The sequence below is a fragment of the Limnoraphis robusta CS-951 genome (assembly GCF_000972705.2).
This window is the reverse complement of the sequence record NZ_LATL02000128.1, coordinates 1-40,385: the sequence shown is the minus strand read 5'-3', so window position 1 is coordinate 40,385 and position 40,385 is coordinate 1. Positions and strand designations below refer to the sequence as shown.

The following is a 40,385-nucleotide window of genomic DNA, read 5'->3' as shown; positions in this document are numbered from 1 at the left end:
GGTTCACAGAGGTTGACTGACACCCAAAAACAACATTGATCAACCCGCCCCGACACTGGTGAGATGTGAGGGGGTTGGGCGGGTTTATATAGGTTATTGATTGGAGACATAGATTTGTGTGGAACCCGCCCCTACAAAACTATTTCCTGTAACCTGTAACCTTTTCCCTGTAAGCTTTTTAGCCTCGTTGTTGGGAGTCTCGGCGTCCGAGTTCATAGACACCGCCACTAATACAAGCAATCATTCCCATTGCGATCGCCCAACTGCTATCTAATCCGGCTTCTACAGCCCAATTACATAGGCTACCGACGATTAAAAACGGCACAATGCTAAACAAGGAAGCATAAAAAGCGTTTTGAGATTCTCGGGCAGCGCGAGTCCGTTCAAACTCTTTTTTTGAAGTGTAGAGTCCTTGTTCAGCAAAGTTAAACCAACGGTTAAGTTGTTCGATCACCCATTCACTGAGGGGAGAAAATCCCCAGTAGAGAGCGAGTGACCACAAAGCTGCTGCTGCAATTGTTGTTGCATCAAGGTTAAACCGAAAAGGGAAGATATCAAATAGCATGGGTGATTTTATGGTGAATTTCTAAATGAGGAATTTGTGATTAATCCTTGACTTATACAGGGTAACGGCGCAAATTAGACTTGATCATAGACAAAACGTTACAGAAATTCAACCGAGCTATTCTCTATGGAGCCAACATAGAGTAGAATACTGGCTCATGTGTCTGCTGCAATTCAATCCGGTTGGTTGCTGATTGTCATCGAATTAAAACTGGGGTGGCAAGCAGGCATCTCACCAGTGAACAGTGAGCAGTTTTTTCAGTGATCAGTTATCGGTTATCAGTTATCAATATTCTCTATTCACTGTCTACAGTGATTACTGTTCACTGGTGACTGATAACTGATCACTGTAAAGAGGAGTCAAACAGATCAATGGGACAGTCAACACCAAAGCCTAGCCAAAAATGGATTCGTCCAAAACGGATGTTGCTATTAGCCGGGTTAATCAGCTTAAGTCTGGCGCCGTTTGGATGGCAAAAGCTGGTTAGTGCGAGAGAATATGGCACAAATCAAGTGGCGACTGGACTGGATTGGTCAGGGGCCTCTTTCCCAGTCGAAAATTTTCAGGAGTATACATCCGGTTTTGGGTATCGTTCAAGTGGGTTTCACTACGGTTTAGATTTAGCAGCCCCGATGGGAAGTTATATTCGCAATTGGTGGACAGGAACCGTTGTGGAAGTCTGGGAAGATGGCCGTTGTGGCACTGGGATTGCAATTGATTCGGGACAGTGGACGCACATCTATTGTCATGTTCAAGGACGGGTGGAGAAAAACGCTCAAGGTCGCTACTTTATTGATAATGACGGTGGTATTCAACTCTGGGAAGGTCAAGTTGTCCCTGCGGGGACAAGAATTGCCCGAGTGGGTATGACTGGACGCACGACAGGCCCCCATTTACACTGGGGGTTAAAATATGGCGGTCGTTGGGTTGACCCGGGTCAGGTTCTATTAGCGATGTACAACCAACAATCACAGCGCGTTTCGAGTCAACCCCGTTGGTAATCCATAAAAACCCGGTTTCTCAAAGAAACCGGGTTTTTGGGGGTAAATCCAGTTGCCAAAAATATCACTAATTCTGCTCAATCTTAGTCATTTTGATAGCTAAATGCCAATCATGATCAGTTTGGGCGAGGGAGTTTTTCGTGAGCGCCCTGTTGACAGTATAATCCCAACATGAAGCTAGTTGAACGTCATTTCATCGCCAAAAACCATCCTCTCTGGTCAGAAATTGACCAGAAGGCTTTTTTGTCGAAAAATTTGTTTAATCTAGCTAATTATCATTATCGTCAACACTTCTTTCAACACCACCAAAAATTAAACTTTAATCAACTTTACCACCGGCTCTCACAAACCCCGGACTACAAAGCCTTACCCACAAAAGTGAGTAAGCAAATCATCCGCCGATTAGATTCAGCCTGGACCAGTTATTTTCAAGCTGTAAAAGTCCGGCAGAAACATCCCGAAAACTTCTTAGGTCAACCCAAAATTCCGGGGTATAAACATAAAACCAAGGGGCGCAATATTCTCCCTTATCCTCACTCAGCCATCTCGAAAAAAGCGTTAAAAACAGGAATTTGTCACCTCTCGATGAGTGAAATAAAAATTCCGACATCACAAAAGGAAATAATCGAGGCGAGGATTGTGCCGAAAAGCAGTTGTTATGTCATCGAAATCGTTTATGAAAAAGCAGAGGAAACAACCCATCATCAAGAAATAGCAGGTATAGACTTAGGCGTTAATAACTTAATGGCTGTAACTACCAATCAAACAGGTGTCCGACCTCTTTTGATTAAAGGCAGACCCTTAAAAGCGATTAACACCTTTTACAATAAACAACGTTCCTGTTTACAATCCCAGCTAAAAATCAAAGAGAATCAAAACCAATCTCAAAGATTAAAAAAGCTCACTCATAAACGCAACTGTAGAGTAGAAAATTATCTGCATACAGCCAGCAGAAGAGTCATAGATTGGTGTCAACAGTATCAAATTGGAATTTTAGTCATTGGGCATAATGCAGCCTGGAAACAATCAATTAACTTAGGGAAAAGGAATAATCAACAATTTCTGAATATTCCCCATTATCGGTTAATCGAAATGTTGACGTATAAAGCCCAATTAAAAGGAATAAAAGTAGTGATAACAGAAGAATCTTATACATCTCAATCTAGTGCGTTAGATGGCGATTCTCTGCCTGCTTATGGAGATAAAAAAACCATGTTTCAGGGCCATAGAATAGCGAGAGGATTGTATAAAACAGCTCAGGGTAGGTTATTAAATGCCGATGTGAATGGGTCATTTAATATCATGAGAAAAGTAATTCCTGATGTCTTAGACCAAGGAATAAAGGGTTTGCCGTTTAACCCTGTAGTGCTTGAACCACTACGAATGACTGGACTTTCAGCCTTTGAGTAGGTTTGAGTAAGTTTCGTTGAGCGGTGAGGTCCATATATTAAAATTTAGATTGCTGACAACGTTGTAAATATAATAATGCGGCTTTGTCTTCTGGGTTAATTATTATAACTTGTTGTAAAATCGCTTCAGCTTGCTCAAATTCTTGGCGATGATACAAGAAGACCCCTTCTTCAAAATCTGACTTGGTTTGGGTTTTTAAGCGTGGCAGAGAGTCCAAATCACCATCATAAATTTCAAACACACCTGCGGCGATATTCTTCCCTTTGACTTTAACCCGATCTAAAAACCGATAACCATAATTTTGAAAATCACTCAAACGAGATAACGTTTTTTCACTAATAATAATTCCTGCACCATAGAGTTTGGTTAATCCTTCCAAACGAGAGGCTAAATTCACGGCATCTGCTATCACGGTACTTTCCATCCGTTCCCGTTCCCCAATGGTTCCCAGCATCAAGGTTCCGGTATGTAAACCAATGCCAATATTAATCGGAACTTTTCCCTGTTGTCGCAGTTCTTGATTGTACAAACTGACTTTTTTTTGCATGGCTACTGCACATTTTACCGCATCTTCAGCCGACTGGGGAAATAATGCCATAATTCCATCCCCAATATATTTATCAATAAAACCATTATGTTTACGAATTATCGGACTAACTTGGTTAAGATAACGATTGATAAAATCAAAAGTTTCTTGGGGTGACATTTCCTCTGAAAGCGTGGTAAACGAACGAATATCAGAAAACATCACCGTCATTTCTTTTTGAACATGGTCTCCTAATTTAACATCAATTATACTTTCATGTCCTAAAAAACGCAAGAAATCATGGGGAACAAAACGACCATAAGCATTATTAATTTTGAGTAAATGAAGATGGGTTTTAATGCGTGCTAATAACTCTTGTTTTGAAAAAGGTTTACTTAAAAAATCATTCGCTCCGGAATCTAAACCATCGACTAAATCTGTCACTTGATTTTTAGCCGTTAACATTAAAATAGGCAGTTCACTATGGAGGTATTTTTCTCGGAGTTTATGACAAACTTCATAACCTGTCATTCTCGGCATCATTACATCCAGTAAAACAAGATCAGGTTTAAATCCTTGCTCGATTAATCTTAGCGCTTCTAAACCATTTGTGGCTTGAGTAATGGCATAGTTTTGTAGAGAGAGATTATTGGCAATGACTTGAATATTAACAGGTTCATCATCAACGACTAAAATTTTGAATTCACTCTTATATTCTATTAATACTTCGGCTACATTTTCAGGTTCGGTTGAAGGTTCTACTAGAGAAGCCGTTGTAGAAACTTTTGAAGGTTGAACATTTTTATTTTCAGTGGGCTTAACAGGTGATTTCGCTTTCGGTAAAGTAAAGGTAAATTGAGAACCTTCTCCGACTTTTGAACTCACTTGAATGATACCGCCGTGTAATTCGACAAGCTGTTTTGTCACGGCTAAACCTAAACCCGTTCCGCCATATTGACGCGCGGTTGAACCGTCTGCTTGTTCAAAAGATTCAAATATTTGTTCTAATTTATCTTCAGAAATTCCAATTCCAGTATCGGAAACAGTGACAGCGATATAATGATTAGATTCATCTATGATTTTCTCACAAGCTGTTATTTCTACGGTTCCAGATTCAGTAAATTTAACGGCATTTCCAATTAAGTTGTATAAAATTTGTTGTAAACGGTTTTCATCGGCTTCAACCCCGGGTAAGTCATTGGGAATTGAATTAATCAGCTTGATGTTTTTTTCTCCAATCAGAGATTGAGAGAGAACCAAAACCATATCAACAACTTCCCATAATCCCACAGATTTTAGCTGTAGTTCAATTTTATTATGTTTCAGTTTAGAAAAGTCTAAAACATCATTGACTAGCGTTAAGAGTCGGCGTCCGGAATTAGAAATCATGGTTAAATTTTTTGTAGTTTTGGGAGGTAATTTTCCGGTTGCGCCATCAATTAAAGAGTCAGATAATCCAATAATACCATGTAAAGGGGTTCGCAGTTCATGGGAAGTATTGGCGAGAAATTCGTCTTTGAGTTGGTTGAGTCGTTTGAGTTCAATATTTTGAGTTTCAAGTGTCGCAAAAGACGCTTGTAATTGTTGCGCCATGTAGTTAAATGTTTGGGCTAAAACTCCCAATTCATCGGAACGATTGATATCAACAGTTTGATCAAATTTTCCTTCAGAAAAAGCCAGGGCTGAATTTTTGAGTTTTAAAATCGGTTGAATAATCCAACGAGCCGTTAAAAAGGCTAAGATTGTGGCTATTATTAATGTGATTAAACACAGGATAATAGTCGTGCGAGTATTGGCGTTAATTTGTTCCATAAAATCAGATTCAGGAATCGAAACGACGACTAACCAATCTAATCCTGCTTGAGTTTTCCAGGGGGTAATCTGAATAAATTCTCGATCATAATCTAAATTCAAGTAAAATTGTTGAGGCGTTTGGATTTGATTAAAGTTTTCAAAATTTTGCAGTAATTTTTGAGTGATTTGACTAATTTTTTGATTCTGACTGTCTACGGCTAAAATCCGTTTAACTTTTTGCTGGTTTTGAATAAAGGGTTGAGTTTCACCGGAATTCGCCACTAACATTCCATCTCGTTCTATAATAAAAATAGTCGTAGCATCACTCAGATTAATTTGATTCAAATATTGACCAATGGCTGAGAGATTCAAATCAACTCCAATTGCTCCAATTAATTGATTGTTGGGATTATAGATAGGATAACTGGAAGAAATTGATAAGATAGGTTCATCTTCCCACTGATAAATTTGACTCCAAACAGGCTTACCTGCGGCGACAGCATTAGTATACCAGGCTTCATTTCTGTGGTCTAAATTTTCTCTAAAAGTTCTAATATTTTGTCGATTTCCTTGTTCGTCTCGGGTGTAAGAATTCCAGTATAAATCTCCGTTGGAACTTCGACGCGCAAACACTTTAATCAGAGGCGAATTATTATCTTGATTTTTAACACCTACAAATTGATTTATTTCCCGTCCACCAAAGTTAATATAACTGACATCAAACACTTCAACTTGTTTGGCAAAATATAAACCCAGTGTTGATAAATCCTCTAAGTTTACTAATTTCAACAGAATCGCATCTTGATTAATTTGATTAATTTGTTGGGGAATCGTCAAATAATGATTGAGGAATTGTTGTAAACGAGAATTAGCCTGTTCTTGTAACTCAATGGCTAATTTATTAACAGCTTCTTGACCATTTTTAAAAGACAACCATCCGACTAATCCCACAGCGCCCACAATTTGCAAAACAAAAGGGACAACTAACAGCGTTTTTAAGGGGATTTTAGCGGAGAATTGAGAAAGGGATTGATTGAGAGATTTAATCAACATTCACAACACCCTGACAATGTAGATGCAGGGGGATTGGGGGTAGATGACCCCGGTTATTTTCCCCTTGTGGTCTATTATGCCTTATTTATTAATTATAGAGACTCCCAAAAACCCGGTTTCTTTGAGAAACCCGGTTTTTAATCCGCACTGTGGAGACAGAAAAACCTGGTAACTTTTACGCGCACCGGGTTTTTAGGTTAAAAAGTGGCTTCATGTAAATCTTCTGGGGTGAGATGAGAATGAATCACTTCACCATCGCGAAACCAAACAATACGACGAGTTTGACGGGCGACTTCCGGTTCATGCGTCACCATCATCACCGTCATTCCACTGGCGTTTAATTCAGTAAAAATATCCATCACTTCTTGAGTGGTTTTTGAGTCTAACGCCCCCGTTGGTTCATCAGCTAATAATAACACAGGACGATTAACAATTGAACGCGCAATTGCGACTCGTTGCTGTTGTCCTCCAGAGAGTTGATTGGGTTTATTTTGAATACGATTTTCTAAGCCAACTCTAACTAACGCTTCTCTCGCCCGTTCCCGACGTTCACCTGCGGGAACTCCTGCATAAAGCATCGGTAACATAACATTATCAAGAGCGGTTAATTGGGCTAAAAGATGAAATTGTTGGAAAACAAATCCTATTTTCAAATTACGAATTTTGGCTAATTGTTGCTCAGACATTTGAGCAACATCCACTCCATCTAAATAATAAGCACCTGTACTCGGACGGTCTAAACAACCGACAATATTCATTACCGTTGATTTACCCGAACCAGACGCCCCCATAATTGAACAATATTCACCCTGTTCAACCGTTAGGTTAACCCCTTTTAAGGCTTGAACTTCTATCTCGCCCATTCCATAAACTTTCTTGATATTGTCAAGTTTAACAATGATTCGATCTGAGGGCGGTTGTTGTTGATTTTGTAAGGGAGAAAAAGAAGTTTTCATGGTGTTAATTATAGGTTTACTTATGCACTTCTTAAGGCAACAATCGGATCAAGTTTAGCCGCACGTCTTGCAGGAATTACCCCAAAAAATAAGCCAATTCCACCGGAAACACTCACCGCAATTGTAATTGCCACCGGAGAAACTCCCGCAGATAACGGGGTAACAGCAGCGACTAAAAACACCCCACCGACACCAATTGCAGTTCCCAGTAATCCTCCTGCGGCCGATAAAATAACTGCTTCTATGATAAACTGAGTTAGGATATCTTGCTGAGAAGCACCAATCGCTTTTCGCAGGCCAATTTCTTGAGTTCGTTCGGTGACAGAAACCAGCATAATATTCATAATACCAATTCCGCCGACAAAAAGCGAAATTGCCGCAGTTGCTGCTAACACTAACGTTAACGCTCCGGTAATTTGTCCGAGTGTATTCATCAGGTCTTTTTGGTTGCGAACCGTAAAATCATCTTCATCTGTAATTTTGTGTCGCAGTCGCAGCAAATTTTCGATCTGAAATTGAGCCGCTTTCATGCTATCTTGATCTTTAACAGACACAGAAATAAACGTCACTTGGGTGCCATAGGGTGAAGTTTGTCCGACGATACGATTTGCCATTGTCGTAATGGGAACAAAGGCGTTCATATCCTCATTACTCCCAAATGTTGAACCCTTGGGTTGCATAATTCCAACGACTTGTAAACTGGTATCTTTGAGGCGAACTTGTTTTCCTAATGGGTCTTCATTGCCAAATAATTGTTCAGCAATTTCTGAACCTAATGCTACAATTTGTTCATTTCGTTTCAAGTCTAAATCACTAATAAATCGACCTCTTGCTACATCAAAACTTCGCACCGAAAGATATTCAGGAGTCGCCCCAATTAACGACGCCGACGCATTTTTTCCGCGATATGTAATCAGTTCACTTCCGTTGAGAGAAGGTGCCACTTCTTCTACTGAAGGAACTTGTTCAGCGATAGCTTCTGCATCGGCTAAAACGAGAGTTTGAGGCGGATAAACGGGGCGACTTTGGGCTTCTGGACTCCCTGGAATAATAAATAAAACATTAGGCCCTAAAGAGTTAACTTGATCATTGACAAAGCTTTGGGCGCCTTCTCCAATGCCAATCATTCCAATAACAGAAGCATTTCCAATAATAATCCCTAACATCGTTAAACTACTTCGCATTTTATTAGCGAGTAGTGTTGTGGTTGCCATTTTAATATGTTCGAGGAAGTTCATAGGTAACGGATATGGTAACGGATATGGTAACGGATGGGTTTGTTGTAACGGATGGGTTTGTTGTAACGGATGGGTTTGTTGTAACGGATGGGTTTGTTGTAACGGATGGGTTTAGGGTGAGTTTTTCAGGTTATTCTATTATAAACGGATGGGTTTAGGGTGAGTTTTTGAGGTTGATGTTTTTGTAACGGATGAGTTGATTTTTAGTTTTAAAGTAGATGCTGTTGTAACAGATAAGTTTTTTGAAAAGTCTAACCCAAGAGAGTCCGATTAATTTACTTGATGATGTCTTCGAGTTTTTGGCCTTCGGGTAATTCCAGAAAGACGCGATCGCCTGCTTCAATTCCCTCTAGAATTTGGATTTGATTACCAATTGTTGAACCAACCGTGACGGGATGAAACTTAGGTTGATTTTGTTCATCGGGAAGCAATACTCCCGTTTCTCCTTTATTGGTAATAATTGCCACCGTCGGCACGACTAACGCATTATTGAGTTTATCCCCAATAAACTTTAAATCAACATTCATCCCAGACTGAAGTAAATCTTTTCCTGTAATGATTTCAACTCGGGCTTGAAACAGCGTAACATCCCGTTCTTTTACCGCTTCTGGGGCGATGAGTTGTACCCGTCCTTCAAACAGTTTATCTGGGTAAGCATCCGCAATAATTTCAACCGTTTGGTTGGGTTTAATTCGCCCAATATCCGCTTCAGGAATTTTCGCTAACACTTCTAAATCTTTCGCCAAAGCAACAATAGAAGTCGAAGTCGCAGAAGTCGCATCAGAAGCCGAAGTTGCAGGCGTGACAAACGAACCTTCTACTGCATAACGTTGAGCAATAACCCCCGAAAAAGGAGCGCGAACATTGCTATCTTCTAACTGAGTTTCATAGTAGCGAACTTGCGCTTGAGCTTCCCGAACTTCCGCTTCTGCTGCGGCAATTTCTTCCGGGCGAGTTCCATTAATTAACTCATTCAAATTACTCTGAACTTCCGCAACTTCCGCTTCAGCCCCCGCAATTTCTTCCGGGCGAGCGCCATTTTGCAATTGTCGCAACGCTTGACGTTCCATATCAACTGTCGCCTCAAGTCGATCCACTTGACTGAGCTGACTTTGTTCAAGCTGTTCAATGCGTCTTTGGGCTTCCTCAACTAACGCACTCAGACGGCGTTCATTTTGCAAATATTCCTCTAAACTATCTTCAGAAACCGCCCCTTGATTTCTCAAAGTTTCATAACGCCGCACCCGTTCACTCGCCAGTTCAAGTTCAGCCTTGTTCGCCGTGAGTCGAGACTCCGCTTGAGCAATTTCATCATCCAAACTACCCGAACGGGCATCAGCTAATCGGGCTTCAGCCTCATTTAATTTAGCTTGAGCGACCGCAATTTCTTCTGAACGAGTCCCGGCTAGCAACTCATCTAAAGTGGCTTGAGCGCGATTTAAACGGGCTTGGGCGGCTGCTATTTCTTCGGGACGACTTCCAGTTTGTAGCTTACTGAGGTTCGCTCTCACCCGCGCTAACCCCGCTTCTGCTTGTAAAAGTTGCGCTTCAATTTCTCGACTTTCCATGCGAGCGATAATATCCCCCGCCTCAACGCGATCGCCTTGCTCAACAAACAACTGAGACAGACGCCCTTGAGTTTTCGGACTGAGGTTAACCCGTCGCACAGGTTGAACCACGCCACTGGCGGTTATCCGCACCGTCAAGTCCTGAGTTTCCACAGGAACAGTGAGACTTTCAATCAGTTCAGGTTTAAGCTGAGACTGTTTTTGAGTCAAATAAAAACTTAGGGGAACCGTGAGTAAACCTGTAGCCAATAGCCCCAGCAACCAGCCTTTAAAGCGGTGTTTTTTGGGTTTTTTGGGGATTTGTTGCTCTACAACAGTAGGCTCTATCGCGCCTTTACCATTGCGTTCGTAGGTGTCTTTTTTCGGACTGGATAACATATATTAACTTCACCCTCCAACAATTATCACATGAGGAGTAGAGGGTATTTTTTCAGAATCCTCTCTCTAAATTGATCTTAACCATTTTAGGACAATCCGTTGGTTGAACTATCCACATCCTCAACTGTCAAGATCGTCACTTCGGGTCTAGACGTCCAACCCAAGCCACTATCAGGGAGAGATGTGTATTTCAAGGTTGATCTGCTCAAAGAAGCATCCACTTTTTCAACTGTCACAGCCGACAAGATTGACAACAAGATTAAACCACCAAGACCCAAAGACACAAAGATTTATAGAGCAATCCGTTTAATACCATCTTTAATCAAAGGAACATTAAAATTAATCAGAAATCCCAGTCGGTGTTGAGAAAGTTTAAGATAAGTGATCACCTGTGCCGTGTGAACAGGTAAAAGATCAGGCACAGCTTTCAGTTCAACAATAACACATTGATCAACCAGTAAATCAAGCCGAAACCCAGCATCTAACTGAATATCGTCGTAAATTACAGGCAGAGAAACCTGACGAGCAACCCTTAAACCTCTTTTCGTTAATTCATAATCCAAACAAACCTCATAAACACTTTCTAATAAACCAGCACCTAAAGTAGAATGAACCGTAAAAGCAGCATCAACAATTTGCTTTGCGACTTGGTTAACCTCCTCAGAAATCGGATCTCTGTACATCTTCATTACTTCGTGCCTCCGTGTCGAGCGTATTTTAATCATAGAACCCCAAAAGCCCAAAGTAAATCTTCTTAGTGTCTTGGTGTCTTGGTGTTTTGATCATAGAACCACAAAGGCACAAAGGCACAAAGTAATTCTTCTTAGTGTCTTGGTGTCTTGGTGTTTTGATCATAGAACCACAAAGGCACAAAGGCACAAAGTAATTCTTCTTGGTGTCTTGGTGGTTTGATCATAGAACCACAAAGGCACAAAGGCACAAAGTAATTCTTCTTGGTGTCTTGGTGGTTTAATCATAGAACCCCAAAGGCACAAAGTAATTCTTCTTAGTGTCTTGGTGTCTTGGTGGTTTAATCATAGAACCCCAAAGGCACAAAGTAATTCTTCTTAGTGTCTTGGTGTCTTGGTGGTTTAATCATAGAACCCCAAAGGCACAAAGTAATTCTTCTTAGTGTCTTGGTGTCTTGGTGGTTTAATCATAGAACCCCAAAGGCACAAAGTAATTCTTCTTAGTGTCTTGGTGTCTTGGTGGTTTAATCATAGAACCCCAAAGGCACAAAGTAATTCTTCTTAGTGTCTTGGTGTCTTGGTGGTTTAATCATAGAACCCCAAAGGCACAAAGTAATTCTTCTTAGTGTCTTGGTGTCTTGGTGGTTTAATCATAGAAACGAAAGGGCTCAGGAAACCCTTTGAGAGAAGTGACTCACCACAAGGTAGGATGGAACGATGAACACTGTGCGATGATCGATCGTTTATGACCCATGACCAATCTGCCGAACAGCTTCTGGAGTTGGCTTCATTAGCCGGAGCCGAAGCTGCTGAGGTCTTTCAGTCCCAATCTCAATCACAACCGATTTTTTTTGAAGCCAACCGACTCAAACAACTCGAAAGTATTCAAACTGGGGGAACAGCCTTACGACTTTGGCGAGATGGGCGTCCGGGTTTGGCTGTGGCTCATGGCCCGGTAGAACCGGAGAAGTTGGTTGAACGAGCGATCGCCCTCAGTTGTCTCAATGAACCGGAAACCATTGAACTGACGGCTACTTCCATTAACAAAAATTATCCCAATTTAGGCGAGACGGTTGGGGTTGAACAACTGATCGAATGGGGGCGAGAGGCGATCGCTTTAGTTCGACAGGACTATCCCGAAATTCTCTGTAGCGCGGAGTGGGACTGTGAAATTGAATCGACTCGTTTGATGAATTCTCGCGGTTTGGACTCTGGGTATACGGATACGACGCTGAGTGGTTATCTGGAAACTGAATGGGTACGCGGTGATGATTTCTTGAGTATATCAGACGGTCAAACTCAGCGAGATGTCCTTGATCCAGCTTTGATCGCTGAACGGATTTTAAAGCGCTTGAATTGGGCGAAAGAAAATGTCGCGCCGCCTGTGGGTCGGGTGCCGATTTTGTTCACGGCGAAAGCGGCGGATATGCTTTGGGGAACGGTGGCTGCGGCGTTGAATGGGAAACAAGTTTTAGAAGGGGCTTCGCCTTGGAGCGATCGCTTGAGAACCCCTGTCATGTCATCGCTGTTGACGATTTATCAAGCTCCCGATGAAGGGCCATTTAGTTGTCCGTTTGATGATGAAGGAATACAAACTCGCCCGATTGTGTTTATTGAAGATGGCGTTTTGCAACTTTTTTATACCGATTTAACGACTGGTCGGGTTTTAGGAAGTGGTACAACGGGGAATGGGTTTAAAGCGGGTTTAAATAGTTATCCGACTCCTGGTTTATTTAATTTGTTAGTTAAACCGGGAAAGGGAACGTTGCAAGATTTAATTCAAAATATTGACCAGGGATTAATTATTGATCAAATGTTGGGCGGAGGTGCAGGAATTAGTGGGGAATTTTCAATTAATGTCGATTTAGGTTATCGGGTTGAACGAGGTGAAATTGTCGGCCGAGTGAAGAATACAATGGTTGCAGGAAATGTTTATACGGCTCTTAAACGGGTGATTGAAGTGGCAGAAGATGCTGACTGGAATGGTTCTTGTTGTACACCGTCTCTCACAGTTGAAGGCTTATCTGTCACCGGAAGAAGTGTATTCTAATTCTAAGTCTGAGGGTTGCTAATTGGTTTTGTAGGTGATTCTTGAATTTATTAAAATTGAGGGCATCAAAGATGTTAAATTTTAAGCAATTTGAGGCTTTGAGTTTTGACTGTTATGGAACTTTAATGGATTGGGAAGCGGGAATTACTCCTGTTTTAAAACAGTTGGTTTCGGCTCATCAAATTGATTGCAATGAACGACAACTGTTAGAATGGTTTGCGGAATTTGAGTCTGTTGCTGAAGCGGGTGAATACCAAAGCTATAAAGATGTTTTGCGGGAAGTTGTCCAAAAAATTGGGGAACGGTTAGAGTTTGAACCCACAACGACTGAGTTGGATAGTTTGTGGATGTCGATTCAAAATTGGCAACCTTTTTCTGATACAATAGAATCACTGAAAGCCTTAAAACTAAACTATCGTTTAGTGATTATTTCTAATATTGATGATGATTTGTTTGCTCAAACGGCTCAACAGTTACAGGTAGAATTTGATGCAGTTGTCACCGCTCAACAGGTAAAATCTTATAAGCCTACACTGAGAAATTTTGAATTCACTCTCGAAAAAATCGGACTTTCTACGGATAAACTATTACACGTTGCCCAAAGTGTCTATCACGATATTGTCCCGGCTCAACAATTAGGCTTAAAAAGCGTTTGGGTGAACCGACAACAAGGGAAAGCAGGATCGGGCGCTACCAAACCCGCAACCGCTAAACCTGACTTAGAAGTTCCTGATTTGAAAACGTTGGTTTCTTTAATGAATTTATAAGTTTAGAAACCGGGTTTCTTGCCACTGCTTTCAGCTTGCCTAGATTTTTTGTTTAGAAACCCGGTTTCTCAGGTCTTCTACGACTGCCAATTTTTTTCAGCTTGCTTGATTACATACTCAGAAACATCTTGAATTTCTTTTGGGGTTAAACGTTCTTTATAAGCAGGCATATTCGCTTTACCCTGACTAACTAAGTAAGAAATCGCCTCAAGGGTATCATATCCATTTCGATCTAATGCCTTTTTCTTTAACGTTTTACCCCGTCTGATAATATTACCACCTCCCCCATGACAACCCGCACATTGCAAGTTAAAAATTTTAGCACCGTTACTGAGGTCATCCGCCTTCACGGGAGAAGTAACAGTTAACATCACAAAGGTTAAAATGAGAATAAAACAGGTTAATATTTTGGTGATTTTCATTGAACTCTGGGTTAATGCTAAAACTAAAAATTATCCGAAATTTTGTAGGAATACTCATTTAAGTCTAACAGTTTTCGCCATTCTTTAACCACATAGGGCGGAACGGGTAATTTAATTATTTCATAATCAACTAAAGGCAAGGATAACTCTAAGGGAATATCTTTTTCAATTTGTTGTAAAATCTTGAATACATCATATTCTCCCACATTTTTCGGCAAAGATAAATCAACCACATCTTCAGCTTGCCAAGTTTGTCCAGTTGCTGTTGTTAGCTGTAGGGGTTCTCGATGTGCAAATTCTTTTAAGCCAGGAAATCCTACCAGTCGCAAATGAATTTCATTGACTTGACCAAATTTTATCCGTTTAAATAGTATCACTTGCCAAGATAAATCCTGGCGATCGCGTAAACTTTGTTTAGAGCGATACATCACCTGATTTTCAGTTTCCGGGTAGCGATGAATTGAAGCCAAAGCCGGATCAGACATCAGCAATTGCAATGACAAACACAAAATCACAGCAAATAATAGACGTAATTGATTCCAACTTTTCATTGCAGATTTTTGGTTTAGGGTTTAAATTAATAATACAAGCTGTTGAATCCTTCTGTACAGATTGTTGAGATCATCAAAATTTAGAGTGTTTAATTTTTTGTGAATCCCGAATGAACATTATTGTAATTGGTAGTGGTTTTGGTGGACTCGCAGCAGCAATTCGACTGCAAGCCCAAGGACATCAAGTCACAATTGTAGAGAAACGCGATCGCCCTGGTGGACGGGCTTATGTCTATCAACAGGATGGATTTACCTTTGATGGCGGGCCTACAATTATTACCTCCCCTTATCTGATTGATGAGTTATTTCTACTAGCCGGAAAACGCACTGAAGACTATTTAACCTTGGTTAAACTCAACCCCTTTTATAATGTTCGATTTCCTGATGGTTCTGTCTTTCATTATAACGATAATACTGACGATTTAATTGAGCAAATTAGAACCTTTAATCCTGAAGATGTTGCCGGATATCAGCGATTTTGTCAAGCGGCTAACAAAGTCTTTGAAAAAGGTTTACCGTTGATGACTCAACCCTTTACAAAATTATGGGATATGTTGAGAGTTGCACCAGATATGATGGAGTTACAATCCTATAAATCTGTTGCCGGATTTGTTAATCAGTATATCAAAGATGAACGTTTGCGACAAGTGTTTAGTTTTCATCCGCTTTTAATTGGCGGAAACCCTTTTCAAAGTACCTCAATTTACGCCATGATTCACAAATTAGAACAAAAATTTGGGATTTGGTTTGCAATGGGAGGAACCGGAGCGCTCGTTTCAGCGTTAGTCCAAATCTTTGAAGAAATCGGGGGAAAACTGTTACTCAATACAGAAGTTACTGAAATTTTAATCAATGATAAAACAAAAAAAGCGACGGGAGTTGCATTAAAAGATGGTAATTTGTTAAATGCCGATGCAATCGTTAGTAATGCCGATGTTTCCTGGACGTATTTAAACTTAATAAAACCTCGTTTTCGTCGCAAATATACCGATGCAAAAATTAAACGAATGCGTCACTCTATTTCGTTATTTGTGTTATATTTCGGCACAAACAGACGTTATGAACAGATGGCGCATCACGAAATTATTATGGGGCCAAGATATAAAGGATTAATGAATGATTTGTTTAACCGCAAGCATTTAGCCGATGATTTTTCCTTGTATTTGCATCGTCCAACCGCCACAGATCCAACTCTGGCACCGTCAGGATGTGATAGTTGGTATGTGTTGTCTCCTGTTCCGAATTTAGATGCTAAAATAGAATGGAAAACAACAGCAAAATCCTACCGAGATAAAATTATTCAATTCCTCGAACAGCATTACCTACCCAACTTATCCCAACATATTGTTACAGAATATTACATTGACCCCCTGCATTTTCAAGATACGCTAAACAGTTATAAAGGGAGTGCATTCTCCCTAGAACCCACACTCATGCAGTCGGCTTGGTTCCGCCCTCATAATATCAGTGAAGAGGTTAAAAACCTTTATTTTGTCGGTGCTGGAACCCATCCCGGCGCAGGAATACCCGGAGTGATGAGTTCAGCTAAAATTGTTGCTGAGATGATTGGTAAAAGATAAAACTATCATCCCCAAAAAGTTAATAGATTGTTAAAATGATGCTGAATATTCCTCAAACTCTCGCTCAAGAATTGTCCCTGAAAACCTATCAAATTGAAAACACCCTAGAACTGTTTTCAGAAGGTGCAACCATTCCCTTTATCGCTCGTTATCGCAAAGAAAAAACGGGTTCCCTTGATGAAACCCAACTGCGAGATATTTCCGAACGCTTTAGCTATTTAACCGAACTCGAAGATCGCAAAAAATTCATCTTAGAAGCGATAGAAAATCAAGGGAAACTCACCGATGAACTGCAAGCGAAAATCAAAGCGAGTTTACTGAAAAATGAACTCGAAGATCTCTATCTTCCCTACAACCCCAAACGCCGCACTCGCGCCACAACCGCCAAAGAAAAAGGCTTAGAACCCCTCGCCGAATTCATCGCCTCTCTGAACCTTCCCAAAGCCCCAATCATTCCCTTAGAAAAAGCGGCATCTGACTATATTTCCGCAGAAAAAGGCGTGAAAACCGTAGAAGAAGCCTTACAAGGTGCTTCAGATATTTTAGCAGAAATCGTCTCAGAAAAAGCAGAATATCGGGCTTATTTACGAGAATATTTGATGAACAAAAGCGTGTTTGTTTCCTCGGTGAAAGATGACTATCCCGAAGGTTCAACAAAGTTTGAGATGTATCGAACGTTTCGGGAAAAAGCCACAGAGATTAAACCTCATAATATATTAGCCCTATTTCGCGGAGAATCCGAAGGCATTCTCAAAGTCGATTTAGAATTTGATGAAGATTTTGTTCTCACTTATTTAGAAGCCCAGGAAATTAAAACCAAAACCGCAGAAGTGAGAAAATTTTATCAAGCGATGATTAAAGATGGGTTTAATCGTTTGATGAAAACCTCTTTAATCAGTGAAGTTCGATCTGATCGCAAAGCCTACGCCGATATTGAATCGATTCAAACCTTTGAAGCAAATTTACGAGAATTGTTGTTATCTTCGCCTGCGGGAATGAAGCCAACTCTCGCCATTGATCCCGGTTTTAGAACAGGTTGTAAAGTCACAGCCCTCTCAGAAACAGGACAATTTTGTGAATATCAAACGATTTTTCCGCATCAATCAAACAACCAACGCCAAGACGCCGCCAAGACAATTAAAACATTAATTAAAAAGTACAAAATCGAATTAATTGCCATTGGAAATGGTACCGCAGGGCGAGAAACCGATGAATTTATTGGGGAAGTTTTAACCCAAATTGACACCAAACCAATTAAAGTCATGGTGAATGAATCGGGTGCTTCAATTTATTCAGCCAGTGATGTCGCACGACAAGAATTTCCAGAATTAGATTTAACCGTGCGAGGGGCAATTAGTATTGGGCGACGCCTACAAGATCCCTTAGCCGAATTAGTGAAAATAGACCCAAAATCCATCGGTGTTGGACAGTATCAGCATGATGTTGATCAAAAGTTACTCAAGAAAAAACTCGATGAAACCGTCGAAAGTTGTGTGAACTATGTCGGTGTTGAACTCAATAGCGCATCCAAAGAACTGTTAACCTTTGTCTCAGGAATTACCCCAACCATTGCCCAAAATATTATCACCTATCGCAACGAAAAAGGAGTGTTTAAAAACCGCAAAGAGTTGTTAAAAGTCGCTAAATTAGGGCCGAAAGCCTATCAACAAGCAGCCGGTTTTTTACGCATTCGAGACGGCGCCAACCCCTTAGATAATACAGCAGTTCATCCCGAAAGTTATGCAGTCGTTGAAACCATTGCTTCAGATGTCGGCGTTTCTCTGAAGAATATTTCTCAAGTTGCAGAAAAGTTGAAGTCAATCGACTTAAAAAAATACGTGACAGAAACCATCGGAATTCCCACCTTAAAAGATATTATTCGGGAGTTAGAAAAACCGGGACGTGACCCCAGAGCAGAGTTTAAATATGCAACATTCAAAGAAGGAATTAAGGAAATTTCCGATCTCAAAGAAGGAATGGAATTAGAAGGAATTGTCACCAATGTTGTAAATTTTGGCGCATTTGTTGATATTGGCGTTCATCAAGATGGTTTAGTTCATATTTCCCAACTCGCCGATCAATTTGTTGATGATCCCAATAAATTTGTGAAAGTCGGACAAGTTGTGAAAGTGCGAGTCTTAGAAGTCAAGGAAAAGTTAAAGCGAATTGGTTTATCGATGAAATTGTAGGATAAAAGTAGGGTGAATCAGATTTTCAGATCAATCAGATGAGCGCTCAATCTATAGCAATGAGCAGGTTAATGTTTACAACTTCTTTGTGTCTTTGTGTCTTGGTGGTAACATTCAAGGCTTGACCCTTGTAAACAAGCCAGCGCGACCTGCTATAGCGTCTGATGCACCCTACAAATAGGGATAGACATTGCGCGATCGCGGGGCTATCTCGCCTCAAACCGCTCTTGGGCGTTACACTGTGAGAGTCAGAAAATCCTTGAAGAGAGTAAACTTCATGCCTGTTCCTAGCCGTCAGCCGTCTATTGGTGCCAACACAGTACCCACCTCACAAGTATTTGATGTCATTGTCATTGGTTCTGGGATTGGAGGACTGGTGACAGCAACGCAGTTAGCCGCTAAAGGCGCTAACGTACTCGTCCTCGAAAGTTATATCATTCCGGGCGGAAGTTCGGGCTACTTTGAACGAGAAGGATATCGCTTTGATGTCGGTGCCTCGATGATTTTTGGTTTTGGTGACAAAGGCACCACAAACCTGTTAACCCGTGCCTTAGAAGCCGTTAATGTTAGCTTAGAAACCATTCCTGACCCGGTACAGATCCATTATCACCTCCCCGAAGACCTTGAAGTACAAGTTCATCGGGATTATGAAAAATTCTTGAAAGAACTAATTGAGAAGTTTCCCCACGAACAGCAAGGAATTCGTAAATTTTATGATGAATGCTGGAAAGTTTTCAACTGCCTCAACTCGATGGAACTTCTCTCGTTAGAAGAACCCCGTTATCTGATGCGAGTATTTTTCCAAAATCCGGGGGCTTGTTTGGGTTTAGCACAATATTTACCCCAAAATGCAGGTGAAGTCGCCCGACGTTATATTAGCGATCCGCAGCTATTAAAGTTTATAGATATAGAATGTTACTGCTGGTCGGTTGTTCCGGCTGATTTTACTCCAATGATTAACGCCGGAATGGTGTTTTCAGATCGCCATTATGGAGGGATTAACTATCCCAAAGGTGGAGTTGGTGAAATCTCGATTAAGTTAGCCGAAGGACTGGAAAAAGCAGGAGGTCAAATTCACTATAAAGCCAGAGTCAAACAAATTATCTTGGAACAAGGCAGGGCTGTTGGTGTTGAATTAACCGATGGTAGCATCTATCGAGCCAAACGTATTGTTTCCAATGCCACACGCTGGGATACCTTTGGTAAATTGATTCCTTCTGAACAAACCCCCAAATCAGAAATTAAATGGCGACAGCGCTATCAAAAATCACCCAGTTTTCTTAACCTGCATTTGGGAGTTGAGGCATCTGTGTTTCCACCGGGAACAGAATGTCATCATGTGATTGTCGAAGATTGGCAACAAATGGAACAACCAGAAGGAACAATCTTTGTTTCCATTCCCACGCTTCTCGATCCATCTCTGGCTCCTGAAGGTTATCACATTCTGCACACCTTTACCCCTAGTTATATTGAGCAATGGCTTGGGTTATCGGAGGCGGAATATGAACAGAAAAAAGAAGAAGCCGCCGGACGTCTTATTGATCGCTTAGAAAAATTCTTTCCCGGTTTAGATGCGGGGTTAGATTACATGGAAATTGGTACTGCGCGATCGCATCGTCGTTTTCTCAACCGAGAAGATGGCACCTATGGCCCGATTCCTCAGCGTCGGTTGCGGGGGTTGTTGGGAATGCCATTTAACCGCACATCCGTTCCGGGTTTATACTGTGTGGGAGACAGCACTTTTCCCGGTCAAGGCTTAAATGCTGTCGCCTTTTCTGGGTTTGCTTGCGCCCATCGCATTGCAGTAGATTTAGGATTTTAACAGCCAAAAAGGCAATCTTGCAATCTTGCAATAGGCAATAGTCAGGGGTTAGGGGTTGGGGAAAGTCAACCCCTAACCCCTAACCCACTGACTGGTCACTGGTCACTGTTCACTGTTCACTGTAAACTGGTTACTGGTCACTGATCACTGTAAACTGGTCACTGGTCACTGGTCACTGTTCACTGAAAAACTGGTCACTGGTCACTGATCACTGTAAACTGTAAAGACGTTCAAGGGAGAGTTGCGCCGCTTTTGAGACTTGGGGATGACTATCTTTGGCTAAATATTTCAAGGCGGCTACACTTTTAGCACTGGGTAGATTTCCTAACGCTTCAGACAGTCGTTGTCGAATTAACCAATCATCGGACTGAGCAAACCGTAAAATCGCATCAATTGCTTCTAAATCTTTGATTTCACCCAAAGCGGCGATCGCTGCTTGTTGAACAACAACCTCTTGAGAGTCTAACGCTTGAATTAAGACATCGTGAGCGCGAATATCCTTGAGATTTCCTAAAGAAACCGCCGCACTAAACCGCACTAACCAGTCTGTGTCTTCATAAAAAGCACGCACCAACGGTTCAAAGGCTCGAATATCTTCTAGATAACCTAAAGCACCCGCCGCATCTGCTCGAATACCGTAATCTGGATCAGATTCCAACAATTCGACTAAAATTGGATAGCATTCCTCTGTGGGTTTGATACCGAGCGCAAATACTGCCATTGAGCGAATCGGTAAGTTGGGATCGTTTAAGACTTTTTTGATTAACGGAACAGCATCAGCCGGAGGAACTTTTCGTAGCGAAGCCAAAGCTAGCATCCGATCCCGGGAATTTTCACTTTCCAGTTGAGTTGCAATTTGTTCTAAGCTTAAAGGTTCATTCATGGTTCAACATTTATCAAAACTTTACATTGGAATTGCTTTGATTTTAACAAGATTGCCGGGAATTCCCCATCCCCTCGTGGGTGGGGCGGGAGAGGCAAGTCAATCTATCGGGCTTACCATCAATCCTTTTTGCGCTCAACTAGGAGTATGAGAAACGTTGTTAAGGCAAGAATTTATCCAACTACTGAGCAGCAGACAGCTTTATCAAAAGCTTTTGGCTGTGCTAGATGGTGGTGGAACTACGCTCTGAACTTGAACAACGAAACCTATAAAGCAACGGGGAAAGGACTGTCAAGACAGGGCTATAACGACTGTTTACCAGAACTCAAAAAAGAGTTTCCTTGGTTGACTGAGTGTTATTCTCAGGTGCTTCAGTCTGTATCCCTGAATTTATCTCAGGCGTTCATCAACTTCTTTGAGGGACGGGCTAAATACCCAAACTTCAAGAGTAAGCATAATAAGCAATCAATTCAGTATCCACAGCACGTTAAGCTGTTAGATGGAGCGATTAAGCTGCCTAAAATTGGTGAAGTCAAGGCAAAACTTCATCGTGTTTTTGACGGCAAGTTGAAAACCGTCACAGTTAGCATGAACAAAACTGGCAAATACTATGCTTCTTTGCTGTTTGATGATGGACTGCCAGAACCCGAAATAAGCAATCAGGGTAAAGCTGTTGGGATTGATGTAGGATTAACCCATTTTGCGATTACGTCTGACGGTTCAAAGTTTGATAACCCCAAGCCACTTAAGAAGTACGAGAAAAATCTAAAGCGTAAACAGCGCAAACTTTCACGAAAACAGAAAGGTTCAAAACGTCGGGCTAAAGCTAGACGCATTGTAGCGCGAGTGCATGAGCGGATTGCCAACACTCGCAAAGACTTTCAACACAAACTCTCTCGCAAGTTGGTGAACGAAAACCAAGTCATCATTGTGGAGAATCTGGCAGTCAAAAACATGGTGAAAAACCACAATCTAGCGAAAGCCATCAGTGATTGTGGTTGGTCGGAATTCACCAGACAATTGAAGTACAAGGCTGAAAAAGATGGGAAAACCTACCTTGAAATTGGTCGGTTTTTCCCGTCTAGCAAAACTTGTCATGTATGCCTCAATCAAGTGGGTAGCCTACCTCAAGATGTTCGGAGTTGGGAGTGTCCCAATTGCAAAACTAGGCACGACAGAGACATAAATGCGGCTATCAATATCCGAGATGAAGGCCTGCGTTTATTAGCGTTGGGAACCAGCGCTACTGCCCAAGCAGGCAATGTAAGACGAAGTCTTCGCAGCTCTCGGAGCTTGCATCCGAGAGAACGAAGACCAAAACGGGGGCGCAAGTCATCCGTAGAGGCGGTTGCTGTTGAACTGGGAAGCCCCGTCCCGCAAGTGGAGCGGGGTAGTTCACTGGAGTCAGAAGATCTGCGCCATAAAGCATCTTGACCTGAGGATGCTGCGTTCCCGCACAGATCGGTTTAGGGGTTAAATGATCCAAATATTTATTGATATTTCTTGATGAGTTATGACGCTCTACCAACCGCCTCAATATTCTTCCGCCTTAGAACAGGCAATTGATCGAAACCCAATTGTCGTTACACCTGATACCTCACTGTATAATGTGATTCGGCTGATCGGTCAGCTCAATTGTATTAATCCTCTACCCACTGTTGAGCGTTCAGAAAACGGTAATGGTTCAGAGTCATTGATTAACCCTAATCCCAGCCAGTCGAGTTGTATTTTGATTGTAGAGGGGAAAGGGGAAACTTCGCCGACGGAAATTTCGACTTTACAGGGGATAGTCACCGAACGAGAAATTGTCCAGTTATTGGCGACGGGTTTGTTAGATCATCCGGCTGAAGTTCGCTTGCATAAAACCCGAATTGGTGAGGTGATGTCTCCTTCGACGGTGCATTTAGTCGAGTCGAAAGATCAAGATATTTTCACCGCATTATCGTTGTTTCGACAGCAACAAATTCATCACTTACCTGTTCTCAATGCTGAAGATCATTTGGTGGGTGTGATTACTCCTGAGCGGATTCGACAGGTGTTGCAACCTTCTAATATCCTCCGATTGCGGCGCGTTGGGGATGAGATGAGTCGCCAACCTGTTACTGCACCTGTAACCGCTTCATTACTCAGTTTAGCGCAAATGATGTCGGCACATCAAGCGACTTGTGTTGTGATTTATCAATTTTCTCGTCGTAAGCAATTGACTCCAGTGGGAATTGTCACGGCTTTTGATATTGTTCAAGCTCAATATTTAGAACTGGATTTATCTCGAACGACTGCTGAAACGGTGATTCAGGGAAGCTCATTTTTTAGTCTAAAAGCTGATGATTCTCTCTGGGTGGCGCATAAAGAGATGCAAAAGCAACAAGTCCAATGGTTAATCGTTTGTGGTGATCACGGAGAATTGGTTGGGATTATTAGTCAGATGAGTCTGTTGCGAATGCTTGATCCGACAGAAATGTATCGGGTTGTTCGCAATTTACAGCAATCAGTTGATCAATTGCAAGCTGAAAAATTTGAGTTACTAGAAAGTCGCGCCGCACAATTAGAAGATCAGGTACAAGAACGAACCGCTAAACTGTACGAACAACTCCAACGAGAGCGTTTATTTGCCAAGATTTCGTTTCAAATTCATCAATCCCTTAATATTGAGGATATTCTCAATACAACGGTTGCAGAAGTTCGTCTGGTTTTGAATGCTGATCGGGTTGTCATTTATCATGTAATTTCTAATCAGTCGGGGAAAATGGTGGCTGAATCTGTAGATCCGGAATGGCAACCGCTCCTCGATAAAACCTTGAATAAAAAGATTGTCAAAGCCTATCTGACTGCCTTTGAAACGGACTCTGTTTATGCGATCGCTAACCTCCATCATAGCAGACTCACACCCGAAGAAGTTGAACGGTTGCAACAGGATAAAATACAAGCTTATCTGATTGTTCCGATTTTGCAAGATGGACAACTTTGGGGGATGATAGCAGCTCATCAATGTTCCGGTTCTCGTCAGTGGCAACCTTCAGAAATTACGGTTTTACAACAGTTAGCGACTCAACTGGCGATCGCCATTCAACAAGCTCAATTATACCGCCAAGTTCAAGATTTGAATACCCATCTAGAACGTCAAGTCCAAGAACGTACCGCAGAATTACAGCAAAAAGTCAAGGAACTTCAGCAGTTAAATATCCTGAAAGATGATTTTCTCAGTACCGTTTCTCACGAACTGCGGACTCCTTTAGCCAATATGAAAATGGCAATTCATATGATTAAATTAGTGCCGCAAAATGATCGATTTGAACGGTATATTCATATTCTAGAACAGGAATGCTCGAGAGAGACGAACTTAATTAACGATTTGCTAGATTTACAAAAGCTTGAAGTCTCTTCAACACCGATTTATCTAGAAACCGTTGAGTTATCCCAATGGCTACCTCAGATGATTCAACCCTTTTATTCTCGCACTCAAGAACGTCAACAAATCCTTAACGTTAAATATCCCAAAAATCTGCCTTCTATTCTAACCAATTCGATTAGTTTAGAACGAATTTTAGCCGAATTACTCAATAATGCTTGTAAGTATACTCCGAATGGCGGTGAAATTGGCTTAACGGTTAGTTGTTCAACCCGTCGCAAAAGTCGCGCTAAAAAAAGTCTCAATCAACTTCAAGAAACAGAAGAAAATCCCGAAGGGTTAGGCGCGGTGAAGTTGGTGATTTCTAACCTAGCGGAAATTCCCGAAAAAGAAATCCCCAAAATATTCGATAAATTTTATCGAGTTCCCAATGCTGATCCCTGGAAACAAGGGGGAACAGGTTTAGGGCTAGCCTTGGTTCAAAAATTAGTTGAACAACTGCGGGGAACCATTCAAGTTAGCAGCAAAAATCAGATTACTACCTTTACTGTTGAATTACCGAGATAATAGGCAAGGGTTGAGCCTGACTAAAAGTGGCTGTAGAATATAGACAACAGAAGCAGGAGTAGTTCACCAGTTCCCTGAAAACTCCTAATACACAAAAGACTTCTCTTGTCAAGTTGCCTTTTTTGAACCTCGAAAAATTGGTGCAGGAGCGGTGTTGAAATTGAGCGAAAAACAGAAATTTTCAACCAAGGAATGGGGGTTGTAGCCTCTATTTTGGGGTGTAGACACAAGAACCCCTTGGGTGTGATTTCCTTAAGTCTACCAGAACCCCCAGAATCTCGTCAAGTCTTTGAGAAATTTTCTCAAAAAAAAGTTCATCAAATTCCGAGAAACATTTAAAAATCAAAACAGTTTGGAAGAACTGATAAGCCTAGCTTAAGAACGGGAGGAAAGTGATAAATGATAAATTCTCAATTTTTCCTCTCCCCCTTGAATGAAAAAGATGTTCGGTGGTTAACCCATTCCCTGTTTTCTAACTAAATTTCTTCTAACGCTTTTAACAACATTTCTCCCATTTCTCGACATCCAACAAGTTTCATTCCATCTGACATAATATCCCCGGTACGATAACCCCAGTCGAGGACTTTTAACACCGCTTGTTCGATTTTTTCGGCGGCGATAGGTTGGTTTAAACCATAGCGTAACATCATCGCCGCACTGAGAACTTGCGCGAGGGGGTTGGCTTTATCAAGTCCTGCGATATCCGGCGCCGAACCGTGTACAGGTTCAAACACCCCAGGACCAGATTCTCCCAAACTCGCAGAGGGAAGCATTCCAATACTTCCTGTGAGCATGGCGGCTGCATCGGAGAGAATATCCCCAAATAAATTCCCCGTGACAATCGTATCAAACTGTTTCGGCCAGCGAACTAACTGCATGGCCGCATTATCAACATAAAGATGAGAGAGTTCAACTTCAGGGTAATCTGAGGCGAGTTGGGTGATGCGATCGCGCCAGAGTTGAGAAACATCGAGAACATTGGCTTTATCAACAGAACACAATTTTCCCCCTCGTTTTTTAGCGGTCTCAAAGCCAACTCGTCCGATGCGATCAATTTCCGACTCAGTGTAAGCCATCGTGTTTACACCCCGTTTTTCTCCCGTTTCCGTCTCAAAAATCCCTTTAGGTTGACCGAAATAAACACCACCTGTCAGTTCTCGGACAACCATAATATCAACCCCTTCCACAACAGAGCGTTTCAGGGATGAAGCATCGACTAAATGAGGTAAGATAGTAGCGGGGCGTAGGTTAGCAAATAACCCTAATCCGGCCCTCAATCCTAATAGTCCGGTTTCTGGACGTTGATGACGGGGTAGGTTATCCCATTTATAACCCCCAATCGCTGCTAATAGTACCGCATCACTGTTGCGACATTGCTCAACAGATGCAGTGGGTAACGGTTCTCCGGTTGCATCAATGGCGACACCGCCAATTAAGGCTTCTTGAAAGTCGAAGGTAATCTCTAACTGTTGACCAACGGCTTTTAGGACATCTACCGCCACTGCCATAATTTCAGGGCCAATGCCGTCGCCGGGAAGAAGAGTAATGCGGTAGTTCTGGGTCATATTATTTCTAGATGTGGGAATTTAAGATTGTGGATAGAGTCAGGGCTGATAACCTAAGCTGTAATTTAGCCTACAATTATACCCAAATCTCCGTCAACTCTTACAGCAAAGGAAAATTTTGACGGGAGTTGAATTTTCTGTGGTTTGAGTCGGCAATGTCAATCCTAAACCCACTCCTAGAATTAATGAAACAGAACAACATCGGCTGATTATCAATTCTGTTAATTTCACTGAACTCAGCTTGCCGAATAAAAAGGCCTTTTGTTGACCAATTCACTCAAAAATAAAGTCAGACTCTTGCTGATCTCTCGAGAGAATAGCATAGAATAGACAAAGTAAGGTATTGATGACTCTCGATCAAGCTTTTCCGACAACAGATGGGTGCAAGTGATCAATGGGAAAAAAACTTCCACAGCAAATTAAGGTTTGGCAATGCACTTCTATCACGATTGCAGGTTTAGCTGGATTGATTTTTTTGACTGCGGTTACTCAATCTTTTTGGTCTCTTAGTTGGATGATTTCTGGTCTTGGCATTTGGGCTGCTCTCGCTAGTTTCACGGCTTTCATCTGTTATAAGCAACAATATATATTACGACAAGAAAAAGCTGAACTCGAAAGTTTACTCAAAAAAACAATAGAACAGTTTAAAGCTGAAAAAATTGAGTTAGAACAAGTGATCGCTTTAACCCATGAGCGATTGGGGAAAATACAGGCTCAGAATCGAGTTTTGCAGGAAATGAATCATCGCAAAGATGAGTTTCTCCGACAAACTTCTCACGAACTGAGAACTCCGATGAATGGGATTATTGGTTCCCTACAGTTATTATTAGATGATTTGTGTGATGATCACGAAGAAGAAGTAGAACTACTGCAACAAGCTTATCAATCTTCTATTCATTTACTGACGTTACTTAATCAAGTTTTAGATTTAGCAAAAATTGAATCGGGTCGATTGACGTTTGATATAAAATCCGTTGATTTACATTCGAGTCTCTCAGCCGCGATTTACTTACAATTAGCCAATATTCGCCAAAAAAATCTACAACTCCATCGCAAAAACTATCTGAATATTATTAGAGTTAAAGCTGATTCGACCAAACTCAAACAAGTTTTTATTAATGTGATTGGTAATGCGATAAAATTTACAGAAGAGGGTAGTATTACGATTACGACCGAAATCCAATATATCACTGTTTCTTCAAACAATCAGCAGCCCCAAGAAATGATGATGGCTGTTGTTACTGTTAAAGATACAGGAGTGGGAATTGATCCCTCCAATCAGAATCAACTCTTTCAACCCTTTCAAGTCGAAGATGAAGGCCGATTTTCCCCTCAAGGAAGTACCGGGTTAGGATTAGTGATTTCTAAACATTTAGTTGAGATGATGGGCGGTAACATTAAGCTGAGTAGTACCGGAAGAAATCAAGGTACAACGGTTGAAATTATTTTACCTTTAGCTGATTCTGATGAAGAGGTTGAGAACGAATTAAATATCGAATTAAATATCATTTAATCTCGGCATTCATCCCGCAAAATATTTAAAATTCCCCGATCGCCATCTAACTCTGCTATAATCCCTACAGGTAAGCTAGCATTGACCCCATCGTGACCAAATGGCAGATCCGACACAACAGGAATCCCGAGATCTCCCAAGCGATCGCGCAAAACTTCTTCTAACTTAAAGCTATTGGGGTTAATATTCTTCTCCCACTGACTGAACCGCCCTAACGCAATTCCTGCAACCTGTTGTAACGCGCCTGTCATTCGCCAATAGGTTAACATTCGATCAATGCGGTAGGGTTCCTCATTCACATCCTCAAAGGCTAAAATAGCCCCCGCTAACTGCGGTTGATAAGCGGTTCCTAGTAAACAAGTTGCGACAGTTAAATTTCCCGGTAATAGCCGCCCGATCACTTTTCCGTTTCCCCATCCTATCCCCTGTAACGGTTCAACTGGACGACCTTCTAAGCAATCAAATAATCGTTGAATTGACCAGTCGGGTTCTTGTGCTAAAGTTGTTAAAACAGGGCCGTGTATTCCGAAGGTTTTTCCGAGACTTCCCCAGAGTAAAGCCGTAATATCTGAAAAGCCGATTAAAAATTTAGGGGTGATATCGGGTTTGAGGGTTTCCCAACCCCAACTTTCGAGTAAACGAGTTGCCCCAAAACCGCCTCGAGAACAAATAATACCGCTACAATGATCATCATTCAAAGCTTCCGCGAGTTGCTGGCGTCGGGCGTCATCGGTTCCGGCGAGATAACCCCATTGATCAGTGTAACCTGTTGTCAGTTCTAAATCATAGCCCTGCGATCGCCAAATATCTAAACCTTGTTCAAACGGTTCAATATTTCGCAACGCACCACTGGGGGTAATGACTCGTAAGCGATCGCCCGGTTTTAACGGTTGAGGAACAAACATTCTTTATTCCCTATATCTAAAAACTTGTGTTCTAGTCAGCGTACATCAAAACCATAACACTCAATCAAGAAGGTGATCTAAGTGCTGAAGGCTACCAAGGTTAGACTCTACCCAACGCCAGAACAGGAATTAGCATTAGCCAAATCGTTTGGTTGTGCAAGATGGTATTGGAATTTTGCCTTAAATGCCTGTATTCAGCACTACCAAGAAACCAAAAAAAGTTTAAAATTAGCAACCTACAAAGGGATGTTACCTCAACTCAAGAAAGAATATCCTTGGCTCAAAGAAGATTGCTACTCATCGGTTCTCCAGTGCGTAGCAATTAACTTAGACAAAGCCTACAAAAACTTTTTTGAGGGACGAGCTAAGTTTCCTAAATTCAAGTCTAAACATCATAAGCAATCAATCCAATATCCCCAAAATATTACTGTTAACGGAGAATTCCTGAAAGTTGCCAAAATTGGTGGAATAAAAGCAGTATTTCACAGGGAAATCCAAGGTAAAATTAAAACCGTAACAATTTCTAAGACTTCAACTAATAAATATTTTGCCTCTATTCTTTGTGAAGTAAAGGGAACTGAAGTTAAGGAATCAGGAAGTCAAATTATTGGGATTGATCTAGGGTTAAAAGATTTTGCAATTGTCCACGATGGAGAAAGTGTCACGAAGTACGCGAATCCAAAACATTTTGAACGTCACCAAAAGAATCTAGCTCGAAAACAGAAAAAACTCTCCCGAAAGACCAAAGGTAGTAAATCGAGAGAGAAGTTCAGGAAAAATGTTGCTAAGGTTTATGAAAGAATAACCAACTCCCGCCAAGATTTCTTGCACAAATTATCAAGAAAGTTGGTAAACGAAAGCCAAGTAGTTGTCGTTGAAAATCTCAACATCAAGGGAATGGTTAAGAACCGAAAACTATCAAAAACAATATCTGATGTCGGATGGGGAATGTTTGTTAATTTCATTGATTACAAACTCCAACAAAAAAGCGGAAAACTCATAGAAGTTGATCGCTTCTTCCCCAGTTCCAAAACTTGTTCTTGCTGTGGTCATGTTATAGATGAGTTGCCTCTGAATATCAGAGAATGGGTTTGCCCTAATTGCAATACTCATCATGATCGTGATGGTAACGCTGCACTTAATATCAGGAACGAAGGTATCAGAATTAATCAAGGCGGAGGGAACCCCGTCTCTGCTGAGGGAGCCTGTATAAGACCGGATAACCGATCCTGCGGTCATGGCATCGGGCTATGAAATCAGAAGCCAACACCGAATCCGCGATTGATCGGTGTGCGGTAGTTCACCAACTCAAGACCAACTTTTTGTATCAAACTGGAACAGTGCGAGCTTCATCAATCTTATTTTAAAATTTTATAACCATCTAGTAATATTAAGAAGTAGACACCAACAAAAAATGACTGAAGTTAACTCAAAGTGGGTTCACAGCAGGATTTTTATCAGGATTGCTTAAAATGGCGAATGTTGTTATTGTGGGAGCGGGGCTAGGGGGACTGCCAACAGCCTACGAACTCCGGCATGATCTGCCCACTGAACATAGCGTAACCTTAATCTCTGAGCGGCCGAAATTCACGTTTATTCCGGGGTTAATTCGGGTGGCGTTTGGTTTAGCCTCCCTCGATCAGATTCAATTAGATCTGGGGCAATTAACCCGCAGACAAGGCATCAACTGGATACCGGGTGCTGTGACAAGCATTGATCCCCATCGCCAGCAGTTAACCGTAGGAAAGCAAGTGATGGAGTATGACTACTTAGTGATCGCCACAGGAGCATCCTTAGCCTTTGATGAAATTCCCGGCTTAGGGCCCGATGGGGGTTACACGCAGTCGGTTTGTACTCCTGATCATACCATAGCAGCCAGAGAAGCTTGGTTCAAGTTTTTAGAGAATCCGGGGCCTTTGGTGGTGGGAGCGATGTCCGGGGCGGGATGTTTTGGGCCAGCTTATGAATTTGTGTTGATGGCGGACTGGGTATTGCGTCGTCGGGGAATCAGAGATCAAGTGAGCATCACCTACGTTTCACCGGAACCCTATGTAGGTCATATGGGAATTGCTGGGATGAAAAATGCCAGAGAATTAACGGGTAGCTTGCTCAAAAAACGAGAAATTAAAACCCTAAATAACACCAGTATTTCAGAAATTAATCCTGATACAATTAATTTAGCAACAGGTCAACAGATCCCGTTTAAATATGCAATGATTTTACCGTCTTTCCTGGGGGCAAAATTTTTGAGGGAAACACCTGAACTAACGAATACAAAAGGATTTATTCCCGTTACAAACAGCTATCAACATCCTAAATTTCCTCAAATTTATGCGGTGGGTTTAAGTGTAGATTTAGAACAACCGGAAACCACTCAGATTGCGATTGGACTGCCAAAAAGTGGACAAATGGCGGAGGTTATGGGAGCCGCAGTTGCCCATAATATTGCAGTGGAATTGGGTGCAGTTAAACCCCCTTTAAAAACTCCTACCTTAGAAGTGTTGTGTTTTGCCGAGTTTGGCAACACAGGAATTGCATATATTGCCGCCCCTATTCTTCCTGATCCTGAAACGGGAAAACGCCGATATTCCTATGCAGTACAGGGGCGGTTGATTCCTTTGTTTAAAGCTGCATTGGAGATTTATTTCATGCAGAAAATGCGATGGGGTTTAGGATTACCTTGGTTTGAAAAATTGGGACTGCGTTTGTTGTTTGGATTATCGTTATTGAAGCCCTTACCAAAAGGGACTCTCATATCATGTCCGAATAATCAATATAGCAGAAATCAGGAGACAGGAGACAGGAGACAGAATTGAAACCTTTATCATAAAAGGATTTGACAGAAAAACAGTGTCCTAATCAACTCTTTCTCTGCTATATATGAATTCAATTAAGCGATGATTCTCGTTGAAATCTGGAGGCAAAAAAACCCGGTTTCTCAAAGAAACCGGGTTTTTAAATAATTGAGATGAAGTCTAGCTTAGATTGTGATAAAATCGTCTGAGGTAATTAAAGTTGAATTAATTCGGTTAAGTGTAACTAAAAGTTGACCCTCAAAGCGAATTAATGTAGCCGTTTCACTCTGTTCAATCGTCAGTTCCTCGAAACTCAAACCAGCCGTTAAACCGAGTAAATCTTGACTGTCTGCGAAGTCTACAATCACATCGGAACCCGAGTTTAATAGGAGTGCAAAAATATCCGCTCCTTCGCCACCAGAGAGAATATCATCTCCCCCATCACCGGACAAGAAATCATCCCCTTCACCGCCAATTAAACTGTCATTACCCTCGCCCCCGTAGAGGCTATCATTTCCTTGATTTCCATAAACCGTATCGGCACCTAAATCCCCATAAACTTGGTCATTTCCTTGATCACCAAACAGTAAATCATCACCCTGACCCCCGGCAATAAAGTCATTTCCTTCACCGCCACTGATGGTATCATTGCCTTGATTTCCGAGTAATAAATCATTCCCTTCACCGCCAACAATACTGTCATCTCCAACATCTCCAAAGATCGTATCATTCCCATCTTCTCCACTGGCTAGGTCATTGTCTTTCCCACTAAAGATCAGGTCATTTCCATCACCGCCAATCAGCGTATCTTCACCTTCATTTCCAAATAAAGTATCATTTCCGTCACCGCCATCTAAAAGGTCTTGACCATCTGTATCGGCTAATTCAGCATCATCTGAACCGCCAACTAAAGTATCATTATCTGACCCCCCAATTAGCGTATCATTCCCCACACCACCGACGATAAAATTCTCTCCGGTACCGCCATCAACGACATCATTTCCATCACCTGCATCAATAATATCATTGCCCAGATTCCCGAAAATATTATCATTTCCGCCAAAGCCAGTAATTTCATCATCTCCCCCTAAACCCACAATTTGTTCACTGACTTCAACGCCAATCAAAATGTCATTAATTTCAGTTCCTTCTATCGAAAATTCAACCGTATTCAAAGCAATAGATTCGCTGATGAAACTGTAGGATTGAGAAAATCCGGCGAGTGTTGCAGTAAAGGCTAAAACCTCTAACGGGAGATCAGTGGGTAATGTTAAAATCTCAGATGAAATCGTGGGAACTTGTAAAATAATTCGGCTTGAACTCGAAGTTAAACCGAAGTTATTGGTTGCGGTATAACGCAGTTGAATTTGACCCGAAAACGTTGCAGTCGGAACAAACGTCAGTTGAGATGCTTCAGCAATTGTTATTTCTGTAACTTGACTCAAACGAGTGACAATAACGCCATTAAAGAATAACTGACCTTGCGCTTCTAAAGGTAACTCAAGAATCGAGAAACTAACAATTTCTCCATTCAGGTCATTCGCTGTTAATGGGGGAATAGGAATTGCGGTGCCATTATTCGGAATCTCAGGAACAATTAATTCATCAGCGATGGGTTCAGACTGAGGAATATCAAAGTCTATACTTGGCGTTCCAACCAATACACTGATGCTAATGGAAGCGGGTTGAGAACTTTGACCATCATTGTCAGTAGCGACATAATTGAGAACAATATCTCCGACAAAATTTGTATTCGCTTCAAACCGCAAATTCGCCGCTTCTGCGGGTGTAATTTCACTCACTTGAGCGAGGTTAAAAACAGGAGTCTCACCGATTAATAATTGACCCTCAGCAGGAGCAGGAATATTATTGAGAGTGAAGCTAGCAATCGTACCATCTTCATCCGTTCCGACCAGCGAGGGAAGTCCAACAGGAACAGAAGTCGGGACGATACCGGGAAGTTCTAACGGTTCAACAGTCGGTAACAGGTTCGGAAGAATAAACAGTGATACTTCTCCGACTTGGCTAGACGTAATTCCCGCCGTATCAGTCGCTGTAAACTTAAGAACGGTTGAACCACTAAAATCGAGATTGGACGTAAAAGTGAGTTGTCCGGCTTGGTCAACGGGAATGACTTGATTGAGAGTAACAGGTTCGCCATTGAGGAAAACTTGTCCGCCGAGGGGAAGTTCAACTAAGGTAAAACTGGCAGCATTTTCATTATTAATGCTTGCTAAAGGTGGAAGGGGAACTTGAGTCGAAACATTTTTTAAAAGCGGCGTCCCTTGGTTGCTGGGTAGAGGCGGTATATTTGTGACATTTACCAACAGATTGTAAGTTGCGGGTGTCTCATCAGTTCCGCCTTGGTTATCCGTCGCCACATAACTAAATTGCGTCAAACCGCTAAATTCAGGGTTGGGAGTAAAGGCGAGTTGGTCGGCTTGGTCTGCGGGAATGACTTGATTAATCGCCACTGCTGTCCCACCCAATAACAGTTGACCCCCAACGGGTAATTCTGTAATCGTAAAGCTGGCGATACTTCCGTCGGCGTCGGTTCCCTGCAAACTCGGTAAAGTGACGGGTGTGGGTGCATTGGGAATAATTGGCCCAATTTTATCGACCGTAACGGGGAGTAGGTTATCCGTTGTTAACGCCGGGAGGGTAACAGTTGCGGGTGTGGGGTCTTCCGTGTTTTGAGCGTCAATAGCGGTATATTGGAAGCTATCTCCGGTAAAGTTCCCCCCGCCAACATAGCTGAGGTTTGCTGCGTCTGCCACCGCAATTTCTGGAGTCGTTAACGGTTGACCGTTTAACAACAGGGTACTATTTGTGGGAAACTTAGTAATCCGAAACCCTGTGATGGTGTCATCGGCGTCGGTGGCGGTGAGTTCAGGAATCAAAACGGCTGTGTTATTACCCGGGTTAGGACTGGCAATGTTATCGGCTGCGACGGGAAGTTGATTTGTACTATTAACCGGAATTACAACAATTGCTGGGGTTAAATCCGAGGCGTTATCGTTATCAACAGTAGTGTATTGAAATTCTGCTAATCCGACAAAACCGAGTTTGGGAATAAAGGTAAGATTTCCGGCATCTTCGAGAGAAATCGTTTGATTGGCAGTGACCGTTTCACCGTTAAGTTGCAGTTGACCGTTTTCAGGTAAACGGGTAATTTGAAAAGCAGTAATTGTCCCATCAAAATCCGTTGCCGTTAACGCAGGAATCGCAACTTGAGTCGCCGTATTCGCAATAATTTCTGTGATTAAATTTTGGGTAACAGGCGGTTGATTGGTGGAAGTATTAACCGTAATTGAAATTTGTGCAGTTGCCGATTCTCCGCCGTTATCTAGGACAGTGTAGGGAATATTAACGCTTCCGGTAAACCCAGTTGCCGGAGTAAAGGTGAGATTACCTTGTTCGTCTACTGTGGCATTTCCTTGATTATTTAAACCCGTTAAATCCAGTTCAACGCTACTCGGATCAATGATACCATCGGGGTCAAAATCGTTATTGGTAATATTAAAGGTAATCGGGGTATCAATGCGGGTGATTATGGTGTCGTTATTGGGGACTGGCGGCGTATTAACTGCGGTGAGGTTAACGGTTGAAAAAGCGGCGTTACTGGCGTTAATCCCATCACTAACAGTAATCTCAATTTCGCGGGGGTTGGTGTTAGGAGTAGCAGAAGTGTTGTTATAAACAATTTGGGAAAATGCGGTTTGATAGTCGGCTAAACTGGCAACTCCGGTTAGGGTTAATTGTCCGGAAAGGGGATTATATTCGCTGGCGGTAATATTCCCAGGTAATGAACCAACAATAGAAAGGGTTTCGCTTTCTGGGTTCAGAGGATTTTTTAAGCTAATACTGGCAGTGCTTAAAGTTGTGCTATCTGCATCGGTAATGGTAATATTATTCGCGATCGCAATGGCATCTCCGCCTTCGGTAAAGTTAATATTATCCCCATCTAAACTGAGGACAGGAGACAAGTCATCATCGAGAATATTTACCGTTGCAGTTAGAATACTACTTTCAGCATCAATTCCCACCGGATTTGTGAGATTAATGCTAAACGTTTTATCGGGTTCTTCTAAATCATCATCCAGTAAAGGAACATTAAAACTAACAGTCGTTTGTCCGACGGGAATGGTTAAATTTCCGCTTGTTGCGGTGTAGTCTAAACCTGCTGCTGCGGTACTATTGCTAGTTGCATAATCAAAACTCGCTGCAAAACCGCTAATTTTAGAAGCTGTTACCGTGACAGTGGCTTGATCATCTCCTTCATTAACCGTAATATTGCTAATTGAAATGCTAGGAGGGAGGTCATCATTGGTAATGGTTCCTGTGACTGAAGGCGTCACAATATTACCTAAACTCGCACTATCTAAACTAACGTTAAAAACCTCATCTCCTTCAAAGGTTATATCACCATTAACTTGAACCGTTATCGGCAGACTGGGAGGCGTTTCAACAAAGGGATTTGCTTCAAATGTTAAACTGCTATCGTTATCAACATAGTCATTATCGGCGAGGGTTGCGGTGCCATCATTGGTGGTGTAGTTAACAAGAATATTCTGGGTACTGGGTTTACTCAAACTCACAGTATAAGTGTAGTCAACAGTGCCATCATTCCCTTCATTTTGGGCGAGATTTGCTGCTATGGTAATTTCAGGTAAACTGACATCTACCGCGCTAGAAAATTCCGAGGTGTTGTTAGTTGGGTCTGTTGCTGTTGCGGTAATAAATTGACCCGATAAATCACCTGTTGCGGGTAAAGTTGCTGTGAAGATTGCATTTCCTTGTGCATCTGTTGTGACTTCAGTTGTACCGATCAAGCTTTGACCTTGACCATTTGCCGAGGAATCAACTGCAACATTACTAAAGAATTCTAAGCGATAAGTGGTATTGGGTAAACTGTTAAACCGACCTGCAACAACGGTATTATTCTCAACAGGTTCCGCTAACACTAATTCGGGATAATTTTGCAGGGCGTTGGGGCCTAAATCGGCATCTAACGCATCATTAACAGTTACGCCATCGTTAGCTAAATCAATCCCAATTGCAGTATTATCTTCTGCTGCACCATTCGAGTAAATACTGTTACCCGAAATAGCATTTCCAACGGATGCGTCATTAATGACAGTAATGCCATCTCCTGTATTGAAAGCAATAGTATTACCCAGTCCGGCTTCTAGTCCGCCAATAATATTATTAGTCGCATTATCGACGAGAATTCCACTGTTAGCATTTGCCAGTCCAGTCGTACCATCCGCAGCAACCCCGATGCGATTTCCTTGAATAGGGTTGCCACTCGAAGCATTAACAATTGAAACCCCGTTAACACTGTTACCCGAGATGAGATTTCCAATCACACTATTGCCAACAGCGTTATCAAGTTCTAAACCATTATTACTGTTAGCAACGGCAGCATTCCCTGCACTGTTTGTTCCGATGAAATTCCCTAAAATTTGGTTGTTGTTGGCAGTGCTTAAAACTAAACCGTTAATTGTATTTCCAGAAATCGTATTTCCCTGACCTATCTCACTTCCCCCGATAATATTAACTGTTGCACTACTAATCAAAATCCCATTAGTTTGATTGGGAATTGCTGCGACTCCGGTTGTATCCAAACCGATTAAATTACTTTGGATGATATTTCCAGTTGAATCAACTTCAGGAGTCCCTGTAATCCTGATTCCATCAACAAGATTACCTGAGATTGTATTCTGTTCTCCGGGAGTTTTTCGACCAATAATATTGTTGCTAGAATTGCGAATTTCTACCCCAATTCCGCCATTAATTACCGCCGGATCATCCGTCTGTTCCCCGTTAGGAATGGCAACATTTCCAGCCCCATTCGTTCCGATCAAGTTACCCAGAACTTTAGTTTCGTTGGAACTATTGGCAATTAAGACACCATTAATTCCATTCCCCGAAATAACGTTGCGGTTCGTTCCTGGAACGTCAGGATTTTCGACTCGATCTAATCCAATATCATTATTCGTTGAACCGTCGATCCGAATGCCATTATTTGTATTCGGAACTGGCGCATCACCCGCAGCATTAACACCGATTAAATTCCCGAGAATTGTGTTGTCGTTAGCAGCATTTACAATTAATACGCCATCTGCACCATTTCCAGAAATAATATTTCCTTCACCGGGATTAACACCTCCAATTGTATTGAGCGTAGAAGCATCAATTTGAATCCCTTGTTCGGTGTTAGGAACTGCTAAATTACCGGTTTGATCGACCCCAATATAGTTGCCTAAAATTTGCGTATTACTGGTAGGAGTCGGAGCATCTACCTGGGTCTCAAGTAAAATTCCATTGCCATTATTACCAGAGATAATGTTGCGATCTTCGGGAGTAACTCCACCAATAACCGTTCCCGTTGTATTTCGGATTTTAATCCCATCACTATTGTTTGGTAATGGTGTTGTACCATCGGGTGCAACTCCAATAAGATTTCCTCGAATTACGGTATCATTTGAACCTTCATAAACGAGAATACCTTCAATTCCATTCCCAGAAACAACATTCCCAATAACTTGAGTTCCTATCGATCTGGCAATTTCAATCCCTTGATCGCGATGACCGAGGCTAGGTGTACCATTGGCATCGGTACCAATAAAGTTGTCTCGGATTTGAACATTGCTTGTTAGCTCAGTGCTATTATTTTGAGTAAAAACATAAATGCCGTTTCTTTGTTGTTGAGCTGGATCTGTGGTAATAAAAGTATTACCTTCAATAAGACTGTTGCTACCCGACAGAGAAATACCCCGAGTCCGATTATTTTGAAGGGTACTATTGGTTAGTTCAAGTTGACTGCGACTGACAATTCCAATGTTATTATTGGCTATTGTGCTGCTATCAATCTCTAATTTACCCTGTCCACTCCCATATTGAATTCCGGTGCCTGAATTTTGAATGGTTAAACCAGAGATTCTGACAACGGTTTCTGGCTGACGGGTATTAACTCGGAAAACAGAACCATTACCTATCCCCTGAATGATTAAATTATTCGCTCCGGGGCCATTGATCGTGAGATTGTTTCCATTATTGTCGTCAATATTTAATTGAACAGTCTGATTGTTGTTGTTGTTATTTAATTGACTAGCCAGTTGAATGGTTTGCGGTGTATTAAATACTGTCGGATCGAAGTTAATTATATTACCAGCCGGATCGTTGGTCGCATTGGCTTGGTCTATTGCTTCTCGTAATGTTAGCGTTGTCGGATCATCATCGGGAACTTCAGTAGAATCTGCTATGCTATTCACAACAAAAGTTGCGAAAACTCCAGCATAACTTTCTCGAACTGATTCTGTAAAGGCTAGAGGCGATAGAATCTGATCGGTTTGAATATCAAGTTGCCAATTTCCGCCAAACTTTTCACTTCCAATTTTGGTCGATGAAGCGGCTATCTTCGCTCCGGTGAGATGTTGTATTTTTTGAATAAAGGGTGAAATCAATGAGTGCGTAAATGCTGATTGATCTGTGACATTAAAATACGGATGCGGTTTTTGAGTTTCCTGTTGAGCAACGTCACAACCATAGAGTAAAATCTCAGCATCACTTGTTAATGCACCCCTCCACTGCTGGAGTTGATCCGCATAGCGATCTAATGTATTGATACTCAGTTGACTGTTCCCCAAATACAAACATCCCGGCGAACCGTGACTAACGATGTGCAGAGTTTGAATGCGGGGTGCTGTGCTGCGACGAATGCGATCGCGTAAAAGTTCCGTAATTTGTTCAACCCCATCCTGATTTGCATCCAGGATAATGACCTCAGACCCTAGTAGAACCCCCTGACAAAGATGTTCGTAGCCTTCAACTTTAGCGTCAATGCAGATCAGATTTTTGCTAGGAGTGAATGATACCATTGTCAGCTTTTATTTAATACTCGACTAAATATTTATTGTAAATGCAAATTTACTATTAAGCCAAACTTTTATAATTCAAACTCGAATCAGTTTCGCAATACTATATTGGGGGATGGTAGAATCTCCAAGATTGGTTATGTCGGACTAGAGACCCATGTTTTATCTCTGATCATTCCTAAAAATGTGTTAACTTTTAGGATTGACAAATCGTGATTTATATGCCGTTAATTAAAGATGAAGACTCCGAATAAAAAGTCAACCTACTTTTGTAAAGATTGAGAATATTTTTTTAAATTTTTGGTAAAGTTAACCCAAGCTATATTTTTCAGTAAGTCTGAACATTTAGTTATATATTCATTGTAATTT

At 41.6% G+C, this 40,385-nt stretch carries 25 protein-coding genes; 13 read left to right on the top strand and 12 right to left on the bottom strand.

The window, feature by feature from the left end:
• Positions 1-178: 178 nt before the first annotated feature.
• Entirely contained in the window at positions 179-565 is a 387-nt protein-coding gene (locus WN50_RS11515) for a hypothetical protein (RefSeq protein WP_046281026.1), read from the bottom strand.
• A gap of 371 nt (positions 566-936) precedes the next feature.
• On the opposite strand from WN50_RS11515, the gene WN50_RS11510 reads away from it, so the two are divergent.
• The gene (locus WN50_RS11510) at positions 937-1,566 is read left to right on the top strand and encodes a M23 family metallopeptidase (protein WP_046281025.1); all 630 of its coding nucleotides are present in this window, start codon (positions 937-939) and stop codon (positions 1,564-1,566) included.
• 171 nt (positions 1,567-1,737) lie between these two features.
• On the top strand, positions 1,738-2,976 hold the full coding sequence (locus tag WN50_RS11505) for an RNA-guided endonuclease InsQ/TnpB family protein (protein WP_046281024.1): 1,239 nt from the start codon (positions 1,738-1,740) through the stop codon (positions 2,974-2,976).
• 37 nt (positions 2,977-3,013) lie between these two features.
• On the opposite strand, the gene WN50_RS11500 is transcribed toward WN50_RS11505, so the two are convergent.
• From WN50_RS11500 to WN50_RS11490, 3 genes are all read right to left on the bottom strand, one after another.
• On the bottom strand, positions 3,014-6,349 hold the full coding sequence (locus WN50_RS11500) for an ATP-binding protein (protein WP_046281023.1): 3,336 nt from the start codon (positions 6,347-6,349) through the stop codon (positions 3,014-3,016).
• Between the two features lie 197 nt (positions 6,350-6,546).
• Positions 6,547-7,305, bottom strand: a complete 759-nt coding sequence (locus WN50_RS11495; protein WP_046281022.1) for an ABC transporter ATP-binding protein — start codon at positions 7,303-7,305, stop codon at positions 6,547-6,549.
• Between the two features lie 20 nt (positions 7,306-7,325).
• Positions 7,326-8,543: an ABC transporter permease gene (locus WN50_RS11490; protein WP_046281021.1), complete on the bottom strand. Its 1,218-nt coding sequence runs from the start codon at positions 8,541-8,543 to the stop codon at positions 7,326-7,328.
• Between the two features lie 11 nt (positions 8,544-8,554).
• Between WN50_RS11490 and WN50_RS34640 the strand changes: the two genes are divergently transcribed.
• A complete protein-coding gene (locus tag WN50_RS34640; protein WP_160315375.1) occupies positions 8,555-8,701 on the top strand; it encodes a hypothetical protein in 147 nt (48 codons plus the stop codon).
• A gap of 117 nt (positions 8,702-8,818) precedes the next feature.
• Here the strand turns inward: WN50_RS34640 and WN50_RS11485 are convergent, their stop codons facing one another.
• Both WN50_RS11485 and WN50_RS11480 read right to left on the bottom strand, forming a co-directional pair.
• Complete coding sequence (locus WN50_RS11485; RefSeq protein WP_046281020.1) at positions 8,819-10,489, bottom strand: efflux RND transporter periplasmic adaptor subunit; 1,671 nt, start codon at positions 10,487-10,489, stop codon at positions 8,819-8,821.
• Between the two features lie 290 nt (positions 10,490-10,779).
• Complete coding sequence (locus WN50_RS11480) at positions 10,780-11,178, bottom strand: GxxExxY protein (protein WP_235440926.1); 399 nt, start codon at positions 11,176-11,178, stop codon at positions 10,780-10,782.
• Between the two features lie 745 nt (positions 11,179-11,923).
• On the opposite strand from WN50_RS11480, the gene WN50_RS11475 reads away from it, so the two are divergent.
• Positions 11,924-13,228, top strand: coding sequence for a TldD/PmbA family protein (locus WN50_RS11475; protein ID WP_046281328.1), 1,305 nt, complete (start codon positions 11,924-11,926; stop codon positions 13,226-13,228).
• 71 nt (positions 13,229-13,299) lie between these two features.
• Positions 13,300-13,995, top strand: a complete 696-nt coding sequence (locus tag WN50_RS11470) for a haloacid dehalogenase type II (RefSeq protein ID WP_046281327.1) — start codon at positions 13,300-13,302, stop codon at positions 13,993-13,995.
• Positions 13,996-14,072: 77 nt separating this feature from the next.
• Here WN50_RS11470 and petJ read toward each other — a convergent pair whose 3' ends face one another.
• Entirely contained in the window at positions 14,073-14,417 is a 345-nt protein-coding gene (petJ, locus tag WN50_RS11465; RefSeq protein WP_200906256.1) for a cytochrome c6 PetJ, read from the bottom strand.
• 23 nt (positions 14,418-14,440) lie between these two features.
• On the bottom strand, positions 14,441-14,968 hold the full coding sequence (locus tag WN50_RS11460) for a DUF3122 domain-containing protein (RefSeq protein WP_046281326.1): 528 nt from the start codon (positions 14,966-14,968) through the stop codon (positions 14,441-14,443).
• 110 nt (positions 14,969-15,078) lie between these two features.
• Here WN50_RS11460 and WN50_RS11455 point away from each other — a divergent pair, with 110 nt between their 5' ends.
• The 3 genes from WN50_RS11455 to crtH all read left to right on the top strand — a co-directional run bounded on the left by WN50_RS11455 (position 15,079) and on the right by crtH (position 20,559).
• On the top strand, positions 15,079-16,548 hold the full coding sequence (locus tag WN50_RS11455) for a phytoene desaturase (RefSeq protein WP_046281325.1): 1,470 nt from the start codon (positions 15,079-15,081) through the stop codon (positions 16,546-16,548).
• A 38-nt stretch (positions 16,549-16,586) separates the two neighbouring features.
• The gene (locus WN50_RS11450; protein ID WP_049559163.1) at positions 16,587-18,737 is read left to right on the top strand and encodes a Tex family protein; all 2,151 of its coding nucleotides are present in this window, start codon (positions 16,587-16,589) and stop codon (positions 18,735-18,737) included.
• A 277-nt stretch (positions 18,738-19,014) separates the two neighbouring features.
• Positions 19,015-20,559: a carotenoid isomerase gene (crtH, locus tag WN50_RS11445; protein ID WP_046281323.1), complete on the top strand. Its 1,545-nt coding sequence runs from the start codon at positions 19,015-19,017 to the stop codon at positions 20,557-20,559.
• A 208-nt stretch (positions 20,560-20,767) separates the two neighbouring features.
• Here the strand turns inward: crtH and WN50_RS11440 are convergent, their stop codons facing one another.
• Positions 20,768-21,442 carry a HEAT repeat domain-containing protein gene (locus WN50_RS11440; protein ID WP_046281322.1) on the bottom strand — a complete coding sequence of 225 codons (675 nt, stop codon included), beginning with the start codon at positions 21,440-21,442 and terminating at the stop codon, positions 20,768-20,770.
• 147 nt (positions 21,443-21,589) lie between these two features.
• On the opposite strand from WN50_RS11440, the gene WN50_RS11435 reads away from it, so the two are divergent.
• Together WN50_RS11435 and WN50_RS11430 are read left to right on the top strand one after the other, a co-directional pair.
• On the top strand, positions 21,590-22,876 hold the full coding sequence (locus WN50_RS11435; protein WP_046281321.1) for an RNA-guided endonuclease InsQ/TnpB family protein: 1,287 nt from the start codon (positions 21,590-21,592) through the stop codon (positions 22,874-22,876).
• A 79-nt stretch (positions 22,877-22,955) separates the two neighbouring features.
• Positions 22,956-25,358 (top strand): CBS domain-containing protein, encoded by a 2,403-nt coding sequence (locus tag WN50_RS11430; protein ID WP_046281320.1) that lies wholly within the window; start codon positions 22,956-22,958, stop codon positions 25,356-25,358.
• A 476-nt stretch (positions 25,359-25,834) separates the two neighbouring features.
• On the opposite strand, the gene leuB is transcribed toward WN50_RS11430, so the two are convergent.
• Positions 25,835-26,923: a 3-isopropylmalate dehydrogenase gene (gene leuB / locus WN50_RS11425; protein WP_046281319.1), complete on the bottom strand. Its 1,089-nt coding sequence runs from the start codon at positions 26,921-26,923 to the stop codon at positions 25,835-25,837.
• Positions 26,924-27,317: 394 nt separating this feature from the next.
• On the opposite strand from leuB, the gene WN50_RS11420 reads away from it, so the two are divergent.
• A complete protein-coding gene (locus WN50_RS11420; RefSeq protein WP_053221493.1) occupies positions 27,318-28,436 on the top strand; it encodes a sensor histidine kinase in 1,119 nt (372 codons plus the stop codon).
• Here the strand turns inward: WN50_RS11420 and WN50_RS11415 are convergent.
• The gene (locus WN50_RS11415; RefSeq protein ID WP_046281318.1) at positions 28,433-29,341 is read right to left on the bottom strand and encodes a S66 peptidase family protein; all 909 of its coding nucleotides are present in this window, start codon (positions 29,339-29,341) and stop codon (positions 28,433-28,435) included. The two genes, WN50_RS11420 and WN50_RS11415, sit on opposite strands and share 4 nt — an antisense overlap.
• Positions 29,342-29,422: 81 nt before the next feature.
• On the opposite strand from WN50_RS11415, the gene WN50_RS11410 reads away from it, so the two are divergent.
• Positions 29,423-30,595 (top strand): RNA-guided endonuclease InsQ/TnpB family protein, encoded by a 1,173-nt coding sequence (locus WN50_RS11410; protein WP_046281317.1) that lies wholly within the window; start codon positions 29,423-29,425, stop codon positions 30,593-30,595.
• A gap of 218 nt (positions 30,596-30,813) precedes the next feature.
• Positions 30,814-32,157: an NAD(P)/FAD-dependent oxidoreductase gene (locus WN50_RS11405; protein ID WP_046281316.1), complete on the top strand. Its 1,344-nt coding sequence runs from the start codon at positions 30,814-30,816 to the stop codon at positions 32,155-32,157.
• A gap of 164 nt (positions 32,158-32,321) precedes the next feature.
• Here WN50_RS11405 and WN50_RS11400 read toward each other — a convergent pair whose 3' ends face one another.
• Positions 32,322-40,019 carry a DUF4347 domain-containing protein gene (locus WN50_RS11400; RefSeq protein ID WP_046281315.1) on the bottom strand — a complete coding sequence of 2,566 codons (7,698 nt, stop codon included), beginning with the start codon at positions 40,017-40,019 and terminating at the stop codon, positions 32,322-32,324.
• Between the last annotated feature and the right edge of the window lie 366 nt (positions 40,020-40,385).

Excerpts from the sequence above, each read along its gene's own strand:
- WN50_RS11505 (WP_046281024.1), top strand. The coding sequence starts at position 1,738 with ATGAAGCTAGTTGAACGTCATTTCATCGCCAAAAACCATCCTCTCTGG.
- WN50_RS34640 (WP_160315375.1), top strand. The coding sequence starts at position 8,555 with ATGGTAACGGATATGGTAACGGATGGGTTTGTTGTAACGGATGGGTTT.
- leuB (WP_046281319.1), bottom strand. The coding sequence starts at position 26,923 with ATGACCCAGAACTACCGCATTACTCTTCTTCCCGGCGACGGCATTGGC.
- WN50_RS11455 (WP_046281325.1), top strand. The coding sequence starts at position 15,079 with ATGAACATTATTGTAATTGGTAGTGGTTTTGGTGGACTCGCAGCAGCA.
- WN50_RS11470 (WP_046281327.1), top strand. The coding sequence starts at position 13,300 with ATGTTAAATTTTAAGCAATTTGAGGCTTTGAGTTTTGACTGTTATGGA.
- WN50_RS11495 (WP_046281022.1), bottom strand. The coding sequence starts at position 7,305 with ATGAAAACTTCTTTTTCTCCCTTACAAAATCAACAACAACCGCCCTCA.
- WN50_RS11450 (WP_049559163.1), top strand. The coding sequence starts at position 16,587 with ATGCTGAATATTCCTCAAACTCTCGCTCAAGAATTGTCCCTGAAAACC.
- WN50_RS11480 (WP_235440926.1), bottom strand. The coding sequence starts at position 11,178 with ATGAAGATGTACAGAGATCCGATTTCTGAGGAGGTTAACCAAGTCGCA.
- WN50_RS11415 (WP_046281318.1), bottom strand. The coding sequence starts at position 29,341 with ATGTTTGTTCCTCAACCGTTAAAACCGGGCGATCGCTTACGAGTCATT.
- WN50_RS11460 (WP_046281326.1), bottom strand. The coding sequence starts at position 14,968 with ATGAAAAGTTGGAATCAATTACGTCTATTATTTGCTGTGATTTTGTGT.
- WN50_RS11430 (WP_046281320.1), top strand. The coding sequence starts at position 22,956 with ATGACGCTCTACCAACCGCCTCAATATTCTTCCGCCTTAGAACAGGCA.
- WN50_RS11510 (WP_046281025.1), top strand. The coding sequence starts at position 937 with ATGGGACAGTCAACACCAAAGCCTAGCCAAAAATGGATTCGTCCAAAA.
- WN50_RS11435 (WP_046281321.1), top strand. The coding sequence starts at position 21,590 with ATGAGAAACGTTGTTAAGGCAAGAATTTATCCAACTACTGAGCAGCAG.
- WN50_RS11405 (WP_046281316.1), top strand. The coding sequence starts at position 30,814 with ATGGCGAATGTTGTTATTGTGGGAGCGGGGCTAGGGGGACTGCCAACA.
- WN50_RS11500 (WP_046281023.1), bottom strand. The coding sequence starts at position 6,349 with ATGTTGATTAAATCTCTCAATCAATCCCTTTCTCAATTCTCCGCTAAA.
- WN50_RS11400 (WP_046281315.1), bottom strand. The coding sequence starts at position 40,019 with ATGGTATCATTCACTCCTAGCAAAAATCTGATCTGCATTGACGCTAAA.
- WN50_RS11440 (WP_046281322.1), bottom strand. The coding sequence starts at position 21,442 with ATGAATGAACCTTTAAGCTTAGAACAAATTGCAACTCAACTGGAAAGT.
- WN50_RS11515 (WP_046281026.1), bottom strand. The coding sequence starts at position 565 with ATGCTATTTGATATCTTCCCTTTTCGGTTTAACCTTGATGCAACAACA.
- petJ (WP_200906256.1), bottom strand. The coding sequence starts at position 14,417 with ATGAAAATCACCAAAATATTAACCTGTTTTATTCTCATTTTAACCTTT.
- WN50_RS11420 (WP_053221493.1), top strand. The coding sequence starts at position 27,318 with ATGGGAAAAAAACTTCCACAGCAAATTAAGGTTTGGCAATGCACTTCT.
- WN50_RS11475 (WP_046281328.1), top strand. The coding sequence starts at position 11,924 with ATGACCCATGACCAATCTGCCGAACAGCTTCTGGAGTTGGCTTCATTA.
- WN50_RS11485 (WP_046281020.1), bottom strand. The coding sequence starts at position 10,489 with ATGTTATCCAGTCCGAAAAAAGACACCTACGAACGCAATGGTAAAGGC.
- WN50_RS11490 (WP_046281021.1), bottom strand. The coding sequence starts at position 8,543 with ATGAACTTCCTCGAACATATTAAAATGGCAACCACAACACTACTCGCT.
- crtH (WP_046281323.1), top strand. The coding sequence starts at position 19,015 with ATGCCTGTTCCTAGCCGTCAGCCGTCTATTGGTGCCAACACAGTACCC.